We start from the raw sequence: 57,671 nt of genomic DNA, 5'->3' as shown, positions 1-57,671 counted from the left end.
AATACAAGCAGTGAACGTTTGAGTGTCATTATTCTAATCCTCAGTCTTGCTATGGTATGTACTATTGTATGATTTTTAGAATAGCAGCAAAAAAATCATTGTAAATAGCTTGTAAAGATCTTTTAGCACGGCTACATGATCATGGAATCAGTGTTACCGGTAACGCGAAGTGTTGGTAAAAGCCTGTCAAATGGGAATGTTGCAGATAATGGCTAAAAGTCGTTTTTCGACGAGAAAAGAAAAACTTTTGTTACGCACTGCGTTTTTTACACCCAGATAGCCAGCCAGACCAGTGATTCTACGCAATCCTGTAATCAGCAAAACAAGTTATCGTAATGTGGTTGACAGGTAATTAGTCATACAATATGATTAAAATCAAATAACAAAAAATTAACAGCAGAGAAATGTGGTTCAATAGCGTATTGCCTTGTTTTACATGCGCTGGAGATTAACAGGCGGTTAGCAAACTTCGACAACAATATTGTTAACATGCCAACATAAAAACCGGAGAACACTGTTTATGTTTAAGCGATCACACCTCGCTAGCGCAGTTATCCTGGCCATGGCCAGCCAGCTCGCGTACGCCCAGCAAGAAGATAACAATCAGGAAAGTCAGGCCGAGCAGCCCGTAGAAGTCATAGAAGTATCGGGCATTCGTGGAAGCTTGAATAAAGCGCTGAATCTAAAGCGTCAGAATCTGCAAATCGTTGATGCCATCGTTGCCGAAGATATCGGTAAGTTTCCGGATAACAACGTGGTTGAAGCCCTCCAGCGGGTTACTGGTATTCAGGTAACGGATCGCGGGCAGGGTGAAGTAAGCACGGTATCTATTCGTGGTTTAACCGACGTAACCACCACAGTGAACGGTCGCAATATTTTCACCGCATCGGGTCGTTCAGTGGCGTTGGCAGATGTGCCTGCTGCTCTGCTGGAAACGGTAGAAGTCTTCAAAACCCGCGCCGCGTCACAAATTGGTAGTGGCATCGCCGGTCAGATCAATATTGAGACTCAGCGTCCGTTCAATTTTGAAGGCGAAAAAGTGGTCGTTGCTGCGCGTGGTATTTATCAGGAGCAGGCGGACAAAACTGACCCGTCTGTATCGGCGCTATTGAGTAATCGCTGGGACACCGAGCATGGTGAATTTGGCGCATTGGTTAACGTCTCCTATACGCGCACGAACTACCGCGACCAGAGCATTACACCAGGGGCGATGGTCCCGTTCATGACCAATAACCCGGCGGAAGGATTTGGTCAGCTTGAGCGTATCTTTCTGGACGACGCTCGTGTGAGTGAAAGCCCTATCTGGCAGGCAGGCCTTGAGCAAGGTTTACCGTTTCAAGCTGGGTCAACGTTAGATATTAACGGCGTACCCACCGAATATTACCTGTCACGGGATGCGATCTTCGCCAGTGACTTAACCGGTGAGCGCGAGCGTCCGGCAGCAAATGTTTCATTTCAGTGGGCTCCCAATGACCGGTCTGAGTATTTGTTTGAAGCGTTTTATAACGGCTTTCGTAATGAATCGTTTAATTCTTTGCTGTTCAACTTCGCCGACTGGTGGGGCAACGTAGATGATACTAATCCGCCGCTGCTATTTGAAGGCACAAACATCATTAAGGAGCGTTACGTAGACTCTCCGTATGGATTTAACTCAGGAGACCTTAACGTAGGGCAAACTGACAGCTACGTATTTGCTTTAGGTGGTAACTGGATCATCAATGATGATCTCACAGTAGAGTCAGAAGTGATTTACCAGAAGAGTAAGTTTGAGTCTGAATTCTTCGGTATGCGTACTGACCGCACAGTGCCAGGCCTGATTGTAGATTTTAATGATAATGATGGTATTCCTGCGTTGGAGTTACTAGATAACCCGGATACCGAAATTGACGAGTCTGACCTGACTGACCCACGCATCTGGAACACTGCTGAGCTATACGACAACGGCAACGAGAATGAAGGCGATGCGTTGACCTTTAAAGTTGATGCTGAATACTTTGTAGATGTTATGGGCTTTGAGAGACTGAATTTCGGAGCGCGCATAGATAAGCGTTCAGCCAGTGAGGCGGATCGTATCTTAACTACAGCGTACCGCGCACCGTTATCAGATTTCGATCCCGGTCTGACACATGTTAATTCTGGCTTCTTTGATGGTGAAGCCGACTTCCCTGATTCATGGGCAGTGGCAAGTGGTCATTACATCTATAACAATCGCAGCGAGATTCGTAACATCTACGGGTATGATAACAGCAGCGACAACCTGGTTATGCGCAAGAACTTCGAAATTGAGGAAACCACTACAGCACTTTATTTGCAGGGTGATTACTCATTTGAACTGGGTGGCAAGTTAATTGATGGTCAGGTTGGATTAAGATGGGAAGAAGCTGATCGAGACATGGATTTCATCGCAGATTCCGGCGATGTCAGTTCCGCTTCAAATAGTCAGTCCTCAATCTTGCCGACGTTTATGATTCGTTATCATATTACTGATGATATTCTGGCCCGTGCTGCTTATACAGAGACAGTTCGTCGCCCGGCCTTTGTGCAACTGAATTCGAATATTGTCTATAACGAGGATTTAACAAACGTTGGTTATGGTACTGCTACCGGTGGAAATGCTAATTTAAGACCGGTAGAGTCGCAAAATCTTGACTTGTCGTTGGAATATTACTTCGGTGAGGGGAACTCTATTTACGCCACCTGGTTCCGTCGTGATATTGAAGGCTTTGTGTACGACTCAGTAAACGTTGTCCGTCGTAATTCGCCTGAAACTGGTGAAGAGGAAACGTATATACTCAGTCAGCCTGACAACTCGTCAAACGGCCTGTTGACTGGATGGGAATTCGGAGCGGTGTACTTCCCAGAAGGACTACCTGATATGCTGGATGGTTTTGGCGTCCAGGCATCAGCAACATTGCTTGATTCTGAGCAGGATCTGCCTGAATACGGTACTGATGGTGAGTTGGAAGGATACTCCCAACGTGACATCTTCGGCGTCTCAGATACTTCATATTCAATTGTAGGTATTTATGAGAAAGATAATTTCGACATGCGTTTGGCATACGTATGGCGTGATGACTTCCTGAATAACTATGAGGACGCGCTTTTTGCTAACCCTCGCCGCGTTTACCGTCGCCCGGAACAAAGCCTGGATTTCCAATTAAGCTACGACGTGAACGAGCACCTGACGGTAACACTGGATGGAACCAACCTTACCGAGGAAAAATTCCAGAGCTACTACCAGTACCCGTATACGCATAACTTCGGCAATGCGCTATATAGCAGAACGTTTGCACTGGGTGTCCGTTACACCATGTAATCGCCAGTGTGATAACGAAAGAGAAACCCCGGCTTGCCGGGGTTTTTTGTTCAGGCACAATGCGAATAGCAACCTCCACGTATAGCGCTGACGGTAACCAATAGCTACGAGTATTGCTATCGCAGTGTTTCCTTTTGGCGGCCACAAACTAAAGCGCAAATTACACTTTTTTCCACTGTATTGGAAAAACGGTAAATGTAGGAAAGCGGCATAGTGGAAAGGCGAGTAAAACGGTGTCACACACCTTAATAATTCGATGAAAAGACTTGCTACTCAAATAGTATGATAATAGTATCAATGTAGCTTTTAACATTTGGTTTGCAATTGCTGTAAATTAAATGAAATCTCTTAGGTTGTTCGCCAGCGTTGTGCAGAGACCTTCAAACGGAAAACGCAGTATGACTTCACAAAAACTAACGCATTTGGAGAAGGTTGGCTTCGGCGCCGGCGACATGGCAGTCAATGTCGTCATATCGTCGATGATGCTGATTATCACCTTCTTCTACACCGACGTTTTCGGTTTAAAACCTACCGACATGGCGCTGATGTTCCTGCTGGTGCGTCTGCTTGACGCAGTCAGCGATCCGCTGATGGGCATGGTCACAGACCGTTACACCAGTCGCTGGGGCCGTTATCGCCCTTACTTTCTGTTTCTGGCACTGCCTTTTGGTATTTCCGTATTTCTCACGTTCAGTACACCGGATGTAGACTACAACGCGAAGCTGGTGTGGGCGTACTCAACGTATATCTTTGTTACGCTGATGTTTACAGCCGTGACCATTCCCTATATTTCACTGATAGGGGTAATGACCGCAGATCCTAAGGAAAAACTGAGCGCGAACGGCTATCGCCTGTTCTTTGCAAAAGTCGCGGCGTTCCTGGTAACCATTATCGTACCCAAACTGGCAGGGGCTGATTACTGGGAAGGCGATCGGGCTGCCGGATACCAGACGGCAATGGGGCTGATGGCCGGACTGGCTGTTGTCATGTTCCTGTTCTGCTTCTTCACTACCAAAGAGCGCCTCGAACACCAGGTGGACGAAAAGCCTCTGAAAGAGCAGTTTGCGTTATTGATGAAAAACGACCAGTGGCTGGTGCTGTGTGGCGTGTGTGTGCTGGGTACTATTGGCTACGTAATACGGGGCTCAGTTGCCATGTATTATGCCAAGTATTATCTGGGTGGCGATGCTGATATTCAGGCCAACTTTATGGCTACCGGAGTCAGCGCGGCGATCCTGGCCATGGTGGCGTCCACCTGGATCACCAAGCGCTATTGCAAGGTCAAACTGTTTCGTTTCTCCCAAATGGCCACCGGGATATTAAGCGTCATCATGTTCTTAACGGTAGACCCGGGCGACATGATGCTGGCCTTCATTCTGTATTTCCTCGTTTCTTTTGTGGTGGATTTGCACGCGCCTATTTTCTGGTCCGCCATCGCCGAAGCCGTGGACTATGGTCAGAGTAAAACCGGCAAACGTGTAGCCGGGCTGTCCTTTGGCGGTATTTCATTCTGTCAAAAGGCGGGAATGGGCTTCGCCGGCGCGGTGGTTGGCTGGCTGCTGGCGTTTTTCAATTATGAGCCCGAGCAGGTCCAAAGTGATTACACACTAACCGGACTGGCACTTATGCTGACGATTATTCCCGGCCTGTTCCATTATCTCGTAGGCATGCTGATGAAGCGCTATCGCATTACAGACGATGAATACAAGCATCTGGTAACGACACTGGATGCGGCGCAGGAGCATCCCGAAATTGTCAATGAAATAGAAAAAAATACGCCCCCCATGGCGAGAGGAGCAAAGTCATGATGGACACCAATATACCGCTGATTCCCCAGCGTGCAGACCCGTATATTCATAAACACACAGATGGGTACTATTATTTCACTGCGTCAGTGCCATCGTACGAAGGCATTGAGTTGCGTCGCGCCAAAACGCTGGACGCGCTGGCAGATGCCGAAACCACGATGGTCTGGCACAAGCCGGATACCGGTCCTTACAGCGATCTTATCTGGGCACCTGAAATTCATTTTAATCAGGGGGCCTGGTATGTCTATTTTGCCGCCGCGCCAAGCCGTGAAATCAAAGATGATCTGTTTCAACATCGTATGTACGCTATCAAGTGCGACGACGACAATCCGCTAACCGGAAGCTGGGAGTTTTGCGGTAAAGTTGATACCGGCATTGATACCTTCTGTCTGGACGCCACGACTTTTACCCACAACGACGTGCTGTATTACCTGTGGGCACAGAAGGGGCCGGGTATTCGGGGTAACTCCAACCTGTATATCGCGCCAATGAAAACACCGACTGAAATTGAAGGCGAGCCGGTGATGCTGACCAAACCTGAGCTGGAGTGGGAAACGCGCGGTTTTTGGGTAAACGAAGGACCCGCGGTCATTAAGCACGGTGGAAAAATTTTCGTGACGTATTCGGGCAGCGCCACTGACGAGAATTATTGCATGGGCCTGATTTACGCCGATGACAATGCCGATTTACTCAACCCATCCAGCTGGACAAAGGTGCAGGAGCCGGTTTTCGCGACGGATGAATCAGTGAAAATGTTTGGTCCGGGCCACAATAGCTTTACGCAGACACCGGATGGTAAGGATGTACTGGTGTATCACTGCCGGCAATATACCGAAATTGAAGGCGATCCACTGTGGAATCCGGATCGTCATACCTTCGTAAAACATGTGAAATGGGACGACAATGGCATGCCGGTATTCGGCAAGCCGGGACAACCGTAAACGCTTATGCAACTACCTAAAAAACGCTGGCGCACGCTGATGTGCGCCGGTGTGCTGTCAGTTTTAACAGCATGCCAGACAACCCCTTCCGCTACGCCGCCTTCATCCGTTCAACAAAACGATGCTTACACCAATTTGTATCCTGAGGCTCAGGCACATCAGCTGTATGCGCTGGACCGGGTGAGCCTGAATGCCAGCCCGTTTCAGCATGCACAGCAAGTTAATGTCAGGTACCTGCTTGCACTGGATGCAGACAAATTGCTCGCGCCCTATCTGCGTGAGGCCGGCGTAGATACCAAAGCGCCAACCTATGGTAACTGGGAAGGCACCGGACTGGATGGCCATATCGGCGGCCATTATTTAACGGCATTAAGCCTGGCCTGGGCAACAACCGGTGATGAGGCGATATCCCAACGTCTCGATTACAAGCTGGATGAACTGAAGCGTGCGCAAGAGGCTACCGGCGGTTACCTGGGTGGTATTCCGGGCAGTGCCGCGTTGTGGAGCGAGATAAAACGTGGCGACATCAAGGCTGACCTGTTCAGCCTGAATGAGCGTTGGGTACCGCTTTACAACATTGATAAAATTTTCCACGGCTTGCGCGATGCTTACGTGATAGGTAAACGTGAAAAAGCGAAAGCGATGTTGTCAAAGCTCGGCGAGTGGATGCTGGATGTCACCGCGAATTTAAATGATGAACAAATTCAGGCCATGCTGTACTCGGAACATGGCGGCTTGAATGCGGCCTTCGCAGACATGGCAGTGATACTCGATGACCCGCGTTATCTTGCGCTGGCGCGTCAGTTTACTCACCAGCGTATCGTAGAACCATTAACGCGAAGTGAAGACACACTTACAGGCTTGCACGCTAATACTCAGATACCGAAAATTATCGGCGCATTAAAAGTGGCTGGTTTGTCCGATGATGCAGCCTGGGAAGACGCGGCGATTTATTTTTGGGAAACCGTCAGTCAGCAGCGTTCAGTATCTATCGGAGGTAACAGTGTGCGTGAGCACTTCCACGATAAGGAAGATTTCACGCCAATGGTAGAAGACGTAGAAGGGCCTGAAACCTGCAATACCTACAATATGCTCAAATTGAGCAAGCTCCTATTCCTGCGCACCGGTGATACCCGCTATCTGGATTTTTACGAAAGAGCCACTTACAACCATATCCTTTCCTCTCAACACCCCGAGCACGGCGGGCTGGTATATTTCACCTCAATGCGTCCGGGCCATTATCGTATGTATTCCTCGGTGCAGGATTCGATGTGGTGCTGTGTGGGTTCGGGCATTGAAAACCACAGCAAGTACGGTGAATTAATATACACACACGATGTGGATAACTTGTGGGTTAACCTGTTTATATCCTCAACGCTGCAATGGCCTGAAAAAGGCGTAAGTGTCGATCTGCAAACGCATTTTCCGGATCAAAATGCGGTTGCGATCGCGATCTCCCGGACGAAACCGGGCATCAGCGATCCCTGGACACTGAATATTCGCCAGCCTTCCTGGCTTGATTCGCCACTGCAAATCAGCGTAAACGGCGAGCGCGTTGAGACCATGCAGCATGACGGGTACGTGGCCATTCACCGAACATGGCGTGAAGGAGATGAGGTGACGTTCTCGCTTGACGCCAGCCCACGTGTGGAGCAGCTTCCCGATGGTCAGGATTATTATTCGATTCTGTATGGTCCGGTGGTCCTGGCTACCCGTGTAGAGGCGTTTGAAAATGAGTCGTTACGTTTTATTTCCGACGACAGCCGAATGGGGCATGTCGCTGCCGGGCCAGTCTGTCCTCCCGAGGCGCTACCTGTGATCCTTGGCGATCCCGAACGCTTTCTGAATAGCCTGGATCGCCAGTCGTCCACGGATCTGATCTTTACTGTATCCGATCATCTGGCCGTGGGCAGTGCTGGGGATAACCCGCTTGAAGAGAGTATCAGCAAAACCCTGATCCCGTTTTTCCGGCTGCACGATTCGCGTTATCAGGTGTACTGGCCACAAATGCGCAAAGAGGAATTCAGTGCGTTTGTAACCGATGCCAAAGCAAAAACTAAAGCTAAAGCCGCGCTGATGGCAAAAACCGTGGACCAGATTACTCCCGGAGAGCAGCAACCTGAGGTGGAGCATGATTTTGCAGGAGAAAATACCCGGGCAGGCGTAAATGATGGCCGGCATTGGCGGGATGCTACCGGTTGGTTCTCGTATAATCTGAAAAACCCGGAGGGACGTGCGCGGTTCCTGCGACTGACATTTTTTGCCGGTGACCGGGACAGACGTTTTAGCGTACTGCTAAACAACCGCGAGCTTGCTACAGTGAAGCTACCTCAGGGGAAGCCGGAAACGACGTTTTACTATGTCGACTACGCTATACCTGACACGCTCACCCGCGAGCCGGTGCTACAGATTAAATTTGTTGCCGGGCCGGATTCAGTGGCCGGGGGGATCTACGGTATTCGTTTGATGTCAGAGCAATAATATGGCGAAAGGAAAAAAGAAATCAGTGAAAGGCTCAGCGGGCATGAATCGCAATCAGTCCGCTGCATTTTTGGCACAGTACGAAACCAAGCCGGATGTACATCATACCGGCTCAGGCTTGATGTACAGGGTGATTGCCGAAGGTGAGGGGCCACGACCGGGTCCGGATGATGTAGTCAGATTGCATCAACGTATTCAGTTACCCGACACCACAGTGGTAGACGATACGTACAAGAAAGGGCTGGCGGAAAGCTTTGCCGTGAGTGAAGCCGTAGAGGGGTTACAGGAAGCGCTGCAAATGATGCCAGTGGGAGGCAGGTACGAGTTTGTTGTGCCGCCAGAACTGGCGTGGGGGAAAAAGGGTAATGGCGGCAAAGTCGGACCCAATGCGGTTATGATTATGGATATTCGCTTGCTGGAGATTGAATCGTAACGCCTACGCCTTGTTGCACGCTACCGCCGCTGGATTTATCAACCCATAGGCTTGACCGATATGTTGGCCAGAAGTGACGCAGGGAGGAGCTGGGCGTAGTTTACAGACAGGCGGTGAAGACAAGGGCGATACGTGTATTCAGCCCCCGTTGCGATAAAAGCAAAAGAAAAAGCGAAGCAGTCAGGCTTCGCTTTTTCACAGACCTAATGGCACCACCTACGAGCTTTGATTACGCTATTGCTCGCAGAAGGCCTTCGCGGTGCTTATTTTCTGAAGTCCACGCCGGAGGCCGCAGCAAAATACGCAAACAAGGTGTACACAGCAGTATTATGCTTCAGTGCGTCCTTATTGACTTTGTCCAGCGTATCGTCGTGCGTATGGTGAACATCAAAATAATCCGAACCATCCGGATTAAAATTCACAGCAGGCTGACCAGCGTGACCCAGCGCACTCATATCTGATTGCCCTTTGGCGGTGTTAGTTTTTGCCAGCGCAATGCCCATTGGGGCAAGATAATTGGCAAAATCACGTATATCGTTTAACGCAACAGGGCCAACACCTGGCTCCATCCGATAAATATTGCCGTTACCAAAGTCCCATTCTGCGCCAATTACATGATTGCTCATGTCGTTATTTCGGCGTGCGACATAATCTTTTGCGCCAGCCAGTCCAATTTCCTCGGCAGCAAATAAAATCACCCTTATGGTACGTTCGGGGCGCTGCTCAAGCTGACTGATGTAGTGCGCTGCCGCCAGAGTGATACCCACACCCAGTCCGTCATCGATGGCACCTGTACCGACATCCCAGCTATCAAGATGCGCGCCCAGCGTCACCACCTGCTCCGGGTACTTACTACCCGTAATTTCTCCAATAACATTGGCAATCGTTGTGGTACCGGCGTTGCCGCTTGCCCCCACATCCAGCGACAGGGTGACCGGTTTGTCACGTTTCAGCGCGTTATCCAGTAAATCGGCATCGGGATTGGAAAGGGCCAGGGCAGGAATTCTCTTCACGTCGTCGGCATAGTTCATCACGCCAGTGTGGGCGACCCGGTGGGAATCGGTACCTACCGAGCGCAAAATAAACGCGACAGCGCCTTTTTTTGCAGCTTCAGATGCGCCACTCACACGCGCACCGACCGCCTCTCCATAACCGCGACCGTCAATATGCCTGTGCATTTTAAAGCCAACATAGGCAATTTTACCCTTCAGACTACCTGGGGCTGCAGCTTTAAGTGCATCAAGAGAATCAAAACGCACAACATCAGCGCGGATGGGGGTGTCGCCAGTGCCCACACTGTTGCCCAGCGCCAGAGCCACCAGACTGTGCTGGTAAGGCGCAACCATGGTGACAGTGCTGTTACCGCGTTCCCACAAAGTGGCTTCACTTTCCTCCAGCCAGACTTTGTCAAACCCCAGCTCACGCATTTTATCCGCAGCCCATTGTTCGGACTTATCGCTGGCAGGGGTGCCGACTAGTCGTGCGCCAACCTCAGTGGTCAGTGACTCGACAATGTCATAGCTTAATGTGTCTTCTGAGGCCTGTTGTTTTAACGTGTTCAGAGTATCGCGATGGGTTTGCGTGAATGAATCGGCAAATGCTGGCGATGTGCACATTATGAGCGTAGCAGCGATAAGCCGAAGAGAAGGCGAGTTCAACATACGGTTCCTTTATTTATTTCCCTGCATGTCTAAAACGCGTGACTGCGGTAGCGTGAAGATTCGGGGAGTGTACTGAATTAAGGAACATTGTGCGCAAGACAGGGGCAAATGGCAAAGCCATTAACCCCGAAAACCCGATTAACAGGCTCGCTGTCGTTTTGCTATTTTTCCAGCAGGGTAGTTGTACGGGTATTAAGATCGGCTTCATCTACTACCGGCCAGCCGTCATCCCACGACATCGGCAGTATACGTAGCTTCTGAATGGCATTGTCAGCCGTCTCATAAGCATGGAACACCAGGTAATCTTTACCTTCAAAGGTATATGCTGAGTTATGACCCAGTGCGACCCAGTCATCGTTGCCATCCAGAACCAGCGTACCGCCGCCTTCGACCAGCGATTTGCCATCCCGGTCAAGGTAAGGGCCGGTTACATCTTTACTGCGGCCAACGCGGATGTTGTAGGTGCTGTCCATCCCCCGGCAACATTTGTCGAACGAGACAAACAGGTAGTAGTAGCCGTTTTTCTTAAAAATATAAGGGGCTTCTATCGCGCCTTCACCCGGGTCCGACGCGTTGTCAGATGCACCAGGTCGCGCAGCAATAGTATGCCACTCCTGAGGCTCTGCCAGACGAACCAGATCATCATCCAGCTTCACCAGTTTGAGACCATCCCAGAAAGAACCAAATGACATCCAGTAGCTGCCGTCGTCATCTTGCACGATTGCCGGATCGATAGCATTCCAGTGATCCCGATGGGGAACTGACTGCACCACAATGCCGTAATCTACCCACTGATAATCTTCAGAATCCGGATCCAGCGTCTCATTGACTGTGACCCCCATTGCAGAGGTATTTTTACCAAACGCGGATACCGAGTAATACAGATAATACTTACCGTCTTTCTCAATGATATCCGGTGCCCAAAGATGACCATTGAAACCGGGCGCTATGCGCTGAGCCCAGCTTGGCTCATCAGGGAAGACGCGACCGGTCAGTGACCAGTTCTCCATATCTTTCGATTCGTAATAGGTGATACCAGGACCGGTACTGAATACGTAGTAGGTATCCCCTTCTTTTGCCATTACCGGATCGTGCACTTCTACCTGCTTCGCGTTGGCACACGCCATCAGCGACGCAGACAGCGCCAGTACGCCACCGGCGAGAGCAGGTGTAAAACTGAACATTGACCTGAACATGTCTTCTTCCTTCGCTATTCAAACAATTTGTTTACATAGTGTTGCGTAGCATACCAGACTTGCTGTTTAATATGTAATACAATATTAACAATGTTAACGCCTTTTCGGAGATAGTATGAAGCCAGTACGTTCCCTTTTACAAAGTTCCCTGCTGTTGACCCTGCTAGCCGGCAGCAGCGCCTGCGCTAATGAACCTGCTCACACCAGTAGCAGTGCAGTCGAGCCAGTGGATAACCCCATTGTTTTACAACGTGCTGATCCGCAGCTGGTTCGTCACGACAACGGATGTTTTACGTTTATTGGTACCTCACCAAAATTTGATGAAATTGCGTTGCGCCAGGCCTGCAGGCTGAATGATTTGAAACTGGCTGAAGAAAAAGTGATTTGGCGTAAGCGTGAGAGCGGCCCTATGAGTGCGAATATCTGGGCGCCGGAGCTCCATGAGGTGGATGGCGACTGGTATATCTATTTTGCTGCCGGGGATAAAGATACGCCTTTCAGTATTCGTATGTACGCGCTGAAAAATACTCACGACGATCCAATGAAAGGCGAATGGGAAACCGTAGGCCTGATGAAAACGCATCTTGATACCTTCTCGCTGGACGCCACCACGTTCACACACAACGACAAGCGTTATCTGGTATGGGCACAGCAAAATGCTGAACAAAGCTACAATTCAGCGTTGTGGATTGCGGAAATGGATTCGCCGGTCACGGTGAAAGCGCCGATTGTGAAGATCAGTGAGCCAACGCTGGATTGGGAAATTCAGGGCTATAAAGTCAACGAAGGTGCCTCAGTGGTCAAGCATGGCGACAAATTGTTTATGACGTATTCGGCCAGTGCCACCGACCATCGCTATGCCATGGGCCTGCTGTGGGCGCAGGCAGATGCCGACTTGCTTGATCCTGAAAGCTGGCATAAAGAGCAGGAGCCTGTATTTACGACCGCTCCTGAATTAGGGCGCTTCGGGCCCGGTCACAACAGTTTTGTGAAAGCGAAAGACGGGGTAACCGACCTGATGATTTATCACAGTCGGGACTACAAAGACCTACAGGGCTCGCCGCTAAGCGATCCGAACCGTCACGCGCGGGCGCGGGTACTGACCTGGGATGAAGAGGGCTTTCCGGTGTTCAGAAACCACGAACCGGATTAATAGCTCAGATAAATCCACGGCGCCGAAGGCAATATGACAGTCACTGCCTTCGGCAGACCGGTGCCAGCAACCGTAGGTGCCGGTTTATATATACTGTATTAGTGCGTTGTGGCAGTGAGGACGCGAATAGGGGGTCGTCACTCAGCGACCACAGACTCACTCGCATTCCCCTTAACGTAAATCCCGACGAGTTTCCTGCATGCGTTTGAACGCCGATGACACTGCTTGTCGGTTTCAGCTCATCACCTTAATGATTCACACGCTCTGCGTCAGGGAGTCGGCATACCCGCGTGCCTGCGATGAGGTCGTGAAGACAGCGCTTATCAGTGCGAAAGATCATAAAAATATCGACCAGATAAATAACGAACCCTATCAGCGGGATCATTGTCAGTACCGTGATGGGCAGAAATCGCGCCGCCAGAATGTTGAAAAACGTTGAAGGCTTCCTGTCCATATCTTCAATACGGATATTGAGAAAGTACTTGCCTACAGTCTGACTGTAATTAATCAGCGTGTAGCCATGCACTACAATCATTACTGCAACCGACCAGCCAATCGCTATCAGCATGCCTGTCAGCGGCTCCTGCTGCATTTTATCACCGGCAAAAATAAACAGCGGGATCAGCGATATTATGGCAATGACCAGATCAATAACGGCACCGGCAAAACGCTCTCCCCGGGACGCCAGCTCAGGTTGGTTTTTAGCGTCACGCCGAGCAACCTCCTGGTCCAGTACCGCAGCGCGCTCAGGGAAAAGTGAACGATTAATGGTGGCGGCGCGGTGATGCAGCGTCTCATCGCTATAGATTGAATAATCAGGGACCTGTCCTGAAGTCATTGTTGCGTCTGTCCTGTGTAAATTCTCTGAAGCAATCCTACCAGTGCTGCCAGGGAATAACAGCATGGAGTGGTAAGAATTCGGCATAAAAAAAGGGCGCCGAAGCGCCCTGAGGTCCTCTCAAGGAAGAGCAGAGAAGTGTTACCAGAACCGGATATAGATAAGCGCAGTGATACCTAAAATTCCGGCGGTGTGAATGTAATCCCATTTGTCGAGGCCGGCGATAACTTCGCTCATGGTATCCTTACCCAGTGTGGAAAAGGTAAGGCCCTTCAGCTTTTCGCGGTCCGGCGCTTTGGTGAAGATACTCACAACAATCATGATCCCCACCACGATAAAGAACAGCAGAATACAGTAGTACAGCCAGTTCATGCTGGTGATCCACGCAAGCCCGGTGCCTTCGAGGCTGTCTTTGAAAGGCAGCAGGACTAACCGCACCATACCCAGTACGAAACCCGATACCAAACCAATAAAGCCGGCTTCTGCGGTCACACGGGTACTTATCAGGCCAAGCAGAAAGACAGCGGCAATGCCCGGGGCAATCAAAGACTGTACGCTTTGCAGATATTCATAGAGCACATCGGCGATAAGACTCATTACCGGGATCCACAACATCCCCAGCACGACAATCACTACTGTGGCAATGCGGCCCACTTTCAGCAGGTGCTTTTCGCTGGATTCTGGTTTGAATTTTTTGTAAAAGTCGATGGTAAAGAGCGTGGCTGAAGAGTTAAACAGCGACGCCAGTGAGCTCATCAGTGCAGCCACCAGGCCACCAATAACAATGCCTTTCACACCGGCCGGCAGCAATTCAGCAACCAGCGTGGGAAATGCCTGATCGGGGCTGTCGTAGGTAATTATGCCCTTGGCATTCAGCGCATAGGCGATCATGCCGGGAACCAGGAAGATAAACACCGGTAGCAGTTTCAGATAACCGGCGAACATGGTGCCGCGACGTGCTTCTTTAATGCCTTTAGCAGAAAGTACACGCTGCACGATGTACTGATCGGTACACCAGTACCAGAAACCAATAATAAACGAGCCGAAGATAATACCGGGCCACGGGAATTCCGAGTCTGACGCTGAGCGGATAAGATGCATGTTGGCATCATTCAGACGCTCGACTTCCGACCAGCCGCCGACTTTATCCAAACCCACCACGAGAATAACGACAGAGCCGATAATCAATACCGGCGTTTGCAGTACGGAGGTCCACATGATGGCTTTCATCCCCCCAAGTACCGTGTAGATGCCCGTGATAATGACCAGCCCGAATGCGGAAATCCAGAAGAAATCGATGCCCCAGATGCTTTCGATACCAAGGATGGTTTTAAACGCCACGCCCCCAGCGTACACCGTAACCGCGACCTTAGTGAGCACATAGCTGACCAGCGATATCACTGACAAGAACGTGCGGGATTTAGAATTGAACCGACGCTCAAGAAACTCCGGCATCGTGTAGACTTTACTGCTCCAGTAGAACGGAACAAATATCCAGCCTAACAACAGAATTATCCAGGATTGCAGCTCCCAGTGAGCCAGTGCCATGCCCGACTGGGCACCGGAACCGGACAGACCGACCAGATGTTCTGAGCCAATGTTTGAGGCAAAAATTGATGCACCAATAACCAGCCAGCTTGCATTGCGGCCAGCCAGAAAATAATCTGCGGTATCTTCTTCTTTTTGACGGATAGACATCACGACGACTCCAAGAAGCAACACGAAGAAGCCTCCGAGAACCAGCCAGTCCAACGTACTTAATTCAACCATAAAACGTCCATTGCCGAATTGGCGTAAAGCAAAAAACTGAAGTGATAAAAAATATTATATGATAAATCAATCAATGAAAAGGCCCATTGTTAAAAACACGTTAATCTTTTTTCGCTGCAATGACGATAGTTAAGCAAGATGTGAATAGAACGGTGGTCATGCAAAGCCTTAACACCCCCTGCCGGAAGGCAAAAAGCTGCATCCTTTTTACCTGCTTGCAGCCCGCCGAGCCAGCCATAGCATATGAACTAAGCTGGCGGCGCGAGGGACAAGTTGACAGACAGCAAACGGCTCTTTATCAGATATGTAGGCAATGGAGCATAATTACTTTAGACTAGCTTTATGCACAATCCTGCCGAAACGTTGTGACGACGATAAAGGCCTGATCGGAGACAATGTCCCCAGGATCAGAAAGGATGAATGACGACACGTGTCTTTATGGGAATGATTATGGCGCGAATTGAGAACCTGAATTTATCGCAGCGCGTGACTAACGAGCTGGGTAAAGCAATTATCAGCGGCAGTTACAACGGCCAGACAGGGCTGCCAACCGAAGCACAGTTATGTGAAGAATATGGCATCAGTCGAACCGCAGTGAGAGAAGCGGTAAAAATGCTGGCGGCAAAAGGCCTGATCTCGTCGCGTCCTCGTCAGGGGATCAGAGTGGAGTCTGCTGATAACTGGAATTTGTATGACACCAATGTACTGAAATGGATGCTGGAAAGCAGCCCGTCGTTGCAGGTGCTTAAAGAGTTTTTGCAAATGCGTCTGGCAATAGAGCCTGAAGCCGCAGCGCTGGCGGCACGTCATCAAAACGTTGAGGCAATTGCCAACATTAAGGCGGCGTTAACCGCAATGGAAAACGAAGCCGAGCAGCCAGACGGTAACATTCATGAAGCTGACCTGGCATTTCATACTGCTATCCTGCAGGCAAGCGGAAACCGGTTTTTCTATCAGTTGCGTGAGTTTATCACCACCGCACTGAACGTCAGTATTCAGCACACTACACCGGCCAAGGGCAGTAAAACGGCTATCGCAGAAGAGCATGCGAAGGTATATAACGCCATCGCCAATGGCGAAGCCGGACGTGCGAAAAATATGATGACCTATCTGATTGATGAGGCCATGGCCTTTATCGAGCAGGAAATGGAAGCGAAACGAGCGTAGCCGGATAGACACCTGATGGAACATAACGCGTCTGCAATGAAAAAAACGACGACTTATCAGAGCCTGGCTGACAAAACCGTATTTATTACCGGTGGTGGCACCGGTATTGGTGCGGTCATGGTCAGGCGGTTTTGCGAGCAGCATGCAAAAGTGGCTTTTGTGGACATGGCGACGACACAAAGTGAAGCGTTATGTGCAGACCTCAAAGGACATTATCGTTACGATCCGGTTTTCATTCACTGCGATATCCGCGAAATTGATGCGCTTAAAGCTGCTATAGCCAGTACGCAGGAACACTTTGGCGACATCGGCGTGCTTATCAATAACGCCGCAGACGACACGCGTCATGAGGCTGAAGATGTGACAGAACAGTACTGGGATGATCGCCTGGCTGTGAACCTTCGCCCCAGCTTTTTCACCGCCCAAACTGTGGTGGAACAAATGCAGCGACTGGGAGGCGGCAGCATTATTAACGTTGGCTCTGTCAGCTGGCGCAAAAAACAAACCTGTATGCCTGCTTACACCACGGCGAAAGCGGCAATAGAAGGGTTGTCACGTTCTTTGGCGGCCACCTACGGAAAATATCGTGTACGTGTAAATACATTGATTCCGGGTTGGGTAATGACGGAGCGTCAGATGACCCATTGGCTGAACCCGGATATTGTCAAAGAAGTGCAGCAGGAACAGTGCATTCATGAAACGCTGATGCCGGACGACATTGTAGATGCCGCCTTATGGCTCTCCTCGGAAGACAGTAAAATGATGACGGCACAAACGCTGATTATTGATGCCGGATGGGTTTGAGGCCGGGGTAATCCGGCTTCCGCTGTCGTTATCGCTAACGCCGCTGCGCACGCGCACGTAATCCTTTCAGGGCAGGTACCTGCCGCTACGGCGCTGCCTCTTTGCTTATTTGCAGTCCCGTTAACACCCTTCTCCTCTCTTTGTATTAACTTTTAGTTTACATTTTACCCTGAAACATTGACACAAGGCATGTCCGGCTGTCATAAATAGTAATATAATATTAAAACTTCGGGTGGTAGCATGTGCGCTCAGACCCGGTTGTTGGGTTGAACATGTAGGGCGAACATTGACTGAGTGGGTTTTAGTTTATCTGGTGCTGATAACAGGAGCATGCCTTCAAAGCGTAATTGGCTTTGGGCTGGGCCTGTTGTGCGCGCCGGTGCTGTACTTTCTGATGCCGGAGCTGGTTCCCGGACCGATGATCCTGAATGCGCTGCTTATCACAAGCTTGCTGTCGGTCAGGCATCGCGGCGAAATTGACCCGAAACAAACCGGTTTTGCCATATTGGGAGGCACCGCTGGGGTGCTGGTGGCGGGTAGTGTCATGTTATACATCGATGCGCATCAGTACCAGTTGCTATTTGGCGTAAGTATTCTGATCGCTGTGCTGTTGTCACTGGTTGGTCTTACCCCAAAAGTTTCGATTATTTCTAACCTTATCGCAGCCATGATCTCCGGCTTTATGGGAACCACCACCTCGGCTGGCGGTGCGCCAATGGGACTCTTGTATCAGTCTGAAGAGCACGACAGGATCAAAGCCAACCTGAGTATCTTTTTCGTCTACATTAACCTGTTCGGCATTCTGGTGCTATGGGCGACCGGTGCCGCCGGACATGATGACCTGAGCCTGTTTGTAAAGTGTGTCCCCGCTATCCTGACAGGGTGGGCGCTGTCCTATATCATCACCAGAAATATCAATGAAGCGCGGATCCGGCAGCTCATATTATTTGTTGCGGGGTGCTCAGGGGTAGTACTGGTTCTTTTTCATGGCTAAACTCATCACACACAGCTGAGCAGTCACGGGATATTGTGTCTTTACCACATTACGTTCGACATCACTTCAACACACAATGCCTACTGGGCGAGGGCGCATTTTACAGTCCTCAATTCCGCAGTGCGTTTTGGGTGGACATTAAGGGCCATAAAGTATTTCGGCTGCATTGGCAGTCTGGTCACCTCGAATCTCACACGTTTGACGAGCCGGTATGCTGGCTTGCAGAAAGGCAGGCCGGCCAGTTATTCCTGGGATGCCACCGAAGTATATCTATTCTCAATCCGGACTCCTGGCATCGAAAAAAATACGTTGAAATGGAGCATGAGCCGCTATCAAACCGGCTGAATGATGCCAAAGTAGACCGTGTTGGCAAACTCTATTTTGGCACTATGGATGATGAAGAAAAGCAGGCCAGTGGCGCACTTTATTTACTGGCTGATGAACAACAGGTGCTGCCGGTAGACACGGGGTATCAGGTCAGCAACGGGCCGGCCTTTAGCTTGTCCGGCGAATGGCTGTGGTCAGTGTCATCGGCTGAACGGGTAATTTATCGCTGTACCATGAGCGATGACGGCCAATTAGCAAACAAACAAGTCTGCATCAGATTCACAGAAGCGATGGGATTTCCCGACGGTATTACCGTCGACGCGGAAGATTGCTTATGGGTAGCGGCCTGGGACGGAGGCGGACTGTATCGCTTCAGCCCACAAGGAGAGCAACTCGCGTTTGTGGCCTTGCCCGCGCCACGGATCACCAGCATGGCGTTCGCAGGCGATAATTTTGACAGGCTGCTGGTAACCTCAGCCAACACGGGCATGACGAACAAACAGCGGGTACAGCATCCGCACAGTGGCGATACCTTTCTTTTGGATGTGGGTGTGAAGGGCGTAGCAACGACGCCCTGCAAACTATAGACGCAGTACCGAGTCTCGTTTGACAATGGTCGGCGTGTACTTAAAGGTAAGATCCGGCTCTGGCGGTATACCGGATGCGTACTTTAAGGCCAGCTCAGCAGCTTTGGCTGCCATCATTTCTATGGGATAACGTAACGTGGTGAGTTTCGGGCGACAATACTTTGCCAGCAGCACGTCATCGTAGCCCACAATCGACACCTGTTCCGGCACGTCAATACCATGGTCTTGCATAATAGCCATTGCACCCGCTGCCATCGCATCATTATAAGCCAGCAAGGCGGTAAAGTGAGAGCCGGTGGCAAGCAGGTTTTGCATTGCCATCTCGCCGCCTTCCTGATCCGGTGTGGAGTATTCAATCATACTGTCGGGCAGGGTCAGGCCTGCGTCTCCGGCTGCCTGACGAATGCCTTCCAGGCGCTGAGACGGATCGTCAATCTGGTAGTGAGAGCTGATCACGGCGAGGTCTTTGTGCCCCTGGCGAAGGACATATTCCGCCATGATGCGTCCCCCCGTCACGTTATCAAGCCACACACAGCGGTTGGCAATGGCAGGAATATAGCGGTTAATCAGCACAAAGCCGGGAATTTGGTTTGCGAACGCAATGAGAGTGTCATCATCCAGCGCTTTAGAGTGGACGACCATCGCCTCAACGCGATGTTCGAGGAGGGTTTCAATGGCTTTAAGCTCGGTGTCTTTTGCTATGGAGCCCGCGCTCAGCAAAATCTGGACGTTATTTTTACGGGTGACGGTTTCTACACCGTGCGCCAGCATAGCGAAAAAGGGGTCGTGCAATTCGGCTATTACTACGCCAAGCGACGCGCTTCGCTGTGTTACCAGCGCGCGCGCATTCGCATTAGGCCGGTAACCCATTTCCTTCATGATTTGCTTCACCCTTTCGCGGGTTTTATCGCCAACCTTAGGACCATCGTTAATTACACGGGAAACGGTTGCCAGCGAAACACCAGCAGCTTGTGCAATATCTTTAATCGTAGCCATACTTTATGTCATTCCAACTCATGCATTCCCCGCTGTTATTGATGTAAACAGAAGGTGAAGGCTCAGGTTACCTTAGTTTTAGAGGATTTGATAAGCCCGTAGAGAATAAAATCAATCTTTTGCCGTCCGGCAGCGGTATTATTGTACATGGAAAACGTATACCCTTTTTACCTGTTTTTACAAGAAGGCAACCTTTATGAAAGTGACTGCTACGCCATTTGGAGAGCACCTGGGCAAGACAGTGTCATGCTATACATTGACCAATGACGCGGGAATGGCGGTGGAGATCCTGGAGCTCGGTGGCATTATCCGCAACCTGACAGTACCGGACAACACAGGAGCGGCGCACTCGTGTGTGAAAGGCTTTGACACCCTCAAGGACTACCTGGATGACAACAGTTACCAGGGCGCGCTGATAGGTCGTTACGCTAACCGTATTGGTGAAGGCCGGTTTGAACTGGACGGTCAGCCTTTTCAGGTTGATGTCAATGGTGGTCCGCACCATCTTCACGGGGGCTTCAGCGGTTTTCATAAGAAACTATGGGTATCAGAGCCTATCGAAGAAGACGATGCCGTCGGTGTGCGCTTATCGCTGATAAGCCCAGACGGAGAAGCTGGCTTTCCCGGTGAGGTTACAGTGACAGCGGAATATCGGCTGCAAACGACGAATACTCTGACGCTGTCATTGTTCGCGTCAACCACGGCAGCGACGCCCTTCAGCATGACCCAGCATGCCTATTTCCACACCGGCAAACGTGGTTCGGTGATGGGAGACACGCTGAAAATCGATGCGGAATATGTGACCGACGCGGATAATACGCTGCTGCCAACGGGCAAGCTGCTCGCGGTAGAGAATACGCCGTTTGATTTTACCTCTGCGGTGGAAATCGGTCAGCGAGTCACTACGGGGAACCCGCTTTTTGACAGCGTAGGAGGTTACGATCATAACTTTGTGTTGAGTAACGACAGTGCGACGCCTGCTGCAGTACTGGCCTCTCCTGATACTGGGATCCGCATGGCACTGTTTACTACGCTGCCGGGAATGCAGGTGTACACCGGGAGCCTGATGACAGACGACCAGGCCGGCACCATATGTCTGGAGCCACAGTTTTTCCCAGACTCACCAAACAAGCCGGTATTTCCAGACTGCATATTGCGCCCGGGTGAACCGTTTCAGGCATCGGTACGCTATGAGTTTTCCCGGATATAGCGAGACAAGCCCGGTACGCATGTGCCCGGATTTATCTTAGCGGCACATTACCTTTGCAGGGTTAGCAACTCAGGGACCCCGCCAATTGGCGGGGTTTTCTGTTATACCAACAGAAAACAAAGCACGTCGTATTTTGCGGTAGATAAAAATAATCTGTTAACAAATTGATAAACCCGTTTTGATACTATACTATCTCGGGTAAACGTTTAACCTTAACCTGTTTTTCAGGTCAAGATGTAGAGTGTGAAAGTGATTATGGGCAAGACCGCAGACCTGACAAACGATCCGCATCGTCGCTATAACCCCTTAACCGGGGAGTGGGTGCTGGTATCTCCTCACCGGGCTAAGCGTCCGTGGCAGGGGCAATCGGAAGAGCCGTCGCAGGAACAGAAACCGGACTATGATCCACAATGCTATTTATGCCCGGGCAATACCCGTGTAAATGGCGAACACAACCCTGACTATAGCGGAACCTTTGTATTTGAAAACGACTTTGCTGCGTTAAAGCCCGATACACCCGAATCGGGAGAAGCCGACGACCTGTTTCGTTACGAAACGGAGCAGGGATGTAGCCGGGTGATCTGCTTTTCACCAGATCACAGCAAAACGTTACCTGAACTGACGCAGTCGGAACGCGAGGACGTTGTGGCGTGCTGGCAGGCGCAAACCGCCGATCTGGGTAAAGATTTTGCCTGGGTGCAGGTATTTGAAAACAAAGGGGCCATGATGGGATGCTCTAATCCGCATCCGCATGGTCAGGTGTGGGCACAAAAGCATATTCCTACTGAGCCGGCGAAAAAACTTGCACAGTTTTCTCATTACTTTGAAAAGCATGGCACCCGCATGCTGGATGACTACGTAACACGTGAAATAGAAAAACAGGAGCGTGTGGTCTGTCAGAACGATGATTGGGTTGTGGTGGTACCGTACTGGGCTGCCTGGCCATTTGAAACCCTGCTGTTGCCGCGTTTTTCTGTGAACTCGCTGGTGGCGTTGTCGCCCACGCAGGCGTCGTCTCTTGCCGATATTATCGGTCAGATCACTACACGCTACGACAATCTGTTTACAACCTCTTTCCCTTATTCCATGGGCTGGCACAGCGCCCCGTTTGACGGTAAAGCTCATCCTGAATGGGGGCTGCATGCGCACTTTTACCCGCCGCTTCTGCGTTCTGCCAGCGTGAAAAAATTTATGGTGGGTTATGAAATGATGGCTGAGGCGCAGCGGGATCTGACGCCGGAACAAGCCGCTATCCGACTTCGCGACCAATCGAGTGTGCATTACAAACAAGCGGGGCCAGAGCATGGATAACGCGCAGCTGTCTTCAGCATTTTCTGCTATTTATCAGCACGAACCTGCCGTGGTCTGTCATGCTCCTGGTCGCGTAAACCTGATTGGCGAGCACACCGACTATAACCAGGGGTTCGTGTTTCCTGCGGCGATCAATTTTGGCACCTGGGCGGCCGCGTCCGCGCGAAGTGACCGCGACTGCCGCATTGTCGCGATGGATTACGACAATGCCGAGAACCGTTTTTCCCTGGACAGCATTGAGAAGGATGATACGCAAAGCTGGTCAAACTATGTCAGAGGCGTGTTGCTGGTTCTTCAAAAAGAATTCGCATTGCCCGGCGGTATCAATCTGCTGATAACGGGTAATGTCCCGCAGGGTGCTGGATTAAGCTCTTCTGCGTCTTTCGAAATCGCCATTCTAAAAGCAGTATCTGAGTTATTTTCACTCGATATCGATGGCGTAAAAGCCGCATTGCTGGGCCAGAAAGCAGAAAACGATTTCGTAGGGTGTTCCTGCGGCATCATGGATCAACTGATTTCGGCGATGGGGAAAAAAGATCACGCCATGCTACTGGATTGTCAGTCGCTGACGTTTGATCATTCCACGCTACCTGACGATCTGCACATTGTGATTATCAACTCCAATGTAAAACGCGGGCTGGTAGACAGTGAATACAATCTGCGTCGTCAGCAGTGCGAGCAGGCGGCATCGTTACTCGGTGTGCCTTCTTTGCGAGAGGCAACTCTGGAGCGCTTGGAAGCGGCAAAGCCGGCTATGCCAGAGGTGGTGTATCGCCGGGCGCGTCACATCATTACGGAGAATGCGCGCACGCATGCGATGTTTGATGCGCTAAAGCAAAGTGATATTGCCACCGTCAGTGAGGCAATGGCAGCGTCGCATGCGTCAATGCGTGATGACTTTGAGATCACCGTGCCACCGATTGATTATCTGGTCGAACTGATATCCGGTTTGCTGGCCAAAGACGGTGGCGTACGAATGACGGGCGGCGGTTTCGGTGGATGTGTGGTTGCTCTGGTTCCCAAACAGCGCATAGAAGACGTAAAGGCGTTAGTTAATCAGAATTACTTTAAGGAAACCGGCTACCAGGCAGACATTTACGACTGTACTGCCACCCAGGGCGCGTTTGCCTGAATAACGAGTTGTGTCCCGTGGCGCCACCTCTGTAAAAAGAGGTCGGCGTCATTTCTTTTTGAGCGGCTGCGCGTATTTTTGGATGCCTGCCGCCTTTTTCTCTTCGGGGATTTGCACCGTTATTGACCAAACAACGCGTCAATATGGATTTTGAACTGTGAATTCGCTGTTAAGGTGTGGTAATAATGTCGGTCCGCCAGATGCGGGATCTGGCTTTGGACAACAAGTGTGTAGTGGCGACTTCAATAAGAGTTAGTAAATAACCGCAACCGCCGACCCCCTACGACTGCACAACGATAATAAAAACGTTGGGAACATGTATGCAAATTGAAACGCTCGACCTCACGGTATTCGTGATTTATGTCGTGGCACTCATTGGTATTGCCTGGTGGGTATCAAGAGAAAAGCCCGGACACGAAAAAGACACAAACGACTACTTTCTTGCGGGTTCCAGTCTGCCGTGGTGGGCCATCGGGGCTTCACTCATTGCTGCCAATATATCTGCAGAACAGATCATCGGGATGTCCGGTTCTGGTTATCAGATTGGACTGGCGATTGCCTCGTACGAATGGATGGCAGCTATCACGCTGATTATCGTAGGTAAGTACTTCCTGCCGATATTCCTGAAACATAAAATTTATACCATGCCCCAGTTTCTGGAAGAGCGTTATGACCATCGCGTCAGGAAAGTCATGGCGGTATTCTGGTTAGGTGTATACGTGTTCGTGAACCTGACTGCCGTACTGTGGCTGGGTGCACTGGCTATTAACACGATTGCCGGTGTGGATATGGTTTACGGTATGATTTTCTTAGGCGCGTTTTCACTGGCCTATTCGCTGTATGGCGGGCTTAAGGCCGTCGCGCTGACAGACATTATTCAGGTTGTGTTGCTGGTATTTGGTGGGCTGTTCCTGTCCTATACTGCGCTGAATCTTATCAGTGACGGAAACGGTGTGGTGCAGGGCTTCGTGACACTGACCAACGAGCTGCCAGGCAAATTCGACATGATTTTGTCGGAAGATAACCCGCACTATATGGATTTACCCGGCCTGTCGGTGCTTATCGGCGGTATGTGGATCATGAATCTGTCTTACTGGGGCTTTAACCAGTACATTATTCAGCGGACGCTGGCGGCAAAGAGCGTGGCTGAAGCGCAAAAAGGGATAGCCTTTGCGGCGTTTCTGAAATTGCTGATGCCGCTGATTGTGGTATTGCCGGGTATTGCGGCGGTGCTGCTGGTGCCGGACTTACAGCGTCCGGATCAGGCGTATCCTTCCATGATGAACCTGATGCCGGTGGGTCTTAAAGGGATTATCTTCGCGGCCCTGGTTGCGGCTATCGTGTCGTCACTGGCATCAATGACCAACAGTGTGTCGACTATCTTCACCATGGACATTTACAAAGATAAGCGCCCTAACGAGTCACAGCACCACTATGTGAAGGTGGGGCGTATTGTCAGCTTTGTGGCTCTGATTATTGCCATGGTGGCTGCGAAGCCGCTGCTGGGCCAGTTTGATCAGGCCTTCCAGTATATTCAGGAATTTACCGGCTTCTTTACGCCGGGTATCGTGGCGCTGTTTGTGCTGGGTATGTTCTGGAAGCGCACCACCGCCAACGGTGGTCTGGTCGCGGCGCTGGGTTCATTCCTGCTGAGTTTGCTGCTGCGTCAGGTGTGGCCGGAACTGCCGTTTATCGACCGCGTTGGTCTGGTATTCCTGCTTTGTGTGGGCTTGGCGGTCATGGTGTCTTTGCTTGAGAAAAAAGAAGAACACCCGAATGCAGTGGAGTTGAGTGAAGTTGACTTTGCTACAACCAAAGGCTTTAACGTAGCAACGTTGGCTGTGATTATCATACTTGTCGCATTTTATACCACCTGGTGGTAGTGCGTTACAGCAAACGGATGGCTGATACCTGTTCGTTTGCTGCTATTCCCGTACAGCACACAGCATCCTTGATTTGTGTTAACCTGACCCCCATCACAATTTTTCGGATGTAAAAACCGCACTCAGCTTTCTTAAAATGCGGTATACTGATCCACTTTCACATTTGTGAACACGAATAACGCTTAGTGGTGGTGGGCATCGAAAAGCCGGCCCCGATATGAATACAGACAGGAGACATCAATGGCAAGCAGAGGCGTGAACAAGGTCATTCTGGTGGGTAACCTGGGTAATGATCCTGAAGTCAGGTACATGCCCAATGGCAATGCCGTCGCGAACCTTAGCCTGGCAACCAGTGAAAGCTGGAAAGACCAACAAGGGCAGGTTCAGGAACGTACAGAGTGGCACCGTCTGACTATGTATCGTCGTCTGGCTGAAGTCGCGGGTGAGTACCTGAAAAAAGGCTCACAGATTTACGTAGAAGGTAAACTTCAGACACGTAAATGGCAGGATCAGCAAGGTCAGGACCGTTACACCACTGAAATCATTGTTGACCAGATGCAAATGCTGGGTGGCCGCGAAGGCGGTGGTAATAATGCCGGCGGTGGCTATCAGCAGCAACGTCCTCAGGGACAGGGCAACCAGGGTGGTTACGGCAATCAGGGCGGCGGTCAGCAAGGTGGATACAGCAACCAGGGCAGCCCACAAGGCAACCCTCAGGGTGGACGCCCACAAAGTGGCAATCAGCAGCCTAAGCAGCCACCAATGGCTGAGCCTGATTTTGACTTTGATGACGATATCCCGTTCTAAAAGCCAGTTTATCTAAGGCTTTCCAGACTCTTTACAAAACCGGCTCTTAAGCCGGTTTTTTGTACCCGGCATCCTGACGTATTCAATGCATTCAGGCATGGTGGGGAATGAGAATACTCAGCGGCTAAACTGGATATTCCGCTCAGGGATATCTGGCATTTTTTCATGATAAAGGTTGGACTGAAGCCATACCGTCTTACCTTCATCCGGAATCAAAAAAACAGAGCCACAAGGGCTCTGTTTTTTGGTTTCTGTACGCTTAACTAGTTACCCGGCATCAGCGTGAAACTGTAGAAGTAATCGCGCCATGGCAGGGTGTATTTGAACAGTGGCGGCGTCATCCATGAGTCCGTGCCGGCAACACCGCGCTGCTTGTAATCAATGTTCACGTACAGGTTCTCTGTTACCGGAATATCGTGCGGATGAGTGCCTGGCTTATCGAAGGTATCGTAATCGGTAAGATCGTGATACTCGGCGTTAAAGCCAATAAATGGCGCACCTTCAAACGTGAGTGATGTCGACTCATCGCCACGGAACGTGACGTCATACACGTCACTGCGATGGCCATTCTCCTGAGGCCTTACATAGTCATGGGCCAGCGCGTCTACCGGCATGGTAAAGCGACCGAAATGCGCTGAGCGCTTTCTGTCCCAGTAACTCTCGTGCGGGCCGCGGCCAAACCATTCCACTTCATCATAACCGCCTTTCAGTACCAGTCGCTGACCCAGGCGCGGAAGCTCAGGGTAGAAATGGTTTGGGGCGGCGAGGAAAGCAACGTCTACTTTTACACTGCCGTTTTCAGCAAACTGGTAGGTAGTCTGGTAGCGCGCCTCTACCGGCTTTAAGAAGTGCTCAGTAAACAACACGGTGCCGCTTGCATTCTGCTTCACTTCAAAGGTGCTCAGCTCCGCCTGTTCATGAATGTTAAACCACACTTTCGCTTTTTCCGGAAAGCCCTCACCGAAGTCATTATCAGTTGGAGCCCGCCAGAACCAGGGCACAACAGGTTCTGCCAGCACATTGCTGTTCCCTGCCTGTAACTGCGTTAGCCAGCCGGTGGTTTTATCAAACACATAAGTATTGTTACCGGCGTTTACGTTAAGTGTATTACCGCTGTCAGTATAAGCATCATCGCTGACAGCCACGGTATTCTCAGATTTTGTGGTGTACGGAAGCATAAACTGGTCGGTTGCTACCGCTTCCCCTTTCACAATGCCAAAGCTGTCCTGGGTAGCCTGGATGTTCACAGTGAGATGGTAGCGGTTGCCTGCAATGAGTTTCTCGCTATCAATCGGCAGCGTAACCTGCTCTGAAGCACGTGGTGCAGCAGACAGCGGTATAACTTCGCCTTGCTGTATCGGGTTGCCGTTTTCCAGAAGCGTCCACACCAGCTCGCGGTCAGATAAATCGGTAAAGAAGCGGCGATTAAATACGTTAACTTTGCCACTTTGTGGCGCGTCGGTGGTGATTTCAATATCCTGATACACCTGTTTTACTTCATACGCATGGGGATGCAGTTCGCGGGTTGCTGTTAACACGCCATTGGCAGAAAAGTTGCCGTCATGCTGCACGCCTTCTGGCTCGAAGTCGCCGCCGTAGCCCTGATATTCAGTGCCATCTTCGGTTGTGGCAGTAATGGTCTGGTCGACCCAGTCCCAGATGAAGCCACCCTGAAGCGAATCGTGTTTACGGATGAGGTCCCAGTAATCACCCAGGTTGCCTACCGAGTTACCCATAGCGTGTTCGTACTCGCACAGGATCATTGGACGGTCGCTGCCCAGTTCGACAAAATGTTCCATCAGCGGGATGGTGGCATACATTTGTGCGTACATGTCAGTGTGTGGTCGCATTTGTGCCTGCTCAGACATGACCGGCAGCGAACTGCGTTCTTTCAGCCAGTGATACAGGTTTTCGGTGTTCGGCCCATCGCCGGTTTCGTTTCCATAAGACAGAATAACCACAGACGCATGATTTTTGCTGGCCTCGTACATATTGCGGACGCGGTCCACGTAGGCTTCTTTCCACTCAGGCAGCGACACCATATGTTTGGCCTGCTCATAGAAGTGCCCCTGATTGGCTACACCAATACCGTGGGACTCGATGTTGGCTTCGTCCACCATATACATCCCAACCTCGTCAGCGAGCGCGTACCAGTAGGGGTTATTGGGATAATGTGAGTTTCGTACCGCGTTGATGTTCAGGCTTTTCATCAGCGCCATATCTTCTCGCATAGACTCCGGCGTTATCACATGGCCGGTTTCCGGGCTGTGCTCGTGACGGTTTACGCCTTTAAACAGCACGGGTTTGCCATTGATCAGCACGTTGCCGTTTTTTAACTCACTGCGACGAAAACCCGCACGCAGCCAGACTACCTGAAGCGTGTTGCCATCCGCATCATTCAGCGTGAGGCGAAGTGGATACAGAGTTGGAGACTCTTCGCTCCAGGCACTAACCTGAGCGACTTCGTGCGTCAATGACGTGGTTTGAGTCAATTCCTGGCTAGCTTTCCAGACGGCATCGCCTGAAGGAGAAAACAGCGCAGCGTGCAGTGTTGCACCGCTATTGTCTGCATTTTTACCCGTCACCTCCAGCGTCAGCAGTCCGTTCTGATAGCTGTCATCCAGCGTAGCATTGGCGTGGATATCGGCAATATGCGTTTGCGGTGTGCGATAAAGATAGACATCACGCTCGATACCATTAAGGCGCCACATATCCTGAAGCTCCAGGATAGAGCCGTCTGACCAACGGTAAACTTCAAAGGCAATGACGTTGTCGCCAGTGGTGACAAATTCGGTAACGTCGAACTCCGCCGCCGTTTTGCTGTCTTGCGAGTAGCCAACATACTGACCGTTGACCCAGATTTTAATCGCCGATTTCACCGCGCCGATATAAAGCACCACGCGATCATCCTGCCAGCCTTGCGGAAGGGTGATGGTTTTGCGATAGCGGCCCGTTTTGTTGTTCTCTGCGGGGATCTCGCCCAGTTCCTGCTTTTCGGTCCAGTCCGCCCACATATTTACGTAATTGGCGTAGTGGTAGCCCTGCATTTCCCAGTTACCCGGCACCTGTATGGTACCCCAGTCGCTGGCATCAAAATCGGACTTAACAAAGCTTTCGTCCGTGTTGCGCGCATCAGGAAGCAGTTTGAACTGCCACTCGCCGTTCAGACTGAAATAATCCTTGCTATCCCAGGGCAGATACTGAAATTCGCCCGGATCCTGCGAAAAAGCATAAAAGTGAGAGCGAGGCGGGAGACGATTTTCTGACAACACGCCGACATCGTTCCAGTAAGGCTTAGACATGGAGGTCTCCTTTGCAAGGGGGGGAGTAGACACTCCCGCGAAAAAAGTAATCAGCAGCAGCGCACGCAACAGGTGGCAATTCATAGTAGTCCTTATTAATGTGACTGCATCGTTATATTGATGTTAACATGGGTAAAACGTTTACAAAATAGTTTTATTGGTGTCTTTGTCCTGTGTATGTTGCAGGTGAGCGCTGCTTTAAAATGACCGGGAAGTGTTAATTTTTAAGCAGAAATGCCAGATGGCTAACTCAGGATGAAGGTTAATCGTTTAACCTTGGTGGCATATTTTAAGGAATTTGAATTATGAAAACGAGAAAGTGTCTGTCAGCGTCTTCATTCCTGTTAACGCTGTGCGTTGCTTTAAGCAGTACAACGAAAGCGGAAGAAGTTTCGCCACAAACGCTGTACTTACCGTTAAGTCATGAGGTATTGCCGGAGCTGAGTGCAGCTGGCAGCTTTTCCGCAGGTGTGAAAACCATTGATGTTAATATCGGTAAACAACCGCTGGATTTGGCAGGAAATAGCGCACAGCGACAACTTACGCTTGAAGTTTGGTACCCGGCGGTAGCAACCAAAAAACACGCTGTTTACGAAAACCAGACACGCTCGGGAAAACCCTTCGCAATACAGGGTGATGCCTACCGGAATGCGGATATCGCGTCGTCAGACACTCCCTATCCTGTCGTGATCCTGTCCCACGGTTACACCGGCTACCGCACAATCATGTATTACCTGGGGGAGCATCTGGCATCACACGGTTATATTGTGGCTGGTATTGATCATACCGGCTCTACCAACGCCGATATTGATATGAAAAATGCACCTTATGCCGGATTCCCAGGCACCTTACTTAACCGCTCGCGGGATCAACAACATGCCCTGAGTGCCGTGCAAAATCATCCGGATTTTCGTGATGTTGTCACTAAAGACGCCGCAGGGTTAATCGGTTACTCCATGGGCGGCTTCGGTGCAGTCAATACGGTGGGGGGGTGTTTCGACTTCAACGAAGCCGCCGTAAAACAGCTTACCGGGATGGATTCGCCAGAAGCTGTTGAGGCAATTCGCGCACAACTTAATACCTGTGCAGCGGGGATGCAGGCTTCTGATGATACCGACCCGCGCTGGAAAGCGATGATAGCGATGGCGCCCTGGGGCGGCCAGTTGCCGGTTTTTGACAAAGCGGCTATTAACAGTATTCAGGTTCCGACCCTCTATATTGGCGGAGAATATGATGACATTTCAGGCTATCAGGGGATCCGGTGGTTGTATGAAAACACGACCGGCACACCGGCGTATTTACTTACCATCAATAACGCCAGACATAACATCGCGCCTCACCCTGCACCGATGGAAGCGATGGGGTCAGAGCTGGATTTGGGCCACTACTTTGAGCCCGCCTGGCGGTCGCAGTCGTTGAATGAAATCAATAAGCACTTTGCGCTGGCGATGATGAATTGCTACGTGAAAGCGCGTCGCGATGACTGTGAGTATCTGAGCGTTCGTGGCGACAGTGCGCAATCGCCTGTAGACGGTGAAGTTCCGGCGCCTTGGAAAGGCTTTGATAACCGCTACGCACTGGGTTTGACAATGGAAGCAAACGCGCAGATTGAAAAATAATGCGGGACGCCTGATGTTGCTAACGGTCGGTCAGTCCCGGCCGTTAGCATCTGTCTGAGCGTTAGTGTCAGGCCAGCATCAATCAGGCTTCTTCGAGTTTGAAGACCAGTGATGTTTGCGGGAACAGCACCGGTAGTTGCACACCGATTTTTGTCAGAACTTCCCCTGTGAATACCTCACCTTCTATCTTACTGAGTACAGAGGGTGAATACTCTTTGATTTCGGTAGGCCAGATACGTGTCAGCCGGTAGCTTTTTTCCTTCGCCAGTCCGGTGAAACGATACTTACCCGGTGTCGTTCTGACGGTCTCCTTCACACTGTTATAAGCGAACAACGCCTGCGATTTATTCTGTGCAACCACGCCAAAATTGATATTCAGCCCATCGTCATCAAAGCGAAAGAGATCGCCGCTGTGGATCAGCGTACGATGCTGTTTATAGATGGCAAACGCATCGCTAAGTACCTGTCGTTCATGCAGGGTCAGTTCACGAGGGTCCATTTCCATGCCCATATGACCGAACATCGCCACAGCAGCACGCATCTCTATAGGAATGTGGCGGCCTGTAATGTGGCAGTCGCGGGGACCGACATGCGCCCCCATCACTTCCGGTGGAAAGAAAAAACTAAAGCCGCGCTGAATGCTTAGCCTATCGAGTGCATCGTTGGAATCAGACGTCCAGAAACGATCCGTGTGTTGCAGGATCCCTAGGTCGATACGTCCGCCGCCAGAACAGCAGCTTTCTATCTCCAGTTGCGGGTGCGCCTGTTTAACCCGGTCAATAAGGGTGTAAAGCGCCTGGGTTTGCTGATGCATAGCAGGGCGTCCTGCCAGGTTACCCGGGTGATTCACATCCCGGTTCATATCCCACTTAATATAAGTGATATCCGGATACGCATTCATCACGTCATCAATTTGCGAGAACAGGTATTCCACAACCTCAGGGTTCGTTAAATCAAGTACATACTGATTTCTGAAGGGAACCTGTGGCTGCGAATCTATTGCCAGTGCCCATTCGGGATGCGCCCGATACAGATCGCTGTCCGGGTTCACCATTTCCGGTTCAAACCAGATCCCGAACTCCATTCCCAGCGACAGTACATGGTCAATTAGCGGTTGTAGCCCATCCGGGTAGACTTTCTCGTCGACCTGCCAGTCTCCCAGACCAGCTTTATCAGAGCGGCGGCCTTTAAACCAACCATCATCAAGGACAAACCGCTCGACGCCTAAAGGTGCCACATTACTTGCCAGCGACATCAGCGTGTCAGGATCGTGATCAAAGTAAATCCCTTCCCAGGTGTTGTAATGAATCGGTCTGGGTTTGCTGTCTGGCGTATGTTTGAGAACATTAGCTCGCACATAATGATGAAACTGACGGGAAAGGTGACTGAACCCGTCTTCACTGAAGCCAACATACAGGGTAGGTGATGTATAGGACTGGTTTTTGCCGAGAATCACTTCGCCAGGTAGCAACAGCTCACCCGCCTGCGCATAAGCGCGGCCGTCTGCCATCAGTTCGACCCGGGTACGGTGATTGGCGCTGCTGCCAAGATGAAAGCCGTAACAGCTGCCTTGCTGCTCAGCGGTGTGCGCCGCGTAGGTAATAAACCCTGGAAACGTATCATGTGAGGTTTTGCCGCGACGATTTTCGCGCACATAGCTGCCCATAAAAATATCATGGTCCTGGGTCTGAAACTCACTTGACCAGCGCCCCTCAAACGCCCTGAGTTTAGTCATCTCATCAGGCAGTGGCAGCGTGGCGGAGGCCAGCCAGTTTAGCTGAACAGCCACATCGTGTTTGTTGACAACACGCGTAGCAAAAGTGGCAAGCTGAGCATATTCATCAAGCGTAATAGTATGAGTGAGTTCCAGCGAGCGCGTGGCATCTTCACAATGTAATACCAGCTTATCCGCACTGCGATCGATAGCTGTCAGGGTGAACCCCGCCGCCCACTGATCGCTGTTGCCATTTAGTTCTATACCCGGCGCTCCGGTAAAGCCTTCACCGTAAGTCGGCGTGAGTGACAAAGGTGGTTCTGCTGCGGGTGAGCATTTTGCTTCCTGACGGGTAGATAACAGCGCAATCATTGCGGCGCTGTCATCGTCGTGCAGTTTGCTTCCGTAATAAAGCAATGCCGGAGACTGGCCCCGGCAATCAATGATCAGGCTGGTCGCGCGGTTATGTAAGCTGACAAATTCAGGCACTGTGGACATGAAAGACCTCACTTTTTCCGCGCCGTCGAAATACTCTGAAGGCTGTTATCGGCAGCGCGGAGGTAAAAAGTTTACTTGTGATAGCAGGGCGCATGTTATCCAACACGCCCTGCGAAATAATAATGAATACGCAGTTCTCTGGTGATTGCCTAGTCGACCAGTCGACCCCGCCACTGCGCACGTTGCCGGAAGACCAGGCGATTCGTGCTCAGTGCTACAGCGATACAGGCGATAAGCGTAACCAGCATCAGGTGAATATAGTGCAGCCCGAAGGGGGCGTGCACGAAGCTGAAGACGGCATACAGGATCACTCCGAAAATTACCGCGGTGATACCAGCATACGGATTCACGTTGTTAAACAGCAGACCCACGATGAAGATAGACAGAATGGGCATACTTAACAGCCCGTAGAGCTGTTGCAGCAGGTTTATGATGCTTTCTGCCTGTGCGTAGACCGGCACCATCAGCAATGAAATTACCGTCAGAATGGCGGTAACGATGCCACCTAAACGCGCTACCTTAGGCGATTTATCAATATACGCTTCGTGGATATCACACACGTACAGTGCCGTCGCCGAGTTCAGGTTACTGTTATAGGTAGTCAGTACCGCGGCAGCGAGCGCGGCGGCAAAGACGCCGGATAACCAGTCAGGCAGTACGTCACCTACCAGGGTACCGTAAGCGGCATCGTTAATATCGCCGTACAGTTTGAAAGAGATAATACCCGGCACTACGATAATTGACGGTACGATGATAAAGCGGATGACGGCAGCAGCGTATACGCCTTTTTGCGCCTCTTTCACGTTTGGCGCTGCCATCGCACGCTGGGTGATAGTCTGGTTGGTACTCCAGTAGAATGTCTGGATGAAAATCATGCCGGTAAGCAATGTAGGCCATGGCAGCGGAGAGTCATTATCGCCAATCAGTGTAAGTCGTTCGGCCGGAATACCCGAAAAGTCAAAGTCGATGGCAAACAGTGCCAGAATCACAACCACAATTGCCATTACCAGTAGCAGCACACCGGAATACGTATCAGAGACCGCAACGGCACGTAAGCCACCGAAAATGGCATACAGAGCACCAATTAGTGCAAAGGTAGTGGCAACAGCCATTAGCGGAACATCAAGACCAAACATGTTGATCATAAACAGCGAGCCGGAGTAAATAACCGCGGGCATAAATATCAGGCTGCTGCCAAGGAAAAAGAGCAGACCTATAAGCGCGCGGATGTGCTTATTGTTGTAGCGTTTTTCCAGCAACTCCGTTGTGGTAGTACAGCCATAGTGGTAATAAACCGGCAGGAAGACTTTCGCCAGAATGATGAGTCCTGCTACTGCGGCGAATTCCCACCACGCCAGCAATGCCATTTGATTGCCATTCATGCCTACCAGCTGGTCGGTGCTGAGGTTAGTCAGCGTGATCGAGCCGGCAACGAAGATCCAAGTAAGGCCGCCACCGGCAAGAAAATACTCTTTATTTTCACTGGCTTTGCTGTGGCCGTGTCCGCGACATTTCAGATAGGTCAGCAGGCCGATGAATGCAGTAATGATGACGAAAACGAGGATCTGAATATAACTACCTGACACAGAGTACTCCTGAATAACAACACGAAAGGAGGCCTCTGCCTCCTGTCTGCCAACGTGCAGTGCGTAACGGTTTTTCAGTATCCGGATATCCGGTGTGATTCAGTAGCACGCTTATATTGCGCAACAAGCTGACTGTACCTACTAATAAAGCCGAAAAGCCACGACGCTGGCTAAGGGTAACTTACAGAAAAAGGGAGCATGGCGCTCCCTTAATTTGCGTTGGCTTAGAAGGTAGCACGTACGCCGACAGCGTATCTGGCACCATCATCAACCAGCTGTACGAACTGCTCTTCGTAACGACCGTGGCGACGAAATTCTTCGCCAGTTACGTTGATGCCTTCAAAGAATACAGTGAAGGTCTCGTCGATATCGTAGCTTGCACTTACGTCAACCTGGCCATAGGTTTCTGTGTAGCGCGGCTCTACGCCACCCAACGGGCTGACTACGTCCTGCATAAAGCCTTCACGGTTATTGTAAGCCACACGTGCCTGGAAGCCGTCCATTTCATAGAACACCGTCAGGTTTTGTGAATCACCCAGACCTTCAAGCGCAAATACCTGAGAGGTATCGTCACGGTCAAGCTCTGCATCGCTGTTCACGATAGTCGCGTTAGCCTGAATACCAAAGCCGTTTTCAAACGTATGCAGCCAGGCAAGTTCGATACCGTCAACGTTCGCCGTTTCGCCGTTTCGCGGACGACGCACATTGAATTCATAAGCGCCTGAATCCAGGTTTTGCGTTTCGGGTTGCACTGTCGCGACGATGAAATCCTCAACTTCTTTCTGGAACACGGCAGCAGCCAGGTAGCTGGTGTCTGCGTAATAGTATTCCAGTGAGATATCCCAGTTGGTTGACAAAAATGGCTTGAGTTCGGTATTACCGGCCTGTGCCTGCAGGTTACCTGGGCGCGCCGTCGTCACGTTAAACACCGGCACCAGATCACCCATGGTTGGACGAGTCAGTGTCTGTGAATACGCATAGCGCAGCATCAAGTCGTCTGTCAGCGACAGCTTAATGTTCAGGTCAGGCAGCAGGTTAGAGTAACTGTTAGATTCACTTACTGGTGTCCCTGTATCTGTGGCATAAATCGTGTCGAGATCTGACGGGTCATTCGGTACTGGCTGGATATCCTGTAACACGCGGCCAATGCCATCAACCTGGGTATACGTTTCGCTGTAGCGAATGCCGAAGTTGAAATCCAGCGGCATATCAGAGACTTCCGTCTGGAAGAAGAACTGCATATACGCGCTTAACACTTCTTCCTGTACCGCAAAAGAATCGCTGGCGATGGAAGGGTTGTTAAGGCTGGTGGCATCCAGTGCGGCACGCACATCATCAAAAGATGCACCGGTAGCATCCGCAATTTGCTGCGCGGCTTCATCCGACATTGCATAGTCAAAATAGGCTTCCGGATCGTAAGTCAGCCACTGGTTTGGAACGCCACCGAAATAGTTTTCAGCAGTGAATACACTTAGCAGCTCATCCGGAAGATCAAACTGATAGCCACAATACACGCTACAGGAGTCTGATGAGCGACGGTTATTTTCCTTCTCACGATCCTGGAAGTAGACACCAAACTCCATGCGGGTAAATGCTGTCATTGACTCTGGCACCCACTCGAAGTCTGCGCGGTATTCGCTGATAGTATCTTCCGTGTCGAAGCCGTTACGTTCGTTATAGTGCAGACGACCCAGAGAAGGATCCAGCAGGGCTTCATTGCCGCCGTTTACCTGCAGGGTTGGGGTATTACCCGAATAATCAACGCTGTACGCGTTGTTATAGCCCACTACGGTAAAGAAGTTATTGCCGCCTGAGCTGTCTTCTGCTGTAGATGTTGAAACATCGAATACGGCAGTCAGTGAATCATTAACCAGCCATTCAAAGTTCGCACCGAAGGCCTGGATCTCTACGTCACGGCCAAATCGGCGGCGAATGAAATCCGTTGCGCCACCGACACCTTCAACCAGTGTACTGTCGAGACTTTGCACACTGCCAAGGTCAGTAAACTGCAGGTTGTCCAGGTTACTGTCTGAGAACCAGTGCCCTACGCTGTGGGCGTCAGAATCCACTTCAAACTGTGAGTAAAGGCCATCCAGCGTCAGTTTCATCTTATCGCTTGGGGCGTACTGAAATACCAGGTTGGCGCTGGTACGTTCACGGTCAACCAGATCTACGATTTGGTCGAAGTTTTGCGGAATAAATACGTTATTAAATTGCGCGTTTTCCGCATAGGCAGGGTTATCCAGCTCTGAGCGGTTTGTGATGCTTACACCCGGACGCCAGTAGCGGGTTTCCAGCATATTTGTTTGTGCTTTACGTTGCTGGAATGAAGCGGCTGCCAGTACACCGACGGTGCCATCGGCAAACGTATTTGAAACTAAACCGGAAACCTGAGGTGTGGTTTCCTCTGAAATCTCTTCGTACATCCCTTTTACGCTGGCAGCGGCTTTAAAGCCGTCAAAGTCCAGAGGACGAGCAGTCGTCACTTCTACGGTGGCGCCAATGCCGCCTTCCTGCATGGATGCCATAGGGCTTTTATATACTGTTGCACCGCTGATTAATTCAGCTGGCAGGGTATCGAATGAAAATTCACGACCCTGGTTCTCAGTCGCAATTTGACGTCCATTAACCAAAACCGTATTAAACTGTGGACCAAAACCACGGACAGTAATGAACTGGCCTTCACCACCGCTACGATCGATGGCTACACCGGTAATACGCTGAAGCGATTCTGCAACGTTCTGGTCTGGAAATTTACCTAAATCCTCTGCAGTAATGCCATCGGAAACAACGCTGGCTGCTTTCTTGTCCAGCATGGAAGCTTTTAATGAGCTGGTAAAGCCACGAACTTCAATCACTTCAACATTGTCGTTGGCGGAGTCCGCTGGCTGTTGTGCGAATACCGCCGGTGCGTGTAGGGCAGAGGCGATTGCAACACCTAATAGAGAACGTTTTGCGAACGGAATAGCAAGAGCTTTAGTGGTTTTATGTGTCACTGTGTTTTCTCCGTGTGTTTAGGCAACTGTGTTCTGATTGACAAAAAGAATCAGTGTTATTGGGAGCTGCCAATCGAGCTATTTAACAAAAATTTCACACCGTTTTGCCCAGAAATTACATTTTTTATTATTCTAACTTTCTGATTATTCTGGAAAAACCCTTACAAGGTAAAAGGTGAAACGTTTACCTTGTTGAGCCGTATTAACACATAAATTGAATGTAATTACAATGTTATAATAAAATTTTTTTGTATGAAAAAGGCGCGAAAAGAGCTCGCGCCTGATTTGCCGCTAGCTACAGCGAATGCGGGCTACAGCAGATTTCCAGCCGTCGTAAGCGCTATCACGCTCTGCTTTAGTGAGTCGGGGAGTAAAGGTGGTTTCGCACTGCCACTTCTGGGAAAGCGTATTCACAGAGTCATAAATACCGGCTTGCAGGCCCGCCAGATAAGCGGCTCCGAGTGCTGTGGTTTCGGTTACCACGGGCCGTTCTACTTCCGCGCCAAGAATATCGGAGAGAAATCCCATCACCCAGTCATTCTTCGCCATGCCGCCGTCCACTCTCAGGGTCATGGGTCGGGCACCATCACTTTCCATTGCTTTTTGAAGATCTTTGGTCTGATAGCATACGGACTGCAGACCGGCAGCCACAATTTCGCTGATCCCGGTGTCACGAGTCAGTCCTAGGATCGCACCACGGGCGTCGGGATCCCAGTACGGGGCACCCAGACCAGTAAAGGCCGGGACCAGAAAGACACCGTTATCGCGCCTTGCACGCTGTGCAAGTGCTTCCGACTCTGCAGCGTTATCAATGAGCTTCAGACCGTCGCGTAGCCACTGAATAGTCGCCCCCGCCATAAAGATACTGCCTTCCAGCGCGTACGTCGTTTTACCGTCAAGGCGGTAACCAACGGTAGTTAATAACCGGTTTTCTGACATTAGCGGCTCATCACCGGTGTTTAGAATCATAAAGCAACCCGTTCCATAGGTGCTTTTCGCCATGCCTTTCTCAAAACACGCTTGCCCTATTAATGCGGCCTGTTGATCGCCAGCGACGCCCTGTATTGGCAGCGACCGGCCCAGGATGGATTCGTCAATTACGCCAAATTCAGCGGCACAGTCCAATACCTCCGGCAGCATAGACTGAGGAATGTTAAACGTTTCCAGAAGCTTGTTATCCCACTGCTGCTGGTGGATATCGAACAGCATCGTGCGTGAAGCATTCGTGGCGTCGGTGACATGAGACTTGCCGCCATTTAACCGCCAAATCAGATAGGTGTCGACGGTACCGAAAAGCAGCTCGCCGGCCTCGGCTTTGTCACGTGCCCCTTCAACATTGTCGAGGATCCAGTTGATTTTTGTGGCAGAAAAATACGGGTCCAGCAAGAGGCCGGTCGTGTGCGTAATGTAGTTAAGCAGGGCTTCATCTTCAGATAATTCGCGGCAAAGTGGCGCGGTACGCCTGTCCTGCCAGACGATGGCCGGGTATATATGTTCACCGGTGTTCTTATCCCATACCAGCGTCGTTTCGCGCTGATTGGTGATGCCTACCGAGGCGATATCATTGACTGTAAGCGGGCACTTATCAAAAACCTTGGTAAGGCTGTCGGTGACGCTTTCCCAGATAGCGTCGGGATCATGCTCAACCCAGCCATCGTGGGGATAGGATTGGGGAAATTCTTTTTGTGCAATAGCGACAATGTCGCCAGCGGCAGAGAAGATAATAGCGCGGGAACTGGTGGTTCCCTGATCAATAGCGAGAATGTGCTGACTCACAACTGGGCTCCAAAATCGATTTTTCAGCAGTGTGCCCGATTTACAGCCGATTAACAATATTCGGTTTTCGAAAACGAAAATTTCAGGTTCGTTTTATGACTGATATTGTTCATATTATGTCGTATACTGCCGTGACGTCTGCCGCAGTGCAGTAAAACATTCACCTCTTATAGATGCCATTTGCACAAGGGGGGCAGAAGTGTGGTGCGGTATTCAGCCCGACACGACGACTTGTCTTCACTGCGCCAGAAGAGAGTAATAGTAACGAATTTGAGAAGAAGCACCGGCGGAATCATGAACCAGACACAAAGACACGACAAAATAGTGACTCTGATCACGCAACGCGGATTTATGTCTATAGATGAGTTGGTCGAGCAGTGTGCGGTGACCCCGCAAACTATCCGCCGGGACTTGAATCAGCTGGCGGAATCTGGCGTGCTGAGCCGCTATCACGGCGGCGCTGGCATCAATAAGAGCTGGGAAAATACCCCCTACCAGGAACGTAAAAATCATAACCGGCATATCAAGGAAAAAATCGCTGATGCGGTGGCCGCTATGATCCCTGACGGCGCGTCATTGTTTATAAATATCGGTACCACTACCGAAATGATAGCGACCAAATTGCTGAATCATAAGAACCTTCATGTTGTGACTAACAACATTCATGTGGCCACGATCCTGTCCGCAAAAGAAGATTTCACCGTCATCATCGCAGCAGGAGAAGTGCGCTACCGGGATGGCGGCATTATTGGTGAGGCAACCTGCGATTTTATCAGTCAGTTTCGCATGGACTACGGCATTATAGGGATAAGTGGTATTAGCGCAGATGGTGCGCTACTTGACTTTGATTTCCGTGAAGTCAAAGTGTCTCAGGCTATTTTAAAGCATACCCGCAAAGCGATACTGGCCGCCGACTACAGTAAATTCGAACGCCACGCGATGGTTGAACAGGGACACCTCTCTCAGGTTGACTGCATGGTCTGTGATAAAACGCCGCCGCCGGCCATCAGGAAAATCATCGACGATAACAACATTACCTTCGTTAAAGCCTGATATCGTTAGCCGTTTTTTGAAAAGCAGCTGGTGTTATATTTCGCGTCCTTTCCCTTTCGGTAATGTATAAATCCTGACGACTACAGACGACTTCGCACCTTTCTGGAGCCTGTATATCCTTGTTCACGGCATAAGCACTGAACAAAAATATACAGGCTCAATTGCTTCAAAATACAGTAGCGCGAGTAATGAATACGCTTTGCATTGCAGAACACCGGCTAAAGCCCGGGATGTTGTCATTTTTCTGCCATGATGACTTGCTACAAAACATGGAGACGGCGTATGATCATAAATGTTCGTTTATTTTCGTTTTTGTTGACATGTTTTCATATTGGCGTATAACTAGTCAGCAATATCCACGGGTGGAGCCGAGTCTATGAGTTCAGTATCGACGCAAACAACACAAATTGATGTTCTGGTTATTGGTGGGGGCATCAATGGCGTAGGTATCGCGGCGGACGCCGCCGGACGCGGACTGAATGTCACCTTGTGTGAAAAGGGCGATTTAGGCGGCGCAACGTCGTCTGCCTCCAGCAAATTAATCCACGGCGGTCTTCGTTATCTGGAACATTACGAGTTTCGTTTAGTAAAAGAGGCGCTGGCTGAGCGCGAAGTTCTGCTGGCAAAAGCACCGCATATTATGTGGCCGCTGCGGTTCAGGCTGCCGCACCAGTCTCATCTGCGGCCAGCGTGGATGATTCGGGCCGGGCTGTTCCTGTATGATTCACTGGCGAAACGGCAGGTACTGCCACGCTCGCGAAAAGTGAAACCAGAGCCCGGCGCCCCGTTGAAAAAAGACATTACCACGTGTTTTGAATATTCCGACGGCTGGGTAGACGATGCACGGCTGGTCATTCTCAACGCGATGGCGGCGCGGGATCAGGGCGCGACAATTTTACCCAGAACAGAGTGCGTCAAAGCCGAGAAGCAGGGCGCATACTGGCTGGCAACACTGCGTAATGCAGACGGCACGGTTTCACACATCAGGACGCGCAGTATTGTAAATGCTGCAGGCCCCTGGGCGGTATCGCTTATAGAACGTATGGCTGAAACGCCGAATCCAGGCGCAATGCGGCTGGTAAAAGGCAGCCACATTATTGTGCCCAGGTTATATGACACACAGGAAGCGTATATTCTGCAAAACGAAGACAAGCGGATTGTGTTTGCTATCCCCTATGAAAATGACTTTACGCTTATCGGCACAACCGATGAAGATTATCAGGGCGATCCGGGGTCAGTGACCATATCGGACGACGAAAAAGCGTACTTAGTAAACATCATTAATACGTACTTTACTAAAACCATTACTCAACAGGATATCGTGCACACGTACAGCGGAGTCAGACCTTTGCTGGAAGAGGCGAATGCGTCGGCACAGGAGCTTACCCGGGATTACAAAGTTGCAATGACTGGCGATAGTCAGTCTCCGGTACTGGTGAACATATTTGGTGGCAAGATTACTACTTACAGGAAACTGGCTGAGCAGGCGGTGAATACGCTGGCAACGCATTTTCCTAAAGCGGGTAAAGCCTGGACGAAAACCGTGCCGTTACCCGGCGGCTCCTTTAGCAGTCAGTACACCCTGACTGCGGAGCTGGCTTATCAATACCCATGGCTGCCGGAGTCTCTGATTGCCCGGTATGTGCGTCAGTATGGCTTGCTGTGTAAACGTTTTCTTTCTGACAAAACGTCTATTCAGGATATGGGAATCGACTTTGGGAATAATCTGTATCAGGCTGAAATTGATTACCTGTATGAGAGTGAATGGGCACACAGCGCAGAGGATATTCTGTGGCGACGCACCAAACAGGGACTGAGACTCAGTCAGGCGCAGGTTGCAAGAGTTGCGGGGTACATGGTGGGAAAGTGCTCTGAGGATAATAGCTATCCTCAGGCGAAAGCCGGATAGCGATCATCGCCGGGTTACTGACCTATTACCATTTGCGGAAAAGCCTCTTTACTCAATTGCGCTGATACGTGCAGAATGCGGTGCGCGCCCATATTTTGCGGTCCGCTGAGTAAATCACCGTCATGCGACAACACCCCACGAGTCAATCAGGAAGGCGAACACACGAGCAATGGAACAGGAAATCATACTTATCAGGCACGGAAGGCCTGCATCTGCCACCAATGATATTATGGGGGCGCGGGATTTTGCCCGCTGGGTGAAACGTTACAATCACTCCCTGCTGGACCCGGCCAGTCGTCCACGAACACACTATGACCTCAGCTCTCACTATGTGGTTACCAGTAGTCTGAAGCGGGCAAAACTGTCGGCGAGAGCGTATGGTGTTGCCCGGATTGATGAGCAAAATCCGCTGCTAAACGAAATGGACATTCCTTACTACCGGTTAAGCGGAAAGCTTAAAGCCTGGCATTGGGTGGTGTTCAATCGCGCGTTGTGGATGGCAGGGTGTCGTGGGAAGTTTGAAAGTTTTCGGGACGCGAAACAACGTGCAAAGGCCGCTGCACTCTGGCTGGAAAAGACGGCCAGCAATAAGCACAGCGTTGCTGCATTCGGTCACGGTATAAGTAATCGCTATATCCGTATCGCGCTGGAACAGCGGGGCTGGTTTGTGCACGAGAAAGACAATGCGTACTGGGGAGTCAATCGCCTGACGCGGCAAGTCGCTTCTCCCTCTTAATACCGAGCCGAACAACTCAATAGTCGCCTCAACTTTCAGAGCAGGTGACTAAGCAAAACTTTTTTAGCAGGCATAGCGGGTTAAGTCGAAAGGCCATAGAGGCCGTCTGGTGTCTTGCTGTAAGCTCGCAGGGCGAGTTCTGAAGCTTGCATTTGCGGCGTAAGGCTTCCTTGCAGGAACGATTGTCATTCCCTTCGCTCTGTATATTGCGAGCGCATAGTTCAGGACTCGCTGACTGACAATCGACTTGTTCGCATCTGCCTTTAGTCTACTGGCACTTTACATAAAACTCTGTTGTAATTGTGGAAATAATAAAAGACAACATTACCTACTATGCGGATTGGTTGGCGTGCCTACCTTAAACAAAAGTGGAGATCGGCGTCGGCGCACTTGTCGATAGGTGTTGCTGTTGGCACCGAGACCGTCACGTTCAGCGCTCTGAAAAAAGAGCAGGACACACTTATTGTCACCACAGAAGAAACGGTCGCTTACAAAGACTGGGGCAAGCATTTCAGCACCTGGGTTGAGCGCCATAGCTTGTCAGGCACTCCCGCATACGTGGCATTTTCTCTGGATTGGTACAACCTTCTCCAAATCGACCGTCCTGCGGTTGAAGACAGCGAAATGCAAAACGCCCTCTCATACTCAGTCAAAGAACTGGTTGGCACCGATGCTCCTTTGGTATTCGACTATACCGATTTGGCAGTACCGCTTGCCGGGAACAAAAAGGTCAACGTGTTTGCTATTCCGCATGATGCCGTGGGCATTGTGTGCCGAAATATGCTGGAGGCCGGTGTTACGCTAGAACAAATTAGCGTGGCCGAACTTGCTACCTGTGAATTACTGCCTTATTCGGATGAGCCAATGATGATGGTGGTGCAGGAGCCGGGGGAGGAAGTGTCTGTGAACATCATCAAGGATGGCAACCTTTACGTAAGTCGCCGGCTTAAAGGGTTCGAAAATCTGGGCAGTTTTTCTGAAGATGAGTTGCAGATGGGTCTGATTGATTCGTTGAGTGTGCAAATTCAGCGCTCTATGGATTACTTCGAAAGTCAGCTGCGTCAGGCTCCGGTCCGAAAAGTCAGGCTACGTTTGGATACCACACATACCGCTATTGTTGCACAGCAGATTAATCAGGTTGTACCTGCCGATGTTGCCGCTATTAATACGCAGGTAACGGCAACAGAGCCCCTGGCGGTTTCACGGCTGAATATGTCAGCCTTGGGAATGGCGCTGGTGCCGGTGCGACAAACCCAGATCCCTTCTGAAACGGATGAGCAGGCAGCCTGATGAAGCATCGTATTAATCTTTATCAGGCCTCATTTCAACCGCGACTGGATTTGTTGTCACTGAGCAGCGTTGCTGCGGCAATTGGTGGCCTGCTGGCAGTCATGCTGGTTACCTGGGCGATTATGACAGCAGTTGCATCTTCTACCGAAGAAGAGCTGGCGGCGCTGACTGCCGAAAACCAGCATTTGCAAAATGACGTCAATGCGATGCAGGCAGTGCTTGCTGAACGTGAGCCCGATCCGGTGCTGACAGCAAAAGTAAACGCGCTGAAAAATACCCTGAGTAAGCAGGACAGACTGCTTGAGGAACTGGCCAGCCGCGAAGTGATACGAAATACCGGCTTTGCCCAACTGATGACTGACCTTGCCGCGCAAAGCCGTGCTGATATCTGGCTGCAGTCAGTGGCGGTGTCTGAATCAATGATGTTGTTGCAGGGGCAGGTATCGCAACCAGAAGCCATGCCACAGTGGCTGACACGACTGGCGCAAACTCCGTCCTTTTCTGGCCGTACTTTCGATTCTGCCAGTGTGATGAGAGAAGAAGACGCGTTATTGTTTACCCTTGAAGCGCAACGTCAGGAAGAAGACGAACAGTCACAGGGGGGCAGACCATGAGTCAACCTACTGCCGCTGAAAAATTTGCGGCAATGTCTGTTCGTGAAAAAAGCCTGGTGCTGGCAGCCGGCGTGGTGGTGGTTTTCATGCTGGGGCTAACTTTTTTACTTGAGCCCGCCCTTAAAGCCATAACCAGTGCCGAGCAGGCGGTGCAGATTGAACAAGACCGAAACGAGTCGCTGGTACAGCAGCAGGCCGCGTTCACACAGGCGCTGAATGAAGATCCTGATCTTGAACTCAAGCGACAGCTGGAAAACCTGACTCGTCAGTATGAACAGCTTCAGAAAACGTTTGCTGCTGAGCTTGGGGAGTTGGTGTTGCCTCAACAGATGCCGGGACTCATAGAGGGTGTGTTCTCCCGTGCCAGCGGATTAGAACTTATTGAAATGCGTTCACTCACGCCGAAGAATATTTTTGCCGATAAGCCAGAGATGGAAGGTGTTGCCGTTTATCAGCATGGTCTGTCTCTGACTTTCCGTGGGCGTTACTTTGATGTACGCGACTTTCTGGCATCTCTGGAGAAGTTGACCTCACAACTTTATTGGCGTTCAATGGCTTACAATGTTGAAGAATACCCGGATGCGCGGGTGACCATTGAAGTGTATACCTTAAGCACAGAAAAGGCGTTTATTGGTGTTGAATAAAGGCATGATTTGGGTTGCAACATCAGCAATGCTGTTTGTGACTGGAGTTGCAGCGCAGCAGGAGCGTGATCCTACACGCCCCGGAAAGCTGGCCGGCTCTGCGGTATCCGAAGGCGTTTCAGCACCTGTTGCCAGCCGGTTTACGCTCAATGCCATTTTTTACTCATCTGACCGCAGTCAGGCGATAGTCAATAAACAAGTGGTGACGGTCGGTAGCCGTCTGTCGAATGCCATGGTGTCTGAAATCGGACCTGACTCAGTGGTAATGCTAATAGAAGAACAGGGAGAAACGCGGGAAACTATTCTGCGTCTTGCTCCTCACGCGTCAGTGAAACGCGATGCCTCAGAGGATTTTTAAGATGGGCTATACAGGCAGATGTCTGGTTGCACTTGCTGCAGTATTAAGCATGGCGGGCTGCCAGTCGACGTCATCTTCCGACACCACTCAACGTTCCGCCGTTGAGCAGGACTTAAGTGAACAGCGTGATGCACAACAGCGACAAGAGCTGCGTAACGCCGATGGCGCACTCAAAGACATGCCGCAGGCGGTCACCGCAGCGCTTGCCGCGCCGGTGCAGTCCGGCGTAGGTGCTGACTTATTCGGTCCGCAGAAGTTCGATGTGAATGCACAGAACGTGGATGTCAGATCCTTTTTTACCGGTCTTGTTCATGACACGCCCTACAGTGCGGCTATTCATCCTGAGGTGACAGGTGATATCAGCCTCAACCTGAAACAGGTTACGATGGAGCAAATTATGTCGCTGGTCAGCGAGCTCTATGGTTACGATATCGCCCGGTCTGACACTATCTATCGCGTTCGCCCTGCAACCATGCGAACAGAGACTTTCCCGGTCAATTATCTGCTGATGAAGCGGGATGGCTCTACCCAAACCAGTATTATTTCCGGTGGTGTGTCACAAAAAGACAATAACAACGGTTACGCTGGCAACAGTCCGTTTAATAACTTCAGTGGCAACTCGCAAAACAGCAATAATCTGGGAAACCAGATGAACAACAATGCTAACGGCACCAGTATTACCACCCGAACTGAAACCAATTTCTGGGACGATTTACAGGAAAGCCTTGAGGCCATGATTGGCAGCGAAAACGGGCGTGCTGTGTTTGTTACGCCACAGGCGGGGTTAGTTACGGTGCGTGCTATGCCTTCTGAAATTCAGGAGATAAAGCATTTCCTGAATGTGTCAGAAACCAATCTGCAAAAACAGGTAATTCTGGAAGCGCGTATTCTCGAAGTGATATTGAATGACGATTACCAGCAAGGCATTAACTGGAACGACATTGTGGCGACCGGCAGTACCGAGTTTTCGTTATCCACCACTGCCGCTACGCTGGGGAATAACATTACGTCGACCCTTGGCGGTATTACCACGCTTTCATTCTTAAACGAAGATTTCTCCGGCATGCTGTCACTGCTGTCTACACAAGGCAATGTACAGGTACTGTCCAGCCCCCGCGTTACGGCAATCAATAATCAAAAAGCGGTGATTAAGGTTGGAGATGACGAGTACTTTGTTACCGAAGTGTCCAGTCAGAATACGATTACCTCAACGACTACGTCGGTGGTGCCGAATATCGAACTTACGCCGTTCTTTTCCGGCATAGCACTGGATGTTACCCCTCAAATTGATGATAACGGCAGCGTGCTTTTGCACGTTCACCCTTCGGTTATTGAAACCCAGGAACAGCAAAAAGTGGTGACGCTGAATCAGGAGCAAATTGTTCTGCCTCTGGCCCAAAGCACTATTCGTGAATCTGACACCATTATTCGCGCCGCGTCCGGTGAAATTGTGGTGATTGGCGGACTGATGCAGACCACCGTAGGTGATACCGTTTCTAAAACACCTCTGCTCGGAGATATTCCGGTGCTGGGTCAGTTGTTCACCAATAAGCGACAACAGGAGACCAAAAAAGAGTTGATCATTCTGTTAAAACCCACAATTGTCGGCGCTGGTACCTGGAGTAAACAAATGGAACAGAGCCGCGCGACAATGGCTGACTGGTTGTATGTAGAGTAACTATGTACCTGTATCACTTCGGCATTAATGAGCTGCCTTTTACGCTGACACCGAACACCAGCTATTTCTTTGGGCTGCCCAGTCATAACGAAGCGTTACAGGTGCTGCTGACAGCACTGAAAACTGGCGAAGGGTTTATTAAAGTTACGGGCGAGGTTGGCACCGGCAAAACATTGATATGCCGGAAACTGCTAAATGAGATCCCCGACCATTTTGAAGCTGCTTACATTCCTAATCCGATGCTGTCTCCCGACGAGCTTCGTCGCGCGGTGGCCAGTGAGCTTGGCGTTGAGTTAGGCGAAAACAGTGATCAACAGGCGTTTACCCAAAAAATACAGCAACGGCTGATAGAGATTCATCAGCAGCAGAAAAGCGCAGTGCTGATTATTGATGAGGCGCAGGCGTTGCCTACTCAAAGTATTGAGGCGTTGCGTCTGATGACGAATCTGGAAACCGAGTCCCGCAAGTTGTTGCAGGTGGTGCTATTCGGACAACCCGAGCTTGATGAAAAACTGGCACTCGATGAACTCAGGCAGTTGAAACAGCGCATTACGTTCAGCTACACCCTGAAGCTTATGGATGCAGACCAGGTGTTTCAGTACGTTCGTCACAGAATGGCGGTTGCCGGATATCGTGGAAATGAATTGTTTTCACCGGCGTTGTGTAAGTTGTTGTACGACGCCAGCCGGGGAACGCCCAGAATTGTAAATGTACTTTGCCACAAGTCACTCATGCTGGCGTTTGGAGAGGGGAAAACCGCGGTGGAGCGAAGTCACGTTATTGACGCCATTAATGATACCGAGGCAGCCGATAAACCGGCATCGCGACCTTTGCCATACCTCGCCTTAGCGGGGGCCGTTACCCTGTGCGTGGCAGCTGCCGCTGTTGCGTTCTGGCGCTGGGGAGTCATGGCATGAGTGTGGTGAATAAAATGCTTAAAGATCTGGAAGCCCGTGAAGGCGATGAGAAAACCCACGCCAACTACCAGCCGCCAGTGAAGAAGTCGCCGCGATTACGGATATGGTTTTATGGCCTGGTCATCGCCGCGGTTGTGGTTATTGCTTTTGCTTTACTGACAATGCCTGAGAAATCATCCGAACCGGAACCGGTAGCTGTGACTACGCCGGTAACGGAATCCGAAAGTGCACAGGCTGATACTTCACCAGCAGGCGATACTTCAGCAATGGCTGAAAAGCCCGCTGCACAGCCGGTGACAAAAAAACCGGAGAAAAAGAAAGGCTCGCTTCTCACCCGCCCTATCAATGAAATTGTGGCTGAAGCCAGAGGCGATAAACCAGCCGCCACAGAAACCCCAGAGCAGTCTGCGCCGGAAGGCAGCATGCGCGTGGTAGCCGAGCCGGTGGCCGACACGCAGAACGTCAGTGCCGAAGACGAGACGGCGGTGACGCGGTTTGAGCTCACAACAACCGAAACCGCAGATAAGCCCTTACAAAACTTACGCGAGCGCATCCGCCTTGCGCTGGCTAAGCCACAGAAAGGCGAAGCCATCACGCTGATGCAGGAACTCATTGACGCCGAACCTGAAAATGTCGCGGTTCGTAAAAAGCTGGCGGCCATTCTGTTTGCCGAAGGTCAGGTGAGTAGCGCCAGAGACACGCTTATCAAAACACTCAGTATGGTGCCTGCAGATCACAGCGTACGGCTGATGCTGGCACGTCTTTACGTGCAGCAGGGGCAGGCTGATGCTGCGGCAACGGTACTTGGCGAGGCTGACAGCTATCGCCCGCTCTCCACCGAATTGCTGGCATTTCGTGCCGCAGCGGCGCAGGAGCGAGCTGACTACCCCGCAGCACTTTCTGACTATCATCAGCTTGCAGCCATGTCACCGGAGCAGGCGAGGTGGTGGCTGGGTGTAGCAACCAGCGCCGACAAACTGGGTCAGCAGGATGTCGCCAAAAGGGCGTACCAGCAGGCACTGTCGCTAGGTCAGCTGGGCAGCGATATACAGCAGTTTATGTCACAGCGGGTGAACGTTTTGTCCGGAGGCGTGAATGAATAAGCCGCGTATCCGCCTCGGCGATTTGCTGGTACAAAATAACCTCATCACTGAAGATCAGTTGATGGAAGCGTTAGCGGAACAAAAGCGCACTGGCAGAAAGCTGGGCGCTACCCTGACATCGTTGGAAATGGTGTCAGAACATCAGTTGCTGGAATTGCTCTCTACCCACCTCAATGTGCCACTGATAAACCTTGAGGATTATCGGGTAAACCAGAATGCGGTTAAATTGTTACCCGAGATACAGGCGCGTCGATACCGGGCATTGGTAATTGATGATAAAGGCGATACGTTGCTGGTGGCGATGACCGATCCTGCCGACCTTAACGCCGTTGATACCTTAACGGAATTGCTTCCTAAACCGATAGAGCTGGCAGTTGTCAGTGAGCAGCAATTATTCTCTGCCTATGACAGTTACTATCGCAAAACCGAAGAAATCGCTTCCTTTGCGCAGGAGCTGGCCGAAGAGTACGACACCGAAGATGAGTTCAACCTGTCAGCCGGGATCGGAGACGAGCAGGAAACGGCAGTTGCCCGGTTATTGCAGTCGATTTTTGAAGATGCCGTGTTAGCCAAAGCGTCGGATATTCACATTGAACCGGATGAAAATCAGCTTCGAATTCGCCAGCGGGTAGATGGTGTGCTGCAGGAGAACGTGATCCCGGAAAAAAACATTGCGTCGGCGCTGGTATTGCGTCTGAAACTGATGGCGGGACTGGATATATCGGAAAAGCGGCTGCCGCAGGATGGCCGTACGCAGGTGGTTATCAAAGGCCACCGCGTAGACGTGCGTCTATCCACTATGCCGGTGCAATCCGGCGAGTCGGTAGTGATGCGTTTGCTGGACCAGTCTGCCGGACTGCTGACACTGGATCAGACCGGTATGCCGGGGCCAATTCTCAAACGTTTCCGGACGCTGTTAAAACGCCCTCACGGTATGATCCTGGTAACCGGGCCCACAGGCTCAGGGAAAACCACAACCCTGTACGGTGCCCTGAGTGAGCTTAACCGGGCAGAATCAAAAATTATCACCGTGGAAGATCCGGTGGAATACCGGCTGCCGCGAATCAATCAGGTACAGGTGAATCAGAAAATTGACCTGTCATTTTCACAAATTCTTCGCACAACATTGCGCCAGGACCCCGACATTATCATGGTGGGGGAGATGCGTGACCAGGAAACTGTAGAGATCGGTTTGCGTGGTGCGCTTACCGGTCACCTTGTGCTTTCCACACTGCACACCAATGATGCGGTTTCCAGTGCAATCCGTCTGCTCGATATGGGCGCGCCGGGCTATCTGGTTGCCAGCTCACTGCGTGGCATTGTTGCCCAGCGTCTGGTGCGACGAAACTGTGACAACTGTGCCCAGCCTTACACGCCGAATCAGGAAGAGGCATTTTGGTTATCTAACATCGATGCATCGTCAGAAAACGTGACTTTTAAAAAGGGCGAAGGTTGCCAGAAGTGCAATCAAACGGGTTACCGGGGCCGAATCGGGGTGTTTGAGCTGCTGGAAATGACCGATGCGATGATGAATGCACTGAAAGTTGCCGATACCGTAGCCTTTGCCGATGCGGCGACCAAAAGTAAGCATTACCGCCCGCTCTCCTATGCCGCGCTGACCTACGCCAAAATGGGGATCACCTCGGTCGATGAAGTGCTGAGGCTGGTTGAGATGGTGGCGGAAGCGCCGGAAGAAGAGTCTGTGACGGACGAGCAGAATAATGGCTAAATTCAGCTTTACCGGCCGCGAAATCTCAGGCGAGCTCACTGAGGGCACCATTGATGCGACGGATGAACAAACTGCCGTTCGCATGCTACGGGCGCGCAATGTGACTCCCATCCGGTTGACGCTGAACGAGGACAAGACCGCCACCGGACCTGATATCAGCAACTGGTTTACGCCTAATGTCACGCTGGATGACTTAGTGATTTTTTGTCGCCAGATGTATTCTTTGACGCGAGCAGGGATCCCCATATTACGTGCTGTGAGCGGGCTGGCAGAATCCAGTAGTTCGCGACGTATGCGTGATGCACTGGAAGATGTGATTGCGCAGTTGGAGCGGGGGCGCGGTCTCTCATCGGCGCTTCACCGTCACCCTAAAATTTTTAATCAGCTGTTTGTCAGTGTGGTTCACGTTGGGGAAAATACCGGGCGGCTGGATGAAGCATTTCAGCAACTGGCGGAATACCTGGAGCGCGAGCAGGAAACCCGTAAGCAAATTAAAGCGGCAACCCGGTATCCCATTTTCGTGATAATTGCGATTGCCGTCGCGTTTGTCATTCTGAACATTTTCGTCATTCCCAAGTTCGCTGATATGTTTGCGAAGTTTAATGCCGAACTGCCTCTGATGACGCGTATTCTTATTGGCACATCAGATTTCATGCAGAATTACTGGTGGCTGCTGATTGGCCTGACCGGGCTGGCAGTGTATGGCACCATGCGTTATCTGGCGACAGAGCAGGGGCGATACCGGTGGGACAGAGCAAGGTTGCGCATGCCCATTGTTGGCAGCATCGTCAACCGCTCCTTATTGGGTCGCTACTGTCGCAGCTTTTCAATGATGTTGCGCTCCGGAGTGCCACTGACTACTGCATTAAACCTCACCGCGGATGCCGTCGATAATGCATATATGGGTGATAAAATAATCACCATGCGTAAGAGCATAGAAAAGGGCGAGAACCTCACGCGGGTCAGTGCCAACAGCGGATTGTTTACGCCGATGGTCATGCAGATGATCCGGGTGGGAGAAGAAACCGGCCGGGTTGAGGAGCTGCTGCAGGAAGTGTCTGATTTTTACGAGCGGGAAGTGGACTACGACCTTAAAGGGTTAACGGCAAAGATTGAGCCAATCCTGATTGTGGTGGTGGCCGTCATGGTTCTTATCCTTGCGCTGGGTATTTTCACGCCAATGTGGGATATGATGGGCGCGATAAAGGGCAATTAACGCGAGCGCCGCCTTCGCGCGAATACGGCAGGCTCGGATAACAAGAAGTCAGAGATGACCACAAAAAAAGACATTGCAGAAAGAAGCACGTTAAAGATTTTTATGAATATCGTTGTGGTGACGGTATTCGCGTTATTAATGGCTGGCGCCATTATTTATCTGAATGAGTCAGAGCCGGATTTTGATGGCATGCTGCTGGAGCAGTATGGCAGACAAATTGAAACCAGTGCGACCAACGCGCACTGGCAGTGGCAGGCGCAGGGGCGCCCGGAAATGATTATGCTCATTCACTACGACAATCAGGGAAAAGAAAAAGATCGTCGGCCAGTCAGAATGTCGCATATTGGTGTGCCATGGGTAGAAGCAAGCAGCGATGGCTGTGATAAGTTATGGAAAATGCTGCTAAATGTTCCCATGCAGGTTGATGGGTTCCGGGTCATCGGCGAATATTACCGGGGAGATTTGGAAAACAACGAGCCGGTTAATTCACGGTGTCGCTTCCGGTTAAGCCGCGGTCCACATTTTGATTATCACATCTACTCTGGCAAAGTAGATTTGCAGGGAACCAGATAGCAGAAGCCTGCGAGGGCGACAGCCTCTGTCAATTGCGCTAAACGTGTAGGAGAAAAGGGTGAGTACAAGAACAACACAACCTGTTTTCCGGAATGCTGTAAATCAGCACCGGGAGCGCGGATTTACGCTTATAGAGTTAGTCATTGTCGTGGTGCTGCTGGGGCTGCTGGCAGCCGTTGCCATTCCACGTTTTCTGGATGTGACAGAGGACGCTGAGGATGCCACCGTAGAAGGGGTTGCGGGTGGCTTTGCTACCGGGGTAGGCCTGGTTCGGGCGCAATGGGAGCTTGAGGGCAGACCAGAAGAAAACAGCGGCACTAACCAGACATTTGTGACCCTGGACGGCATACGTGTGGCCGTCGATCAGGATACCGGCTATCCTACCGGACAACTGAATAACGATGGCAACAGTGAAGATGACAATATGTCGGCACTGGATTGTGAGAGCATTTTTAATTTGATTATGCAAAGTGCCCCGACCATTACGTCAGATTTTTCGCTTCGACCCTTTGAAGGGATCCGTTACTATACTTCTGTAAGTAACGGCACCGGATCGGGAGGAAACGATCTTTGTTATTATTACCTGAGTCAGACGGTAAAAAATCTTACCGCTGCCCCGGTTGGTGATACTCAGGGTAATGGTTTTATTTACGACCCACGGATTGGCCAGGTCATTGTTTTTACAAGAAACAGAACGCAACAACAATAAACTAAAGTTTCATTTTAATACCGGACCGTTTAGCGGATACTTGGTATAGCTAACCAGAGGAATGATGTATGCAACAGCGTGGTTTTACGTTAATTGAATTAATTATCGTGATTGTAATTCTTGGGATCCTGGCCGTTACAGCCGCCCCGCGTTTTATTGATCTTCAGGGCGATGCGCGCGGCGCAACACTGCAGGGCGTGAAAGCGGCACTGCAGGGTGGCTCACAATTGGTTTATGCGAAGTCTGCGATAGCGGGTGAGCAAAAAATTGAGTTTGCTGGTACCGACGCTCCAGCGGTAAACATCAATGGGAGTAGTGTAGCGACTACTTACGGTTACCCTGATGCTGATTCAGTTGCTGATATTGATGGAATTGCACCGTGGGCTGACTTATCTGATGCGGAATGGACTTTAACTGCTGACACTCCTTCCGCTGGTAGCTTTGTGATTACACCTGAAGGTGTCACATACAACGCTACGGCTGGCAGTGAGTGTTTCGTTCGATACGATGAGGCCACTGGTGAGAATGCCGGCCCGACCATCACAGTCGAAGCAGCCGGCTGTTAATCAAACCTGACGACTATTGATGGCCAGGCAACGCATTCCTGGCCAGCGTCATTCGGTGAGCCGCGGCGCTGGCTTTACGCTGGTAGAGCTGATCGTTACGCTGGTATTAATTGCTGTGGTCGCTGTGACCGCAGCAAGTCGCTTCCAGGATGATACCGGCTACACCGAATTTACCCTTCAGCAGCGTCTTATTTCCGCCTTGCGCCAGATGCAGACGCGCGCCATGCAGGATACCCGTCCCGGGTTCTGCTATCGCCTGATCCTCAACACCGGCACCCCTGCCGCTTTCGGTCCATCGTCTGCCGACTATTCAGCCGGCAACGAAAATGCGACCTGTACCACTACTATCGATACGGCAGCGCCAGACTATTTACAGGCATCCAGTGCGCAGATTACAGCGAAAGGCGTAAGCTTCACTGCCACTGAAGGTTTCAACAGAACGGTCACCTACATTGGCTTTGATAATCTGGGCAACCCGCTGACCAACAACATCGTATTCAACCGCCCGCTTAACTGCCGGAACGTGGCTTGCCGAATGACCTTTACTGGTGAGGAGAGCGCTGCCGTGTGTGTTGAAAGAGAGGGCTATATCCATGCGTGCTGACCGAGGCTTCACGCTGATTGAGCTGGTGGTAGGCATGGTGGTCTTTAGTATCGTGATGCTCATTGTGGTGAACCTTATTTCAGCACAATCTGCCCGAAGTGTGGATCCGGTACTGCAATCACGTGCCTCAGAACTGGGTCAGTCGATCATTAATGAGGTGATGAGCAAAGCATTTGATGAGCAGTCAAGCCGGACCGGGAATGCGCTGCGCTGCAACGAGCTGACGCCGTGCACGACCAGCGGCAATTTGGGGCCTGATAATGCCGAAGTGCGGGGTACCTATAATGACGTTGATGATTATCATGGTTTGATTGCCGGTGGTGAAACCATTCAAAGCAGCCTTGGACAAAATATTGTCTCTGAGGATGGTGCCATGTATCAGGGCTTTCGCGTAGCGATACAGGTTTTCTATGACGATAACCTGGACGGCGTAAATGATGACATTGCAGGTACCACTACCGTTGTGGGAAATGTAAAGTTGCTGCGGGTAACGGTGACTACGCCACTGGATGAAGATATCGTGTTTACTGCGCACCGGTGGAATTTCTGATCATGACTAAAGCACGCGGATTCACGCTGGTCGAACTGATTACCGTCATTGTGATCCTCGGCGTGGTGGGTATTGGTATCGCCAGCTTTGTCAGAGGCACCATGCAGATTTATCTGGACGTGAACACCCGCGAAGCGTTGCTGACAGAGTCACGGTTCGCTATCGAGCGAATGACACGTGAGTTACGCCGGGCTGTACCTAACAGTATCCGGATCCGGGGCGATTCGACTCAGCACTGTATTGAATTTGTGCCTTCACAGTTTTCTACAATTTATACTGAGCTGCCCGTGCAGCCTTCAACCGAGACTACTGTCAGCCTGGTATTCCCGTATGATATTGATGGCAATGTCTTTGATATCGATAGTACCGATTTCGCGATTGTGTACCCGCGGCGCAGCGAAGATGTTTATGACCTTTCGCGCAATAAGCGCAAAATAATAACAAGCTGCAGCGATGATGGTGACGGTGACTGCAGCACGCGTGATGACAGCGACGATATTATTCAGATAGAAGTAGATGATGCCTTTGCGGAACGCTCACCTGCCTCACGGTTGTATTTCGCTGATGGCTCTGTCAGTTTCTGTGTTCTCAGTGGCGTGCTGGTTCGGTTTGAGAATGATATCGAGATAAGTCAGGCCGTGGGTTCACTCGCGACAGCGCGACTGGCGACGGATGTGGTGAACGTTCTCTCATCAAATCCGGTCGTCGCGCCGCAGCAGGACGATCCGTTTACGTACTTTGCCGCTACACTCCAACGTAACGCCGTGGTGCAGTTGCGACTTCGCTTTGCCCGTGATGGCGAGCAGGTCGAGTGGCATCAGGAGGTGCATATTGCCAATGTCCCCTGACCATTCACATTCACAACGTGGCAGTATGCTGGTAATGGCGCTGTTTGTCATGATCGTAATATCCCTGCTGGGACTGACGCTGGTATCGGTTATTTCCTCGACGTCTCAGTCTGTGGTCTACGACGTGTTGGGAACCCGCGCACTGTCCGCAGCACAAAGTGGCATGCAACAAACTGCTGCTGCGGCCTTCCCCCTGAACTCCGGACCGGTCCCCTGCAATACAACCATTAACAGCCCGGCAGGCTATAGTAATATTGATGGGCTCGAA

The 57,671-nt window shown here is 50.9% G+C and carries 46 protein-coding genes (2 of these 46 only partly in view); 35 read left to right on the top strand and 11 right to left on the bottom strand.

Annotated features, from left to right (window positions below):
* On the bottom strand, positions 1–29 hold the 5' end (the start) of the coding sequence (locus tag JKP77_RS01190; RefSeq protein WP_218309366.1) for a LamG-like jellyroll fold domain-containing protein. Its footprint begins 3,289 nt before the window's first position; only the first 29 of its 3,318 coding nucleotides appear in the window; it begins with the start codon at positions 27–29; the stop codon falls past the left edge of the window.
* A gap of 491 nt (positions 30–520) precedes the next feature.
* Between JKP77_RS01190 and JKP77_RS01185 the strand changes: the two genes are divergently transcribed.
* From JKP77_RS01185 to JKP77_RS01165, 5 genes are all read left to right on the top strand, one after another.
* Positions 521–3,316 (top strand): TonB-dependent receptor, encoded by a 2,796-nt coding sequence (locus JKP77_RS01185; RefSeq protein WP_218309365.1) that lies wholly within the window; start codon positions 521–523, stop codon positions 3,314–3,316.
* 398 nt (positions 3,317–3,714) lie between these two features.
* Positions 3,715–5,124 (top strand): MFS transporter, encoded by a 1,410-nt coding sequence (locus tag JKP77_RS01180; RefSeq protein WP_218309364.1) that lies wholly within the window; start codon positions 3,715–3,717, stop codon positions 5,122–5,124.
* Complete coding sequence (locus JKP77_RS01175) at positions 5,124–6,065, top strand: glycoside hydrolase family 43 protein (protein ID WP_218309399.1); 942 nt, start codon at positions 5,124–5,126, stop codon at positions 6,063–6,065. Before JKP77_RS01180 ends, JKP77_RS01175 begins: the two co-directional genes overlap by 1 nt.
* A gap of 6 nt (positions 6,066–6,071) precedes the next feature.
* Positions 6,072–8,546 (top strand): beta-L-arabinofuranosidase domain-containing protein, encoded by a 2,475-nt coding sequence (locus JKP77_RS01170; protein WP_246601015.1) that lies wholly within the window; start codon positions 6,072–6,074, stop codon positions 8,544–8,546.
* 1 nt (position 8,547) lies between these two features.
* Positions 8,548–8,979, top strand: a complete 432-nt coding sequence (locus JKP77_RS01165; RefSeq protein ID WP_218309363.1) for an FKBP-type peptidyl-prolyl cis-trans isomerase — start codon at positions 8,548–8,550, stop codon at positions 8,977–8,979.
* A 263-nt stretch (positions 8,980–9,242) separates the two neighbouring features.
* Here the strand turns inward: JKP77_RS01165 and JKP77_RS01160 are convergent, their stop codons facing one another.
* Together JKP77_RS01160 and JKP77_RS01155 are read right to left on the bottom strand one after the other, a co-directional pair.
* Positions 9,243–10,640 (bottom strand): M20/M25/M40 family metallo-hydrolase, encoded by a 1,398-nt coding sequence (locus tag JKP77_RS01160; protein WP_218309362.1) that lies wholly within the window; start codon positions 10,638–10,640, stop codon positions 9,243–9,245.
* A gap of 161 nt (positions 10,641–10,801) precedes the next feature.
* Complete coding sequence (locus JKP77_RS01155) at positions 10,802–11,836, bottom strand: arabinan endo-1,5-alpha-L-arabinosidase (RefSeq protein ID WP_218309361.1); 1,035 nt, start codon at positions 11,834–11,836, stop codon at positions 10,802–10,804.
* Positions 11,837–11,951: 115 nt separating this feature from the next.
* On the opposite strand from JKP77_RS01155, the gene JKP77_RS01150 reads away from it, so the two are divergent.
* On the top strand, positions 11,952–12,989 hold the full coding sequence (locus JKP77_RS01150; protein ID WP_218309360.1) for a glycoside hydrolase family 43 protein: 1,038 nt from the start codon (positions 11,952–11,954) through the stop codon (positions 12,987–12,989).
* 247 nt (positions 12,990–13,236) lie between these two features.
* Here the strand turns inward: JKP77_RS01150 and JKP77_RS01145 are convergent, their stop codons facing one another.
* Together JKP77_RS01145 and JKP77_RS01140 are read right to left on the bottom strand one after the other, a co-directional pair.
* Complete coding sequence (locus JKP77_RS01145; protein WP_218309359.1) at positions 13,237–13,827, bottom strand: RDD family protein; 591 nt, start codon at positions 13,825–13,827, stop codon at positions 13,237–13,239.
* Between the two features lie 141 nt (positions 13,828–13,968).
* Positions 13,969–15,597, bottom strand: a complete 1,629-nt coding sequence (locus tag JKP77_RS01140; RefSeq protein WP_218309358.1) for a sodium:solute symporter — start codon at positions 15,595–15,597, stop codon at positions 13,969–13,971.
* Positions 15,598–16,047: 450 nt separating this feature from the next.
* Between JKP77_RS01140 and JKP77_RS01135 the strand changes: the two genes are divergently transcribed.
* The 4 genes from JKP77_RS01135 (at position 16,048) to JKP77_RS01120 (ending at position 19,476) form a co-directional block, all read left to right on the top strand.
* On the top strand, positions 16,048–16,764 hold the full coding sequence (locus JKP77_RS01135; RefSeq protein WP_218309397.1) for a FadR/GntR family transcriptional regulator: 717 nt from the start codon (positions 16,048–16,050) through the stop codon (positions 16,762–16,764).
* 36 nt (positions 16,765–16,800) lie between these two features.
* On the top strand, positions 16,801–17,568 hold the full coding sequence (locus JKP77_RS01130; protein ID WP_218309396.1) for an SDR family NAD(P)-dependent oxidoreductase: 768 nt from the start codon (positions 16,801–16,803) through the stop codon (positions 17,566–17,568).
* Positions 17,569–17,854: 286 nt separating this feature from the next.
* Positions 17,855–18,562: a sulfite exporter TauE/SafE family protein gene (locus JKP77_RS01125; RefSeq protein ID WP_218309357.1), complete on the top strand. Its 708-nt coding sequence runs from the start codon at positions 17,855–17,857 to the stop codon at positions 18,560–18,562.
* 35 nt (positions 18,563–18,597) lie between these two features.
* Positions 18,598–19,476, top strand: a complete 879-nt coding sequence (locus JKP77_RS01120; protein WP_218309356.1) for an SMP-30/gluconolactonase/LRE family protein — start codon at positions 18,598–18,600, stop codon at positions 19,474–19,476.
* Here the strand turns inward: JKP77_RS01120 and JKP77_RS01115 are convergent.
* On the bottom strand, positions 19,471–20,472 hold the full coding sequence (locus JKP77_RS01115; RefSeq protein WP_218309355.1) for a LacI family DNA-binding transcriptional regulator: 1,002 nt from the start codon (positions 20,470–20,472) through the stop codon (positions 19,471–19,473). The genes JKP77_RS01120 and JKP77_RS01115 overlap by 6 nt on opposite strands.
* Positions 20,473–20,668: 196 nt before the next feature.
* Between JKP77_RS01115 and JKP77_RS01110 the strand changes: the two genes are divergently transcribed.
* The 5 genes from JKP77_RS01110 to JKP77_RS01090 all read left to right on the top strand — a co-directional run bounded on the left by JKP77_RS01110 (position 20,669) and on the right by JKP77_RS01090 (position 26,815).
* Positions 20,669–21,682: an aldose epimerase family protein gene (locus tag JKP77_RS01110; RefSeq protein WP_218309354.1), complete on the top strand. Its 1,014-nt coding sequence runs from the start codon at positions 20,669–20,671 to the stop codon at positions 21,680–21,682.
* A gap of 255 nt (positions 21,683–21,937) precedes the next feature.
* A complete protein-coding gene (locus tag JKP77_RS01105) occupies positions 21,938–22,993 on the top strand; it encodes a UDP-glucose--hexose-1-phosphate uridylyltransferase (RefSeq protein WP_218309395.1) in 1,056 nt (351 codons plus the stop codon).
* Positions 22,986–24,125, top strand: a complete 1,140-nt coding sequence (galK, locus tag JKP77_RS01100; RefSeq protein WP_218309353.1) for a galactokinase — start codon at positions 22,986–22,988, stop codon at positions 24,123–24,125. Before JKP77_RS01105 ends, galK begins: the two co-directional genes overlap by 8 nt.
* A gap of 320 nt (positions 24,126–24,445) precedes the next feature.
* Positions 24,446–26,008: a sodium/sugar symporter gene (locus JKP77_RS01095; RefSeq protein ID WP_218309352.1), complete on the top strand. Its 1,563-nt coding sequence runs from the start codon at positions 24,446–24,448 to the stop codon at positions 26,006–26,008.
* Between the two features lie 240 nt (positions 26,009–26,248).
* Entirely contained in the window at positions 26,249–26,815 is a 567-nt protein-coding gene (locus JKP77_RS01090) for a single-stranded DNA-binding protein (protein WP_218309351.1), read from the top strand.
* Between the two features lie 263 nt (positions 26,816–27,078).
* Here JKP77_RS01090 and JKP77_RS01085 read toward each other — a convergent pair whose 3' ends face one another.
* A complete protein-coding gene (locus JKP77_RS01085) occupies positions 27,079–30,117 on the bottom strand; it encodes a glycoside hydrolase family 2 TIM barrel-domain containing protein (RefSeq protein ID WP_218309350.1) in 3,039 nt (1,012 codons plus the stop codon).
* Between the two features lie 305 nt (positions 30,118–30,422).
* Here JKP77_RS01085 and JKP77_RS01080 point away from each other — a divergent pair, with 305 nt between their 5' ends.
* Positions 30,423–31,736, top strand: a complete 1,314-nt coding sequence (locus JKP77_RS01080; protein WP_218309349.1) for an alpha/beta hydrolase family protein — start codon at positions 30,423–30,425, stop codon at positions 31,734–31,736.
* An 82-nt stretch (positions 31,737–31,818) separates the two neighbouring features.
* On the opposite strand, the gene JKP77_RS01075 is transcribed toward JKP77_RS01080, so the two are convergent.
* The 4 genes from JKP77_RS01075 to glpK all read right to left on the bottom strand — a co-directional run bounded on the left by JKP77_RS01075 (position 31,819) and on the right by glpK (position 40,306).
* Entirely contained in the window at positions 31,819–33,948 is a 2,130-nt protein-coding gene (locus JKP77_RS01075; RefSeq protein ID WP_218309348.1) for an alpha-galactosidase, read from the bottom strand.
* A gap of 149 nt (positions 33,949–34,097) precedes the next feature.
* Complete coding sequence (locus JKP77_RS01070) at positions 34,098–35,534, bottom strand: SLC5 family protein (RefSeq protein ID WP_218309347.1); 1,437 nt, start codon at positions 35,532–35,534, stop codon at positions 34,098–34,100.
* A 224-nt stretch (positions 35,535–35,758) separates the two neighbouring features.
* Complete coding sequence (locus JKP77_RS01065; protein WP_218309346.1) at positions 35,759–38,530, bottom strand: TonB-dependent receptor; 2,772 nt, start codon at positions 38,528–38,530, stop codon at positions 35,759–35,761.
* A 291-nt stretch (positions 38,531–38,821) separates the two neighbouring features.
* Complete coding sequence (glpK, locus tag JKP77_RS01060) at positions 38,822–40,306, bottom strand: glycerol kinase GlpK (RefSeq protein ID WP_218309345.1); 1,485 nt, start codon at positions 40,304–40,306, stop codon at positions 38,822–38,824.
* Between the two features lie 294 nt (positions 40,307–40,600).
* Between glpK and JKP77_RS01055 the strand changes: the two genes are divergently transcribed.
* The 19 genes from JKP77_RS01055 to JKP77_RS00965 all read left to right on the top strand — a co-directional run.
* Complete coding sequence (locus JKP77_RS01055; RefSeq protein ID WP_218309344.1) at positions 40,601–41,359, top strand: DeoR/GlpR family transcriptional regulator; 759 nt, start codon at positions 40,601–40,603, stop codon at positions 41,357–41,359.
* Between the two features lie 376 nt (positions 41,360–41,735).
* On the top strand, positions 41,736–43,268 hold the full coding sequence (gene glpD / locus JKP77_RS01050) for a glycerol-3-phosphate dehydrogenase (RefSeq protein ID WP_218309343.1): 1,533 nt from the start codon (positions 41,736–41,738) through the stop codon (positions 43,266–43,268).
* 169 nt (positions 43,269–43,437) lie between these two features.
* Positions 43,438–44,004 carry a phosphoglycerate mutase family protein gene (locus JKP77_RS01045; protein ID WP_218309342.1) on the top strand — a complete coding sequence of 189 codons (567 nt, stop codon included), beginning with the start codon at positions 43,438–43,440 and terminating at the stop codon, positions 44,002–44,004.
* 333 nt (positions 44,005–44,337) lie between these two features.
* Positions 44,338–45,294 (top strand): type IV pilus biogenesis protein PilM, encoded by a 957-nt coding sequence (locus JKP77_RS01040; RefSeq protein WP_218309341.1) that lies wholly within the window; start codon positions 44,338–44,340, stop codon positions 45,292–45,294.
* The gene (locus JKP77_RS01035; RefSeq protein ID WP_218309340.1) at positions 45,294–45,908 is read left to right on the top strand and encodes a hypothetical protein; all 615 of its coding nucleotides are present in this window, start codon (positions 45,294–45,296) and stop codon (positions 45,906–45,908) included. The genes JKP77_RS01040 and JKP77_RS01035 overlap by 1 nt, the downstream gene beginning before the upstream one ends.
* Positions 45,905–46,552, top strand: coding sequence for a type 4a pilus biogenesis protein PilO (gene pilO / locus JKP77_RS01030; protein WP_218309339.1), 648 nt, complete (start codon positions 45,905–45,907; stop codon positions 46,550–46,552). Before JKP77_RS01035 ends, pilO begins: the two co-directional genes overlap by 4 nt.
* A complete protein-coding gene (locus JKP77_RS01025; protein WP_218309338.1) occupies positions 46,542–46,910 on the top strand; it encodes a hypothetical protein in 369 nt (122 codons plus the stop codon). Before pilO ends, JKP77_RS01025 begins: the two co-directional genes overlap by 11 nt.
* Position 46,911: 1 nt before the next feature.
* A complete protein-coding gene (mshL, locus tag JKP77_RS01020) occupies positions 46,912–48,588 on the top strand; it encodes a pilus (MSHA type) biogenesis protein MshL (protein WP_246601014.1) in 1,677 nt (558 codons plus the stop codon).
* 2 nt (positions 48,589–48,590) lie between these two features.
* Positions 48,591–49,505, top strand: coding sequence for an ExeA family protein (locus tag JKP77_RS01015; protein WP_218309337.1), 915 nt, complete (start codon positions 48,591–48,593; stop codon positions 49,503–49,505).
* Positions 49,502–50,608, top strand: coding sequence for a tetratricopeptide repeat protein (locus tag JKP77_RS01010; protein WP_218309336.1), 1,107 nt, complete (start codon positions 49,502–49,504; stop codon positions 50,606–50,608). Before JKP77_RS01015 ends, JKP77_RS01010 begins: the two co-directional genes overlap by 4 nt.
* Positions 50,601–52,337, top strand: coding sequence for a GspE/PulE family protein (locus JKP77_RS01005; RefSeq protein WP_218309335.1), 1,737 nt, complete (start codon positions 50,601–50,603; stop codon positions 52,335–52,337). The genes JKP77_RS01010 and JKP77_RS01005 overlap by 8 nt, the downstream gene beginning before the upstream one ends.
* Positions 52,330–53,553, top strand: coding sequence for a type II secretion system F family protein (locus JKP77_RS01000; RefSeq protein WP_218309334.1), 1,224 nt, complete (start codon positions 52,330–52,332; stop codon positions 53,551–53,553). The genes JKP77_RS01005 and JKP77_RS01000 overlap by 8 nt, the downstream gene beginning before the upstream one ends.
* 54 nt (positions 53,554–53,607) lie before the next feature.
* The gene (locus JKP77_RS00995) at positions 53,608–54,126 is read left to right on the top strand and encodes a hypothetical protein (protein WP_218309333.1); all 519 of its coding nucleotides are present in this window, start codon (positions 53,608–53,610) and stop codon (positions 54,124–54,126) included.
* A gap of 58 nt (positions 54,127–54,184) precedes the next feature.
* Positions 54,185–54,835 (top strand): prepilin-type N-terminal cleavage/methylation domain-containing protein, encoded by a 651-nt coding sequence (locus JKP77_RS00990; RefSeq protein ID WP_218309332.1) that lies wholly within the window; start codon positions 54,185–54,187, stop codon positions 54,833–54,835.
* Between the two features lie 68 nt (positions 54,836–54,903).
* Positions 54,904–55,401 (top strand): prepilin-type N-terminal cleavage/methylation domain-containing protein, encoded by a 498-nt coding sequence (locus tag JKP77_RS22485; RefSeq protein ID WP_218309331.1) that lies wholly within the window; start codon positions 54,904–54,906, stop codon positions 55,399–55,401.
* A 19-nt stretch (positions 55,402–55,420) separates the two neighbouring features.
* Positions 55,421–56,005 carry a type II secretion system protein gene (locus tag JKP77_RS00980; protein ID WP_218309330.1) on the top strand — a complete coding sequence of 195 codons (585 nt, stop codon included), beginning with the start codon at positions 55,421–55,423 and terminating at the stop codon, positions 56,003–56,005.
* Positions 55,995–56,555 (top strand): type IV pilus modification PilV family protein, encoded by a 561-nt coding sequence (locus JKP77_RS00975; RefSeq protein ID WP_218309329.1) that lies wholly within the window; start codon positions 55,995–55,997, stop codon positions 56,553–56,555. Before JKP77_RS00980 ends, JKP77_RS00975 begins: the two co-directional genes overlap by 11 nt.
* Before the next feature lie 2 nt (positions 56,556–56,557).
* Entirely contained in the window at positions 56,558–57,403 is an 846-nt protein-coding gene (locus JKP77_RS00970; protein WP_218309328.1) for a PulJ/GspJ family protein, read from the top strand.
* Positions 57,387–57,671, top strand: partial view of a pilus assembly PilX family protein gene (locus tag JKP77_RS00965; RefSeq protein ID WP_218309327.1) — the 5' portion only. The gene runs 153 nt beyond the window's last position; the window shows 285 of its 438 coding nt (coding positions 1–285); the start codon lies at positions 57,387–57,389; its stop codon lies off the right edge, out of view. Before JKP77_RS00970 ends, JKP77_RS00965 begins: the two co-directional genes overlap by 17 nt.

The organism is Alteromonas antoniana, assembly GCF_019249295.1.
Lineage (GTDB): Bacteria > Pseudomonadota > Gammaproteobacteria > Enterobacterales > Alteromonadaceae > Alteromonas > Alteromonas antoniana.
The sequence above is the reverse complement of the archived record's forward strand: the minus strand, read 5'-3'. Positions and strand labels throughout refer to the sequence as shown.

Coding starts and splice junctions, on each gene's coding strand:
- JKP77_RS01185 (WP_218309365.1), top strand. CDS start 521: ATGTTTAAGCGATCACACCTCGCTAGCGCAGTTATCCTGGCCATGGCC.
- JKP77_RS01180 (WP_218309364.1), top strand. CDS start 3,715: ATGACTTCACAAAAACTAACGCATTTGGAGAAGGTTGGCTTCGGCGCC.
- JKP77_RS01175 (WP_218309399.1), top strand. CDS start 5,124: ATGGACACCAATATACCGCTGATTCCCCAGCGTGCAGACCCGTATATT.
- JKP77_RS01170 (WP_246601015.1), top strand. CDS start 6,072: ATGCAACTACCTAAAAAACGCTGGCGCACGCTGATGTGCGCCGGTGTG.
- JKP77_RS01165 (WP_218309363.1), top strand. CDS start 8,548: ATGGCGAAAGGAAAAAAGAAATCAGTGAAAGGCTCAGCGGGCATGAAT.
- JKP77_RS01160 (WP_218309362.1), bottom strand. CDS start 10,640: ATGTTGAACTCGCCTTCTCTTCGGCTTATCGCTGCTACGCTCATAATG.
- JKP77_RS01155 (WP_218309361.1), bottom strand. CDS start 11,836: ATGTTCAGGTCAATGTTCAGTTTTACACCTGCTCTCGCCGGTGGCGTA.
- JKP77_RS01150 (WP_218309360.1), top strand. CDS start 11,952: ATGAAGCCAGTACGTTCCCTTTTACAAAGTTCCCTGCTGTTGACCCTG.
- JKP77_RS01145 (WP_218309359.1), bottom strand. CDS start 13,827: ATGACTTCAGGACAGGTCCCTGATTATTCAATCTATAGCGATGAGACG.
- JKP77_RS01140 (WP_218309358.1), bottom strand. CDS start 15,597: ATGGTTGAATTAAGTACGTTGGACTGGCTGGTTCTCGGAGGCTTCTTC.
- JKP77_RS01135 (WP_218309397.1), top strand. CDS start 16,048: ATGGCGCGAATTGAGAACCTGAATTTATCGCAGCGCGTGACTAACGAG.
- JKP77_RS01130 (WP_218309396.1), top strand. CDS start 16,801: ATGAAAAAAACGACGACTTATCAGAGCCTGGCTGACAAAACCGTATTT.
- JKP77_RS01115 (WP_218309355.1), bottom strand. CDS start 20,472: ATGGCTACGATTAAAGATATTGCACAAGCTGCTGGTGTTTCGCTGGCA.
- JKP77_RS01110 (WP_218309354.1), top strand. CDS start 20,669: ATGAAAGTGACTGCTACGCCATTTGGAGAGCACCTGGGCAAGACAGTG.
- JKP77_RS01105 (WP_218309395.1), top strand. CDS start 21,938: ATGGGCAAGACCGCAGACCTGACAAACGATCCGCATCGTCGCTATAAC.
- galK (WP_218309353.1), top strand. CDS start 22,986: ATGGATAACGCGCAGCTGTCTTCAGCATTTTCTGCTATTTATCAGCAC.
- JKP77_RS01095 (WP_218309352.1), top strand. CDS start 24,446: ATGCAAATTGAAACGCTCGACCTCACGGTATTCGTGATTTATGTCGTG.
- JKP77_RS01090 (WP_218309351.1), top strand. CDS start 26,249: ATGGCAAGCAGAGGCGTGAACAAGGTCATTCTGGTGGGTAACCTGGGT.
- JKP77_RS01085 (WP_218309350.1), bottom strand. CDS start 30,117: ATGTCTAAGCCTTACTGGAACGATGTCGGCGTGTTGTCAGAAAATCGT.
- JKP77_RS01080 (WP_218309349.1), top strand. CDS start 30,423: ATGAAAACGAGAAAGTGTCTGTCAGCGTCTTCATTCCTGTTAACGCTG.
- JKP77_RS01075 (WP_218309348.1), bottom strand. CDS start 33,948: ATGTCCACAGTGCCTGAATTTGTCAGCTTACATAACCGCGCGACCAGC.
- JKP77_RS01055 (WP_218309344.1), top strand. CDS start 40,601: ATGAACCAGACACAAAGACACGACAAAATAGTGACTCTGATCACGCAA.
- glpD (WP_218309343.1), top strand. CDS start 41,736: ATGAGTTCAGTATCGACGCAAACAACACAAATTGATGTTCTGGTTATT.
- JKP77_RS01045 (WP_218309342.1), top strand. CDS start 43,438: ATGGAACAGGAAATCATACTTATCAGGCACGGAAGGCCTGCATCTGCC.
- JKP77_RS01040 (WP_218309341.1), top strand. CDS start 44,338: ATGCGGATTGGTTGGCGTGCCTACCTTAAACAAAAGTGGAGATCGGCG.
- JKP77_RS01035 (WP_218309340.1), top strand. CDS start 45,294: ATGAAGCATCGTATTAATCTTTATCAGGCCTCATTTCAACCGCGACTG.
- pilO (WP_218309339.1), top strand. CDS start 45,905: ATGAGTCAACCTACTGCCGCTGAAAAATTTGCGGCAATGTCTGTTCGT.
- mshL (WP_246601014.1), top strand. CDS start 46,912: ATGGGCTATACAGGCAGATGTCTGGTTGCACTTGCTGCAGTATTAAGC.
- JKP77_RS01015 (WP_218309337.1), top strand. CDS start 48,591: ATGTACCTGTATCACTTCGGCATTAATGAGCTGCCTTTTACGCTGACA.
- JKP77_RS01010 (WP_218309336.1), top strand. CDS start 49,502: ATGAGTGTGGTGAATAAAATGCTTAAAGATCTGGAAGCCCGTGAAGGC.
- JKP77_RS01005 (WP_218309335.1), top strand. CDS start 50,601: ATGAATAAGCCGCGTATCCGCCTCGGCGATTTGCTGGTACAAAATAAC.
- JKP77_RS01000 (WP_218309334.1), top strand. CDS start 52,330: ATGGCTAAATTCAGCTTTACCGGCCGCGAAATCTCAGGCGAGCTCACT.
- JKP77_RS00995 (WP_218309333.1), top strand. CDS start 53,608: ATGACCACAAAAAAAGACATTGCAGAAAGAAGCACGTTAAAGATTTTT.
- JKP77_RS22485 (WP_218309331.1), top strand. CDS start 54,904: ATGCAACAGCGTGGTTTTACGTTAATTGAATTAATTATCGTGATTGTA.
- JKP77_RS00980 (WP_218309330.1), top strand. CDS start 55,421: ATGGCCAGGCAACGCATTCCTGGCCAGCGTCATTCGGTGAGCCGCGGC.
- JKP77_RS00975 (WP_218309329.1), top strand. CDS start 55,995: ATGCGTGCTGACCGAGGCTTCACGCTGATTGAGCTGGTGGTAGGCATG.
- JKP77_RS00970 (WP_218309328.1), top strand. CDS start 56,558: ATGACTAAAGCACGCGGATTCACGCTGGTCGAACTGATTACCGTCATT.